The 56805-nt window shown below is 64.4% G+C and carries 53 protein-coding genes (2 of these 53 cut by a window edge); 37 read left to right on the top strand and 16 right to left on the bottom strand.

Translation table 11 applies throughout. The features are described 5' to 3' along the window. On the top strand, positions 1–274 hold the end of the coding sequence (locus tag IVB31_RS30690; protein WP_247331633.1) for a SulP family inorganic anion transporter. It extends 1943 nt beyond the left edge of the window; the window shows 274 of its 2217 coding nt (coding positions 1944–2217); its start codon lies beyond the left edge, outside the window; the stop codon is at positions 272–274. Here IVB31_RS30690 and IVB31_RS30685 read toward each other — a convergent pair. Continuing rightward, on the bottom strand, positions 219–1100 hold the full coding sequence (locus IVB31_RS30685) for an alpha/beta hydrolase (RefSeq protein WP_247331631.1): 882 nt from the start codon (positions 1098–1100) through the stop codon (positions 219–221). The genes IVB31_RS30690 and IVB31_RS30685 overlap by 56 nt on opposite strands. Positions 1101–1329: 229 nt before the next feature. Between IVB31_RS30685 and IVB31_RS30680 the strand changes: the two genes are divergently transcribed. After that, positions 1330–2271 (top strand): GlxA family transcriptional regulator, encoded by a 942-nt coding sequence (locus IVB31_RS30680; RefSeq protein ID WP_247332326.1) that lies wholly within the window; start codon positions 1330–1332, stop codon positions 2269–2271. Between the two features lie 10 nt (positions 2272–2281). Here IVB31_RS30680 and IVB31_RS30675 read toward each other — a convergent pair whose 3' ends face one another. The 3 genes from IVB31_RS30675 to IVB31_RS30665 form a co-directional block, all read right to left on the bottom strand. Then, positions 2282–3001: a hypothetical protein gene (locus tag IVB31_RS30675; protein ID WP_247331629.1), complete on the bottom strand. Its 720-nt coding sequence runs from the start codon at positions 2999–3001 to the stop codon at positions 2282–2284. Between the two features lie 117 nt (positions 3002–3118). After that, positions 3119–4612 (bottom strand): NAD-dependent succinate-semialdehyde dehydrogenase, encoded by a 1494-nt coding sequence (locus IVB31_RS30670; RefSeq protein ID WP_247331626.1) that lies wholly within the window; start codon positions 4610–4612, stop codon positions 3119–3121. Between the two features lie 108 nt (positions 4613–4720). Continuing rightward, the gene (locus IVB31_RS30665; protein WP_247331624.1) at positions 4721–5041 is read right to left on the bottom strand and encodes a hypothetical protein; all 321 of its coding nucleotides are present in this window, start codon (positions 5039–5041) and stop codon (positions 4721–4723) included. A gap of 338 nt (positions 5042–5379) precedes the next feature. Between IVB31_RS30665 and IVB31_RS30660 the strand changes: the two genes are divergently transcribed. Together IVB31_RS30660 and IVB31_RS30655 are read left to right on the top strand one after the other, a co-directional pair. Next, a complete protein-coding gene (locus IVB31_RS30660; protein ID WP_247331623.1) occupies positions 5380–6573 on the top strand; it encodes a serine hydrolase domain-containing protein in 1194 nt (397 codons plus the stop codon). Positions 6574–6652: 79 nt separating this feature from the next. Next, positions 6653–8347: an AMP-binding protein gene (locus IVB31_RS30655; RefSeq protein ID WP_247331621.1), complete on the top strand. Its 1695-nt coding sequence runs from the start codon at positions 6653–6655 to the stop codon at positions 8345–8347. Between the two features lie 172 nt (positions 8348–8519). On the opposite strand, the gene IVB31_RS30650 is transcribed toward IVB31_RS30655, so the two are convergent. Then, entirely contained in the window at positions 8520–9521 is a 1002-nt protein-coding gene (locus IVB31_RS30650; protein ID WP_247331619.1) for an adenosine kinase, read from the bottom strand. Between the two features lie 125 nt (positions 9522–9646). Between IVB31_RS30650 and murJ the strand changes: the two genes are divergently transcribed. The 16 genes from murJ (at position 9647) to trmB (ending at position 24650) form a co-directional block, all read left to right on the top strand. Next, entirely contained in the window at positions 9647–11197 is a 1551-nt protein-coding gene (murJ, locus tag IVB31_RS30645) for a murein biosynthesis integral membrane protein MurJ (RefSeq protein WP_247331617.1), read from the top strand. Between the two features lie 75 nt (positions 11198–11272). After that, a complete protein-coding gene (gene trpS / locus IVB31_RS30640) occupies positions 11273–12325 on the top strand; it encodes a tryptophan--tRNA ligase (protein ID WP_247331615.1) in 1053 nt (350 codons plus the stop codon). 104 nt (positions 12326–12429) lie between these two features. Continuing rightward, entirely contained in the window at positions 12430–12924 is a 495-nt protein-coding gene (locus IVB31_RS30635; protein WP_247331613.1) for a universal stress protein, read from the top strand. A 153-nt stretch (positions 12925–13077) separates the two neighbouring features. Then, the gene (locus IVB31_RS30630) at positions 13078–13647 is read left to right on the top strand and encodes a NifU family protein (protein WP_247331611.1); all 570 of its coding nucleotides are present in this window, start codon (positions 13078–13080) and stop codon (positions 13645–13647) included. An 80-nt stretch (positions 13648–13727) separates the two neighbouring features. Further along, positions 13728–14423 carry a tRNA (adenosine(37)-N6)-threonylcarbamoyltransferase complex dimerization subunit type 1 TsaB gene (gene tsaB / locus IVB31_RS30625; RefSeq protein WP_247331609.1) on the top strand — a complete coding sequence of 232 codons (696 nt, stop codon included), beginning with the start codon at positions 13728–13730 and terminating at the stop codon, positions 14421–14423. Next, the gene (gene rimI / locus IVB31_RS30620) at positions 14420–14905 is read left to right on the top strand and encodes a ribosomal protein S18-alanine N-acetyltransferase (protein ID WP_247331607.1); all 486 of its coding nucleotides are present in this window, start codon (positions 14420–14422) and stop codon (positions 14903–14905) included. The genes tsaB and rimI overlap by 4 nt, the downstream gene beginning before the upstream one ends. 38 nt (positions 14906–14943) lie before the next feature. Beyond that, positions 14944–15399, top strand: a complete 456-nt coding sequence (locus IVB31_RS30615; RefSeq protein ID WP_247331604.1) for a Fur family transcriptional regulator — start codon at positions 14944–14946, stop codon at positions 15397–15399. Between the two features lie 52 nt (positions 15400–15451). After that, the gene (locus tag IVB31_RS30610) at positions 15452–16132 is read left to right on the top strand and encodes an HAD family hydrolase (protein WP_247331601.1); all 681 of its coding nucleotides are present in this window, start codon (positions 15452–15454) and stop codon (positions 16130–16132) included. A 185-nt stretch (positions 16133–16317) separates the two neighbouring features. Beyond that, positions 16318–17706 (top strand): tRNA (N6-isopentenyl adenosine(37)-C2)-methylthiotransferase MiaB, encoded by a 1389-nt coding sequence (gene miaB / locus IVB31_RS30605; protein WP_247331599.1) that lies wholly within the window; start codon positions 16318–16320, stop codon positions 17704–17706. 64 nt (positions 17707–17770) lie between these two features. Next, positions 17771–18769, top strand: a complete 999-nt coding sequence (locus IVB31_RS30600; RefSeq protein ID WP_247331597.1) for a PhoH family protein — start codon at positions 17771–17773, stop codon at positions 18767–18769. Between the two features lie 82 nt (positions 18770–18851). Continuing rightward, positions 18852–19340 carry an rRNA maturation RNase YbeY gene (gene ybeY, locus IVB31_RS30595; RefSeq protein ID WP_247331594.1) on the top strand — a complete coding sequence of 163 codons (489 nt, stop codon included), beginning with the start codon at positions 18852–18854 and terminating at the stop codon, positions 19338–19340. 1 nt (position 19341) lies between these two features. Beyond that, positions 19342–20457, top strand: a complete 1116-nt coding sequence (locus IVB31_RS30590; protein WP_247331592.1) for a hemolysin family protein — start codon at positions 19342–19344, stop codon at positions 20455–20457. Then, on the top strand, positions 20454–22067 hold the full coding sequence (lnt, locus tag IVB31_RS30585) for an apolipoprotein N-acyltransferase (RefSeq protein ID WP_247331590.1): 1614 nt from the start codon (positions 20454–20456) through the stop codon (positions 22065–22067). The genes IVB31_RS30590 and lnt overlap by 4 nt, the downstream gene beginning before the upstream one ends. Before the next feature lie 219 nt (positions 22068–22286). Continuing rightward, positions 22287–22700 carry a helix-turn-helix transcriptional regulator gene (locus IVB31_RS30580; RefSeq protein ID WP_247331588.1) on the top strand — a complete coding sequence of 138 codons (414 nt, stop codon included), beginning with the start codon at positions 22287–22289 and terminating at the stop codon, positions 22698–22700. A gap of 85 nt (positions 22701–22785) precedes the next feature. Next, positions 22786–23943 (top strand): M20 family metallopeptidase, encoded by a 1158-nt coding sequence (locus IVB31_RS30575; RefSeq protein ID WP_247331586.1) that lies wholly within the window; start codon positions 22786–22788, stop codon positions 23941–23943. Further along, on the top strand, positions 23940–24650 hold the full coding sequence (gene trmB / locus IVB31_RS30570; RefSeq protein WP_247331583.1) for a tRNA (guanosine(46)-N7)-methyltransferase TrmB: 711 nt from the start codon (positions 23940–23942) through the stop codon (positions 24648–24650). The genes IVB31_RS30575 and trmB overlap by 4 nt, the downstream gene beginning before the upstream one ends. On the opposite strand, the gene IVB31_RS30565 is transcribed toward trmB, so the two are convergent. Further along, on the bottom strand, positions 24647–25729 hold the full coding sequence (locus IVB31_RS30565) for a DUF2336 domain-containing protein (protein ID WP_247331581.1): 1083 nt from the start codon (positions 25727–25729) through the stop codon (positions 24647–24649). The genes trmB and IVB31_RS30565 overlap by 4 nt on opposite strands. 360 nt (positions 25730–26089) lie before the next feature. Between IVB31_RS30565 and rimP the strand changes: the two genes are divergently transcribed. From rimP to pnp, 8 genes are all read left to right on the top strand, one after another. After that, positions 26090–26869 (top strand): ribosome maturation factor RimP, encoded by a 780-nt coding sequence (rimP, locus tag IVB31_RS30560; protein WP_247331579.1) that lies wholly within the window; start codon positions 26090–26092, stop codon positions 26867–26869. Positions 26870–26871: 2 nt separating this feature from the next. Then, positions 26872–28482 carry a transcription termination factor NusA gene (gene nusA, locus IVB31_RS30555; protein WP_247331577.1) on the top strand — a complete coding sequence of 537 codons (1611 nt, stop codon included), beginning with the start codon at positions 26872–26874 and terminating at the stop codon, positions 28480–28482. A gap of 23 nt (positions 28483–28505) precedes the next feature. Further along, entirely contained in the window at positions 28506–29189 is a 684-nt protein-coding gene (locus tag IVB31_RS30550) for an RNA-binding protein (RefSeq protein WP_247331575.1), read from the top strand. Between the two features lie 72 nt (positions 29190–29261). Beyond that, on the top strand, positions 29262–31964 hold the full coding sequence (gene infB / locus IVB31_RS30545; protein WP_247331573.1) for a translation initiation factor IF-2: 2703 nt from the start codon (positions 29262–29264) through the stop codon (positions 31962–31964). Positions 31965–32121: 157 nt separating this feature from the next. Then, entirely contained in the window at positions 32122–32565 is a 444-nt protein-coding gene (gene rbfA / locus IVB31_RS30540) for a 30S ribosome-binding factor RbfA (protein WP_247331571.1), read from the top strand. Beyond that, the gene (truB, locus tag IVB31_RS30535; protein WP_247331568.1) at positions 32562–33680 is read left to right on the top strand and encodes a tRNA pseudouridine(55) synthase TruB; all 1119 of its coding nucleotides are present in this window, start codon (positions 32562–32564) and stop codon (positions 33678–33680) included. Before rbfA ends, truB begins: the two co-directional genes overlap by 4 nt. Before the next feature lie 2 nt (positions 33681–33682). Continuing rightward, a complete protein-coding gene (gene rpsO, locus IVB31_RS30530; RefSeq protein WP_247331566.1) occupies positions 33683–33952 on the top strand; it encodes a 30S ribosomal protein S15 in 270 nt (89 codons plus the stop codon). Between the two features lie 377 nt (positions 33953–34329). Then, a complete protein-coding gene (gene pnp, locus IVB31_RS30525) occupies positions 34330–36486 on the top strand; it encodes a polyribonucleotide nucleotidyltransferase (protein ID WP_247331564.1) in 2157 nt (718 codons plus the stop codon). Positions 36487–36595: 109 nt separating this feature from the next. Here pnp and katG read toward each other — a convergent pair whose 3' ends face one another. Continuing rightward, entirely contained in the window at positions 36596–38761 is a 2166-nt protein-coding gene (katG, locus tag IVB31_RS30520; RefSeq protein WP_247331561.1) for a catalase/peroxidase HPI, read from the bottom strand. A 114-nt stretch (positions 38762–38875) separates the two neighbouring features. Here katG and IVB31_RS30515 point away from each other — a divergent pair, with 114 nt between their 5' ends. From IVB31_RS30515 to IVB31_RS30500, 4 genes are all read left to right on the top strand, one after another. Beyond that, positions 38876–39802, top strand: coding sequence for a hydrogen peroxide-inducible genes activator (locus IVB31_RS30515; protein ID WP_247331559.1), 927 nt, complete (start codon positions 38876–38878; stop codon positions 39800–39802). Positions 39803–39809: 7 nt separating this feature from the next. Next, complete coding sequence (locus IVB31_RS30510; RefSeq protein ID WP_247331556.1) at positions 39810–40274, top strand: GNAT family N-acetyltransferase; 465 nt, start codon at positions 39810–39812, stop codon at positions 40272–40274. A 91-nt stretch (positions 40275–40365) separates the two neighbouring features. Continuing rightward, complete coding sequence (locus IVB31_RS30505; RefSeq protein WP_247331554.1) at positions 40366–41202, top strand: hypothetical protein; 837 nt, start codon at positions 40366–40368, stop codon at positions 41200–41202. Positions 41203–41208: 6 nt separating this feature from the next. Next, on the top strand, positions 41209–42162 hold the full coding sequence (locus tag IVB31_RS30500; RefSeq protein WP_247331552.1) for a hypothetical protein: 954 nt from the start codon (positions 41209–41211) through the stop codon (positions 42160–42162). A 6-nt stretch (positions 42163–42168) separates the two neighbouring features. On the opposite strand, the gene fabI is transcribed toward IVB31_RS30500, so the two are convergent. From fabI to fabA, 3 genes are all read right to left on the bottom strand, one after another. Further along, positions 42169–42969 carry an enoyl-ACP reductase FabI gene (gene fabI / locus IVB31_RS30495; protein WP_247331550.1) on the bottom strand — a complete coding sequence of 267 codons (801 nt, stop codon included), beginning with the start codon at positions 42967–42969 and terminating at the stop codon, positions 42169–42171. A 173-nt stretch (positions 42970–43142) separates the two neighbouring features. Beyond that, positions 43143–44366 (bottom strand): beta-ketoacyl-ACP synthase I, encoded by a 1224-nt coding sequence (gene fabB / locus IVB31_RS30490; RefSeq protein WP_247331548.1) that lies wholly within the window; start codon positions 44364–44366, stop codon positions 43143–43145. A gap of 39 nt (positions 44367–44405) precedes the next feature. After that, positions 44406–44927 (bottom strand): bifunctional 3-hydroxydecanoyl-ACP dehydratase/trans-2-decenoyl-ACP isomerase, encoded by a 522-nt coding sequence (gene fabA / locus IVB31_RS30485; protein ID WP_247332324.1) that lies wholly within the window; start codon positions 44925–44927, stop codon positions 44406–44408. 353 nt (positions 44928–45280) lie between these two features. Between fabA and irrA the strand changes: the two genes are divergently transcribed. Beyond that, complete coding sequence (gene irrA / locus IVB31_RS30480) at positions 45281–45772, top strand: iron response transcriptional regulator IrrA (RefSeq protein ID WP_276576617.1); 492 nt, start codon at positions 45281–45283, stop codon at positions 45770–45772. 150 nt (positions 45773–45922) lie between these two features. Here irrA and IVB31_RS30475 read toward each other — a convergent pair whose 3' ends face one another. After that, the gene (locus tag IVB31_RS30475) at positions 45923–46453 is read right to left on the bottom strand and encodes an SH3 domain-containing protein (RefSeq protein WP_247331546.1); all 531 of its coding nucleotides are present in this window, start codon (positions 46451–46453) and stop codon (positions 45923–45925) included. 326 nt (positions 46454–46779) lie between these two features. Between IVB31_RS30475 and IVB31_RS30470 the strand changes: the two genes are divergently transcribed. After that, positions 46780–47781 (top strand): D-glycerate dehydrogenase, encoded by a 1002-nt coding sequence (locus IVB31_RS30470; protein WP_247331544.1) that lies wholly within the window; start codon positions 46780–46782, stop codon positions 47779–47781. A 55-nt stretch (positions 47782–47836) separates the two neighbouring features. Here the strand turns inward: IVB31_RS30470 and IVB31_RS30465 are convergent, their stop codons facing one another. After that, the gene (locus IVB31_RS30465) at positions 47837–48748 is read right to left on the bottom strand and encodes a LysR family transcriptional regulator (RefSeq protein ID WP_247331542.1); all 912 of its coding nucleotides are present in this window, start codon (positions 48746–48748) and stop codon (positions 47837–47839) included. A 117-nt stretch (positions 48749–48865) separates the two neighbouring features. Between IVB31_RS30465 and IVB31_RS30460 the strand changes: the two genes are divergently transcribed. Then, complete coding sequence (locus IVB31_RS30460; RefSeq protein WP_247331539.1) at positions 48866–49873, top strand: aldo/keto reductase; 1008 nt, start codon at positions 48866–48868, stop codon at positions 49871–49873. Between the two features lie 9 nt (positions 49874–49882). On the opposite strand, the gene moeB is transcribed toward IVB31_RS30460, so the two are convergent. Continuing rightward, positions 49883–50686 (bottom strand): molybdopterin-synthase adenylyltransferase MoeB, encoded by an 804-nt coding sequence (gene moeB, locus IVB31_RS30455; protein ID WP_247331537.1) that lies wholly within the window; start codon positions 50684–50686, stop codon positions 49883–49885. Positions 50687–50921: 235 nt separating this feature from the next. Between moeB and IVB31_RS30450 the strand changes: the two genes are divergently transcribed. Next, entirely contained in the window at positions 50922–52280 is a 1359-nt protein-coding gene (locus IVB31_RS30450; RefSeq protein ID WP_247331535.1) for a serine protease, read from the top strand. Positions 52281–52364: 84 nt separating this feature from the next. Here the strand turns inward: IVB31_RS30450 and IVB31_RS30445 are convergent, their stop codons facing one another. Together IVB31_RS30445 and ggt are read right to left on the bottom strand one after the other, a co-directional pair. Beyond that, positions 52365–53462: a PAS domain-containing sensor histidine kinase gene (locus IVB31_RS30445; protein ID WP_247331533.1), complete on the bottom strand. Its 1098-nt coding sequence runs from the start codon at positions 53460–53462 to the stop codon at positions 52365–52367. A gap of 230 nt (positions 53463–53692) precedes the next feature. Continuing rightward, positions 53693–55372, bottom strand: coding sequence for a gamma-glutamyltransferase (ggt, locus tag IVB31_RS30440; RefSeq protein WP_247331531.1), 1680 nt, complete (start codon positions 55370–55372; stop codon positions 53693–53695). Positions 55373–55613: 241 nt separating this feature from the next. Between ggt and IVB31_RS30435 the strand changes: the two genes are divergently transcribed. Next, positions 55614–56357: a ParA family protein gene (locus IVB31_RS30435; RefSeq protein WP_247331528.1), complete on the top strand. Its 744-nt coding sequence runs from the start codon at positions 55614–55616 to the stop codon at positions 56355–56357. A 128-nt stretch (positions 56358–56485) separates the two neighbouring features. On the opposite strand, the gene mutM is transcribed toward IVB31_RS30435, so the two are convergent. After that, positions 56486–56805, bottom strand: the 3' end of a protein-coding gene (mutM, locus tag IVB31_RS30430) for a bifunctional DNA-formamidopyrimidine glycosylase/DNA-(apurinic or apyrimidinic site) lyase (RefSeq protein ID WP_247331526.1). 562 nt of this gene lie beyond the right edge of the window; only the last 320 of its 882 coding nucleotides appear in the window; its start codon lies off the right edge, out of view — the gene reads right to left on this strand; its stop codon occupies positions 56486–56488.

Raw genomic sequence — 56805 nt, 5'->3', positions numbered from 1 at the left:
CATGGTCCCGGCCGAAGACGACCGCACCACGCGCGTGCGCAGCCTCGGCCGCTACACCACGATCGGCGAGATGGGCCTGGTGTCACAGACGCCGCGCAGCGCCACCATCCAGGCCGAGGTCGACAGCGTGCTCTACGTGCTGAATACGCTCCAGTTCGACGCCATCAAGGACGAGGACCCCGCGCTCAGCCACAAGCTGCTGACCTATTTCGTGTCGATCATGGCCGAGCGGCTGACGTTTGCGAACCGCACGATCGCGGTGCTGCGGCGGTAGCTCTCGCGTCCAGAAACGTTCTGCAATGTGCCACGAACAAGTCCGGATACTGAAAAAGTGCGCCGTGCCCGGAGTCGGGATACAGGATGAGCTGCGCATCCTTCATGGCCTTGAACGTGTTGTAGGCGTTGATGCTGGGAAACATGGTGTCGTCGCTGCCGTGGACGATGAGAGTGGGCTGGTCGATCGCCCGCAGCATGCGGGGACTTTCGTTCTTTTGGGCGCACCAGGCGATGATCGCCTTTGCCTGGGTCCCGCTCACGCTCTCGCCGCTTTCCGGATCGCGGTCCTTCGAGCGCACGGTTGTCCGTGCGACGAATTCTCTCCCGGCGCGCTGACTGGCGTCTGACGGTGTGAAGAACAGCGGCAGCCTGACGTCTGCGGCCCCGCGGGCAAAGGCATCCCTCACGACGCTCAGCAGATGCTCCTCGCCGCCCCGCGGCGCCGCTCCCGCGACGATCAATTGACGGACCAGGCCCGAGCCGTTTGAAGCGAGAATCTGAGCGACCATGCCGCCCAGCGAAAAGCCGAGAAGATCCACGCTGGAGATATCGAGCGCCCTAAGGAATATCTCGGCATCCGCCGCCATCCGCTCGACGCTGTCCGGCGTCGCGCCGGAGCTCGAGCCCACGCCCGCATTGTCGAAGACGATGACCGGCCTGGCTTCCGCGAGCCCGTTCACCACGGCCGGGTCCCACGAGTCCATATTGCCGGTGAAATGCTGAAGCAGGACGAGCGGTGTCCCCGTTGCCTCGCCGAGACGCCTGAACGCAAAGCGGATGCCGCCAGCTTCGATGAATTCCGTTTTGGACGTTTCAAGTGACATGCCTTCTCCTTTTTTCTGTGAGCGCGAGAGGCAGAGGCTGGCAGTACGGCCAGCACGGCATTATATGACGGACGCCATATATTGCCGTCTCCACACGCTTGATGGCGGAGACGTACCAGCCGACTGGCGGCATCGACAGGACGTAGATGCCGCCATTTTGGCCATGCAATTGGCAGGGGAGGAGGCGCGCAACCAATTGTTCCGGAGGGCGTCGCATCCAGGAGTCATCATGATAATTGGCTTGGTTCTGTCTCCAGGCTTCCAGGCTGTTTGTTTTGGCGCTGTCGCGGCCTTCGACGTGGCCAACAAGCAGGCAGGAGAGAAGATTTACGACGTTCGCGCGTTCTCGGAGGACGGCGGGCTGGTCACCTCGTCCGCGGGGATGCAGGTCATGACGGAGCCGTTCGACCGGGCCTCGGTCGATACCCTCATCGTCGCGGCCGGCCTCGAAGTTCCGACCTCGTCACCGGGCCTGATCCGGCTTCTTCGAGCGGCGGCCCGCGATGCGCGGCGTGTCGCGTCGATTTGCCTTGGCTCGTTCGTGCTTGGAGACGCCGGGCTGTTGAACGGCCGACGGGCGACCACTCACTGGCGCTATGCGCAGGAATTGCAGACGAGATTCCCAAGCTGCGAGGTGGACGCCGACAAGATCTTCATCGCAGACGGGGAGGTCTGGACGTCTGCCGGCATGAGTGCCGGAACCGACATGGTCGTCGGCATGATCGAGCGAGACCTCGGTCCGGAAATAGCACGCTCCGTTGCGAGGGGCATGGTGATGTATCACCGTCGCTCAGGTGGGCAATCGCAGCATTCTGCCTTGCTGGATCTCGAAACCAGCGAGGACAGGGTCCAGAAGGCGTTGAGCTACGCTCGACAAAACCTGCGCGAGAGTCTCACCATCGACGATCTGGCGCGTGCCGCCTGTCTCAGCCCGCGACAATTCACGCGTCTGTTCCGTTCCGCGACCGGGACGACACCGGCAAAGGCGGTCGAATCGCTGCGCCTCGAATCTGCGAAATTGATGCTGGAGCAGACCCGGTTGCCAATCGAGGCCGTCGCACGCGAGACCGGTTTCGCCAACCGGGAGCGCATGCGCCAGGCCTTTGTTCGCGTGCATGGCGAGGCGCCGCGCGCCATCCGCAAGGAGGCAGGACCCCTCGCCACGCTCTAGCGTCCCGGACTTAGCTCAGCCTGATATTCGACAGATCGATCGAGACGACCAGAGGCTCGGTGCTGAAGCTGCCGTCGGGCTGCCGCGCGAAGATGCGCCGCTTGGTCGGAAAACGGATGCCGGAGACTTCGACATAGTCGTCGATCAGATGTGCGCCCGGAGTATTGCCGGCAATTTCAACATCGTAGTCGTGACGTTTGAGCAGCCCCTCGGAATCGAAATAAAGCGTCTGCACGGCACTGTGGGTCGCGATGTCTTTCGGAAACCGGACGGCCAGGCGGCGCCAGAGCCCATCATTCGTTCGCAACGGCTCCAGCTCCTCGGTCTCGACATCCGGCCACGCGAGCAGGAATGGGGTGTTGAGATAGGTCCACATCGCGCAGCCGGCAAAATAGGCCAGCTGAAGCTCCGTCCACGGCGTCTGCAGGGTGTGACCAGAAAAACTGCTCCGCGGATTCAGCAACTCCTCGAGCACCGCGCCATCTGCAGTTTCGAGCGCGACCCGCCCCGGTTCGAATCTCGAACGCCGATGCTCGGGACCAAAGGGCGCGTGAGAGGACCACTCCTTGCGCAAGCCGACGGTCACCGTCGTCTGTTGAAGGGTCTGCGCCTGTCCCTTCAGGGACCAAAGCACCCCGCCCTGCCTAAGATCGGCAGAGACCTGCCCGAACTGCTTCCAGCGCTGAAGGCCGCCGTGCGCTTCGATCGCCAGTTCACTCAACTTTGTCATGACGTGCTCCTGCTTGCGGGCCGTTCAATTCGGTCCGCATTGCAGGAACATTTACGCGGTCAGACGGTACCGGCGAACGCCGTAGATGCCATGTTTCCGGCCACGGAGGAGCACGTCCTAAACCCCCGCCATCATCACATATTTGATCTCGACATATTCTTCCATGCCGTGATGCGAGCCTTCGCGGCCGAGGCCGCTTTCCTTGACGCCGCCGAAGGGGGCGACTTCGGTGGTGATCAACCCGGTGTTGACGCCGACCATGCCCGACTCCAGCGCCTCGGCGACACGCCAGACGCGGCCGATATCGCGGGAGTAGAAGTAGGAGGCGAGACCGAACGGCGAGGCGTTGCACATCGCGATCACGTCGGCCTCCTCCTTGAAGCGGATCACCGGCGCGAGCGGGCCGAAGGTTTCCTCCTGCGTCACCAGCGAGTCCGGCTTGACGTCGGCAAGCACGGTCGGCTCGAAGAACGAGCGGCCGAGCTCGCTGCGCTTGCCGCCAGTCACGACCTTGGCGCCGCGCTTCACGGCATCCGCGATGTGGCGCTCGACCTTGTCGACCGCTTTCAAATTGATCAGCGGGCCCTGGGTGACGCCGCTCTCGGTGCCGTCGCCGACCTTCATCGCCGCGACCTTCTTCGACAGTTTTTGCACGAACTCGTCGTAGATCCTGTCCTGGGCGTAGAGGCGGTTGGCGCAGACGCAGGTCTGGCCCATGTTGCGGTATTTGGAGACGATCGCGCCTTCGACCGCGGCATCGATATCGGCATCGTCGAACACCACGAACGGCGCGTTGCCGCCGAGTTCGAGGCCGAGCCGCTTCACGCCGACGGAGGCCTGCTGGTAGAGGATCTTGCCGACCGCGGTCGAGCCGGTGAAGCCGACGAAACGCACGGCCGGATGCTCGCACAGCACCTTGCCGATCGGCGCTGCATCCCCGGTGACGATGTTGAACACGCCCTTGGGCACGCCGGCCTTCTCCGCGAGCGCGGCAAGCGCCAGCGCCGACAGCGGCGTTTCATTGGCGGGCTTCAGCACCACGGTGCAGCCGGCCGCCAGCGCCGGCGAGACCTTGCGCGTGATCATCGAGTTCGGGAAATTCCACGGCGTGATCGCGCCGCAGACGCCGATCGGCTGCTTGATCGCGAGCAGGCGCGCATCGGGACGCTGCGTCGGGATGGTCTCGCCATAGACGCGGCGGGCCTCCTCGGCGAAGAACTCGATATAGGCGGCGCCGATATCGACCTCGCCCAGGGCTTCACTGAGCGGCTTGCCCTGCTCGGAGGTGAGGATCAGCGCGAGGTCCTCGCGATTGGCGATGATCAGCTCGAACCATTTGCGCAAAATATTGGAGCGCTGCTTGGCGGTGTGCTTGGCCCAGGCCGGAAACGCGCGCTCGGCGGCTTCGACCGCCTTGGTGGCATCATCCGCCGAAAGCTGCGGAACCTTTGCAAGCTCGACGCCGGTGGCGGGATTGTTGACGGCGAAGACCGGCGAACCGACCCAGGCGCCGTCGATATAACAGGCCTCCTTCAGCAGCGACGGGTCCTTCAACCGGTCACGCAGATTGGACGTGGCGTGCTGAGCGCGTGCGGCGGCGGTCGGGGTCATGGCGTCACTCCGGGGGGCTTTCAGGTTGGCCCGGAATATAGGGACAGACGGCGCGCAATGCACCGCCCCGCAACGCACATCTGCCTTTAGCGAAACGGGAGCGCGACCTCAGGCCGCGCCGCTCATGTAAGTCTCGCGCCGGCCGATCATGCGCTCGGCTGCGGCCTTGGCGTCGGCCTTCGAGGAGGTCGCGCATGTCCGGTATTCGAGAGCGGGGGCGTCCGAGGTGTCGCGGCGGCCGAACCAAGATTTCGAGCCGACCGGCAGCAACGCCAGTGCCTGTGCCAGATTGTCGACCGCGCCGAAGGAATAGAGCGCGCCGGTGCCCGCGATCCGAACCTCGTAAATGCCGGGCGCAATCGGCGCTTCGAGATTTTCGCCCCGTCCGGGACGGGGATAGCGCTTCCATTCGCTCCAGGTCGAAATCATTTGAGGTCCCCCACGGCTCGTCAGGCCGCCAGCTTTTGCATCAACTTTTAACGAGGGCCATGACTCGCCCCAAGGCCGAACGTCGCAGCGCACAAAATGTTTCAAAATATTCCTGAAACATATCGCCAGCACCTATCCACGGTCACGGCTGGTTGCGGCCATCCACCGCAGATTGTGACGGAGTGTTGCAGTTCAGCCGCCCTGTCGTCCTGCGGGAGCTGCGGACCGTCAAGTCACGACATCGCGACCGCCACACTTTCATGGATGTGCTTGCCGCGCGGAGCATGCGGGAGGACAATCGATCGCTTCCAACAATAATCAAACCGGAGGAAACGGGTATGCAAAGCAAAGCTGAGATCGACGAGATCCTGCGCCAGAAGAGCGAGGCCAAGGAGATTCCCGGCGTTGTCGCCATCGCCGCCAGCGGTACCGACGTGCTGTATCAGGGCGCGTTCGGCAAGCGCGATCTGTCCAAGCCGGATGCGATGACCGCTGACAGCGTGTTCTGGATCGCATCGATGACGAAGGCGGTGACGACAGCGGGCGCGATGCAGCTGGTCGAGCAAGGCAAGCTGTCACTGGATACGCCGATCGGCGAGGTGCTGCCCGATCTCGCCAAGCCGCAGGTGCTCGAAGGTTTCGATGCCAAGGGCGAGCCAAAGCTTCGTCCGGCCAAGGGACCGATCACGCTGCGTCAGCTCATGACCCACACTGCCGGCTTCGCCTACAACATGTGGAACGGCGATCTTGCGATCCATCTGGAGAAAACCGGAACGCCCGCCATTACCACCTGCCAGAACGCGGCATTGAAGACACCGATCATGACGGATCCCGGCACGCGCTGGGAATACGGCACCAACATCGATTTTGTCGGCAAGGCCGTCGAGGCCGTCAGCGGCAAGCGGCTCGATGCTTACCTGCGCGACAATCTGTTCGCCCCGCTCGGCATGAGCGATACCGCCTTCAAGATCACCGACAACATGCGCAAGCGCCTGGTCGGCATGCATGCGCGCGGCGAGGACGGACAGCTCGCATCGATCCCGTTCGAGCTCGAGCAGGAGCCGGAATTCCATATGGGTGGCGGCGGCCTCTATGCGACCGCGGCCGACTACATCAAGTTCACCCAGATGATCCTGAACAAGGGCCGCGGCAACGGCAATCAGGTGCTGAAGGCCGAGACGATCGCCATGATGGGGCAGAACCAGATGGGCGACCTCAACATGGGCAAGCTGACCACGGCCGCGCCGATGTACACCAACGACGTCGATCTCTATCCGGAGCAGGTGAAGAAGTGGGGCCTCAGCTTCATGATCAACACCGCCAAGACAGCCGAGGGGCGCAGCGCGGGCAGCCTCGCCTGGGCCGGCCTCGCCAACACCTATTACTGGATCGACCCGGCGCGCGACGTCACCGGCGTGATCCTGATGCAGCTATTGCCGTTCGCGGATACAAAGTGCCTCGAGGCTTTTGCGGGCTTCGAGCGCGGCGTCTATGCCGGGCTCGATGCCGGCAGCGGGCAGAAAGCGGCGTAAGGCACACCTGAACTCTCACGACGCGTCATGGCCGGGCTTGTTGTCCCGGCCACCACGCACCTGGCTGGAGGAGACGATCTTGGCAGACAAAGCCGACAGTTACGTTTGCGGCACCTCCGACACGCCGCTGCTTGGCGACACCATCGGCCGCAGCCTCGATCAGGCCGCGCGGCACTGGAGCGATCGCGAGGCGCTGGTCTCGCCCAGCCACGGCGTGCGATGGACATGGAAGGAACTTGCCGAGCGGGTCGACGCGCTCGCCGCCGGCTTTCTCGCGCTCGGCCTCGAACGCGGCGCACGGATCGGCATCTGGTCGCTGAACCGGCCGGAATGGACGCTGACGCAGTTTGCTGCCGCCAAGGCCGGCCTGATCCTGGTGACGATCAATCCCGCCTACCGGCTGAGCGAGCTGGAATTTGCGCTTCACAAGGTCGGATGCGAAGCCATCGTCACCGCGACGGCGTTCAAGACCAGCAACTACATGGACATGCTGAATACGCTGCTGCCGGAGCTTGCTCGCGCCAAGCCCGGGCAATTGCAGGCGGCGCGGCTGCCGGCCTTGCGCATCGTGATCCAGATCGGCGGCCCCACCTGCCCTGGCACGATTCCCTTCGACGACGTCGCCGCCATGGGCGGAGCCCGGCACCGCGAGCAGCTCGCCGCGCTTGGCGTCTCGCTGCAATTCGACGACCCCGTCAACATCCAGTTCACCAGCGGCACGACGGGATCGCCCAAGGGCGTGACGCTGACCCACCACAACATACTCAACAACGGCTATTTTACGGGCCGCGCCATGCGCCTGACCGAGCAGGACCGCATCTGCATTCCGGTGCCGCTCTATCATTGCTTCGGCATGGTGATGGGCAATCTCGCCTCCGTCACGCTCGGCGCCACGATGGTCTATCCCGGCGAAGGATTTGATCCGCTCGCGACGCTGCGGACCATCGAGCAGGAAAAATGCACCGCGCTCTACGGTGTGCCGACGATGTTCATCGCCGAGCTCGATCATCCCGAGTTTTCGAAGTTCAATCTGACATCGCTGCGCACCGGCATCATGGCCGGCGCGCCCTGCCCGATCGAGGTGATGAAGCGCGTCAACAGCGAGATGAACATGGGAGAGGTCACGATCGCCTATGGCATGACCGAGACGAGCCCGGTCAGCTTCCAGAGTGCCGTCGACGATCCGCTCGAATGCCGCGTTTCGACGGTCGGACGGATCCATCCGCATGTCGAGGTCAAGGTCGTCGATCTCGACGGCAAGATCGTCAAGCGCGGCGAGCGGGGCGAGCTCTGCACCCGCGGTTACAGCGTGATGCTGGGCTACTGGGAGGAGCCGGAGAAGACCGCGGACGTGCTCGATGCCAACGGCTGGATGCACACAGGCGACATCGCCGTCATCGACGACCAGGGTTATTGCAACATCGTCGGCCGCATCAAGGACCTAGTGATCCGGGGCGGCGAGAACCTCTATCCGCGCGAGATCGAGGAGTTTCTCTACCGCCACCCCAAGATTCAGGACGTGCAGATTTTTGGCGTTGCGGATACCCGCTACGGCGAGGAGCTCTGCGCCTGGATCCGCGTCAGGTCCGGCGAGAAGCTGACGATGGAAGAGGTGCGCGCCTTCTGCGACGGCCAGATCGCCCACAACAAGATTCCGCGCTACGTGGAATTCGTCGACGAGTTTCCGATGACCGTGACCGGAAAGATCCAGAAATTCCTGATGCGCGACGACGTGGAAAAGCGGCTGGGATTGAAGGCCGCGAAGACCGCGTGAGCCACAGCTGTCATTCCCCGCGAAGGCGGGGAATCCAGTACGCGGCGGCTTCTCCGCATCCCACTAACGCCTCTGGAATACTGGGTCGCCCGGTCCTAGTGCGCAATTGCGCACTGGCCGGACGACGACAGCGGAGAATGTCGCTCGCAATGACGATTGAGAGAGACGGCCCTTAAATCGTCAGCCCGCGCTGCTGGGCCAATTCCTTCAGCGACACCTGCGGTCGCGCGCCGATATGCTGGATCACTTCGGCGGCCGCGAGCGCGCCGAGCTCGCCACATTGCTTGTACGCCAAATTGCGCGCGAGGCCGAACAGGAAGCCGGCGGCGAAGAGATCGCCGGCCCCGGTGGTGTCCACGAGTTGCGCGATCGGGGATGCCGGCGCTGCGACTGCGTCGGTCGGCGTCACCACCACGCAGCCTTTCTCGCTGCGCGTGACCACGCCGAGCTTGACGTCATTGCGCAATTGCTTGAGCGCCGTGTCGAAGTCGGACGTTTCGTAGAGCGAGTGCAGCTCGGACTCGTTGGCAAAGACGATGTCGGCTGTGCCGTTGCGCATCAGGCCCAGAAATTCGTCGCGATAGCGACCGACGCAGAAGGAATCCGACAGCGTCAGCGCGACCTTGCGGCCGGCCTCGTGCGCAATCGTGGCCGCCTTGACGAAGGCTTCCTTGGCGTTCTTGGGATCCCAGAGATAGCCCTCGAGATAGACGATGCCGGCGCTGGCGATCTCGGCCGGGTCGATGTCGGCGGGCGACAGATCCTGCGCGGCGCCGAGATAGGTATTCATGGTGCGCTCGCCGTCGCCCGTGACCAGGATGTAGGAGCAGCCGGTCGCGGGACCGTCCTTTGCGGCCGGCGTGTTGAAGGCGACGCCGGCGGCGCGGATGTCGTGGACGTAGAGCTTGCCGATCTGGTCGTCCTTGACCTTGCCGACATAGGCGGCGCGCGCCCCCAGGCTGCCGATGCCGACGATGGTGTTGGCCGCCGAGCCGCCCGAAACTTCCGTCGCCGGCCCCATGTCCTTGTAGATGGCGGCGGCCCGCGCCTCGTCGATCAGGGACATGCTGCCCTTGGTCATGCCGTGCTTGCTCAAAAAGGCCTCATCGGTCCTGACCAGCACGTCGAACAGCGCGTTGCCGATGCCGAGAACGTCATATTTCACGTCAGCCATTCACCTTGATCCTGTTTGGCGGATTGCGAACCCTGCGGAAATCCGCTTCCTGTCGGTCTGAAATCTGGCTCGCGGCCTATCACGACCGGGCCTGCGCGGGCAAGCAACGGTATGATGTCGGCATCATGATCCGCTCCTTCCTGACCGTCTCGACGGGAACACTGGCTTCACGGCTGCTGGGCTTCGCCCGCGATTCCCTGATCGCGGCCTTGCTCGGCACCGGCGCCGTGGCGGACGCGTTTCTGGCGGCGTTTCAGCTCGTCAATGTGGTGCGCCGCCTGCTCAGCGAAGGGGCCCTGAATGCGGCGCTAATCCCGGCCTGGCTGCGCGTTCGTGACCACGATGGCGAGATGGCTGCGGCGACGTTTGCGGGACGCGTGCTCGGCACCGTCAGCGCGGGCCTGATCGCGATCTCGGTCGTCATTGCGCTGTCGATGCCGCTGATCATCACCATCATCGCGCCGGGCTTCGTCGGCAGCGCGACGCTCGATCTCGCCGTCCAGAATGCGCGGCTGATGCTGCCTTATCTCGCTTTCGCAGGACCCGTCACGGTGCTGATGGGGCTGCTCAACGCGCAGGGACGATTTGCGCTCACAGCGTTCTCGCCGCTGCTGTTCAATATCGCGCTGATCGCTGCGATCGCGGCACTCCTGCTGTGGCACGCCGATGCAAATTTCGCCGCGTGGATGCTGGCGGCCACCGTCGGCATCGCCGGCCTGTTGCAACTCGTGATGCTGCTGTCGCAGCGAAGTGCGGATCTGGCGACGCCGTTGCGCATCAACTTCGACAAGGAGATGCGTGGCTTCTTCGCCAAGGCGGTCCCGGGCATGATCGCAAGCTCGGGGCCGCAATGGCTGATGGTCGCGGGTGCGATCATCGCCTCCGCCACCCCCTCCGCCGTGTCCTGGCTCTATTTCGCCAACCGCCTGATCGAGCTGCCGCTCGGCATCGTCGGCGTCGCCATGGGCACGGTGCTGGTGCCGGAGCTGACGCGCGCGGTGAGTGGCGGCGACCGTGACGCGGTGGCACATGCGGAATCGCGCGCGCTGGAACTCGCGACCGGGCTGGCGCTGCCGGCGACCCTCGGCCTGATCGTCCTGGCCGAGCCGATCGTGCGGCTGTTGTTCGAGCATGGCGCCTTCGGCGCCGGTGATAGCACGGCCACGGCGCACGCGCTGATGTGGCTGGCGCTGGGCCTGCCGGCGCATGTGCTGATCAAGGCTTTGTCGCCGGCTTACTATGCCCGCAGCGACACGATGACGCCGCTACTGGCGACCGCAAAGGGATTCGTTGTTGCGATTGCGCTCGCGGTGCTGCTCGGCCATTTCTTCGGCCCGAGCGGAATCGCCGCGAGCATCGCGGCCGGCGCCTGGAGCAGTGCAGTCTCACTGCTCCGGAAAGGCACGCGTGAATTCGGCTTCTCGGTGGATGCGACCGCCCGCATGCGGTTGCCGCGGATCGTGCTTGCAGCGCTCGCCATGGGTGTCCTGCTCTGGCTGACTGCGGGTCTTGTCCCTGCTGCGGCCCATGGCCTGATCCGCTTCATTGCTCTGGGCCTGCAGATCGCGGCGGGGATCGCCGTCTATGGCCTGCTCCTGCAAATCCTCGGCGCCGCCTCCTGGCGCGAGGCGGTTAATGCCTTGAGGAAGCCTGCCCCGCAGGCTCCCGGCGCGTAAGCTTAGCGAATTACACTTGACGACGCTCCGCCGCTGTTGGAAACGACGGCCGGTATCTTCTAGGAAAAGCTTGCCATGCCATTCGTTGAACGGGTTTTTTCGGGCGTCCAGCCGACGGGCAATCTGCATCTCGGCAATTACCTCGGCGCGATCGTCAACTTCGTGAAGATGCAGGAAACCCATAACTGCATCTATTGCGTCGTCGACATGCACGCGATCACGATGGGGATGGACGTCTGGGGCGGGCCGGCCGAGCTGGCGCGCAACACCCGCGAGGTGACCGCGGCTTTCATCGCCAGCGGCATCGATCCGAACAAGCACATCGTGTTCAACCAGAGCCAGGTCTCGGGCCACGCCGAGCTCGCCTGGATCTTCAATTGCGTCGCGCGCATGGGCTGGCTCAATCGGATGACCCAGTTCAAGGAGAAGGCCGGCAAGGATCGCGAGAACGCCTCGGTCGGGATCTTCGACTATCCCGTGCTGATGGCCGCCGACATCCTGCTCTATCGCGCCACGCACGTCCCGGTCGGCGAGGACCAGAAGCAGCATCTCGAGCTTTCGCGCGACATCGCGCAAAAATTCAACAACGATTTCGGCGACTCGATTCGCAGTCAGGGCGCCAATGACGGCCTGTTCTTCCCGCTGCCGGAACCCTTGATCACGGGCCCGGCGACGCGCGTGATGAGCCTGCGTGACGGCACCAAGAAGATGTCGAAGTCCGACGCGTCGGATAATTCGCGCATCAATCTGACCGACGACGCCGACACCATCGCGCAGAAGATCCGCAAGGCGAAGACCGATCCGGAGCCGCTGCCGACCGAAGAGAAGGGTCTGGAAGCGCGCCCGGAGGCCGATAATCTCGTCGGCATTTTCGCAGCCCTCTCTGGCCGTTCCAAGGCCAGCGTGCTCAGCGAATTCGGCAGCGGCCAGTTCTCCAGCTTCAAGAATGCGCTGGCGGAGCTGTGTGTCACCAAGCTCGCACCGATCGCCGGCGAGATGAAGCGCCTCGTCGCCGACCCCGGCCATATCGACACCATCCTGAACGACGGTTCCGACCGGGCGCGCGCCATCGCCCAGGAGACCATGAACCTTTCGAAGGACATCGTCGGCTTCATCCGCCCACGCTGATTGCGCGGCGAAACGCGGTCAGCGCCACGGCACCGGCCGCTTCTCCCCTCCCCAACGCTGCGGGAGTGTGGCAGCATGCCGTCCGTGCACATTCCGGGACATGCATGACCAGCAAGCGACTTTGCTTTGAGCCGGGTCACAAGCCCAAATGCCTCGTCATCGTCGACGACACCGCCGAATGGGATCGCGCGGTCTATTACGCCAGCCGCTGGGCGATCCGCGCCGGCGGCGGCGTGGTGATGCTGCGCATCATCGAGAGCGACGCACAGACCCAGGAATGGCTGGGGGTTGCCGACATCATGCGCGCCGAGGCGCAGGAGGCGGCGGAGGCTGCGCTCGACCGCGCGGCCGGCCGCGCCAACGGCATCGCGGCGATCACGCCGGAACGGGTGATCCGCGAAGGTGTGGCGTTGGAACAGCTGCTGGCGGTGATCGACGAGGACCCTGAGATCGCCCTGCTGGTGCTCGCCGCCAATCCGGGCGCGGAAGGGCCCGGGCCGCTGGTCAACCTGCTCGCGCAGGCGCTGGGAACGTTCCCGATCCCGGTGACGATCATCTCAGGCGCCCTGAGCGACGAAAGCGTGGATTCGCTGTCGTAGCTTGGTTACTCCCCCCTGGCGGAAGCTGCGCCCTAACGCGCTGATATAACAGCGGAACGGCCTCCCTCACCCCTTGACCGTGCGTTCCCGGTCGCCATCTGCTAGTGGATAGGGCACGCGCCGGCCTTGAACCGGCGACGTCTGGAGAAAACCATGTTCATTCAAACCGAAGCCACCCCCAATCCCGCCACGCTGAAGTTCATTCCCGGCCGCGTCGTGGTCGACGGCGGTCCGATGGAATTTGCGAGCCGCGAATCGGCGACGCGCTCGCCGCTCGCCGAAAAGCTGTTCGAGGTGCCGGGCGTCACCGGCGTGTTCTATGGATCGGATTTCATCACCGTGACCAAGGCGAACGGTGAATGGCAGCAGCTCAAGCCCGCGATCCTCGGCGCCATCATGGAGCACTACATGTCCGGCGCGCCGCTGCTCGCCGACGGTGCGGCCGCGAGCGATGCCGATCTCGACGACGAGGACGAGTTTTTCGACGAGGCCGATGCCGAGACGGTCGACATGATCAAGGATCTGATCGAGACCCGCGTGCGGCCGGCGGTCGCCAATGACGGCGGCGACATCACCTTCCGCGGCTTCAAGGACGGCATCGTCTATCTCAACATGAAGGGCTCTTGCGCCGGCTGTCCGTCATCGACCGCGACGCTCCAGCACGGCATCCAGAACCTGCTCAAGCATTTCGTGCCCGACGTGGTCGAAGTCCGGCCGATGTAATCAACAGTGAATGGCGAATGGCGAATGGAACTCGGATCGGCTAAGCTATTCGCCATCCGCCACTCACCATTCGCTTTCTCATGCTGATCCTTGCCATCGATACCGCGCTGGAGGCGTGTGCGGTCGCCGTACTCGACACCGACGCCGGCCAGCTCCTTGCGCAGGAGCAGGTTCTGATGAAGCGCGGCCACGCCGAAGCGCTGATGCCGATGATCGCGCGCGTGATGCTATCGGCCAATCTCGCCTTCACCTCGCTCGATCGCATCGCAGTCACCATGGGACCCGGAAGTTTCACCGGCCTGCGCGTCGGCATCTCGGCGGCCCGCGGTCTTGCGCTCGCGGCCAAGCGGCCTGCCGTCGGGCTGACGACGCTGTCCGCCTATGCCGCCGCCGTCATCGGCCAGAGCGGAGCGGCGCCGGTGATCTCGGCGATCGATGCCCGGCACGATCACGTCTACTTCCAGATCGTGGCCGGCGACGGCAGCCAGCTGGTCCGGCCCGGCATCGCTCGCGTCGACGATGCGATCGCGGCCTCGCAATTTGGCGCGCCGCATCTGGTCGGCAATGCCGCGAAGATCCTTGCCGAGCGCTGGCCGAAAGATGTGCCGCAGCCGGTCGCGGCCGACGCCCAGCCCGCGCCTGACATCGGCTGGGTCGCGTGGCTTGGCGCCGCGGCCGATCCCAAGACAAATCCGGCGCGGCCATTCTATTTGAAGGCGCCCGACGCAAAGCCGGCGCGACTTCCGCCGCTCGCAGCACAAGCCGCAAGCTCATGATGAAATGGTTGTCGGAATGGTGGCGCGGCGGCACGGCCGCCGTCGAGCCCGCCTCCGCACGCGACGCCGCGCGCCTCGCGCAGCTTCACGGCGCCTCCTTCGCGCGCGGCTGGGGCGAAGGCGAGTTCGAGAGCATGCTCACTGAGCGCAACACGCTGGTGCACCGGTTGCGCCTCGGCCGCAAGACGATCGGCTTCGCGGTGTCGCGAATCGGCGCGGATGAAGCGGAGATCCTCTCCATCGCGGTCGACCGGGCTCACCGCGGCTGCGGCCTCTCCCGCACGCTGCTGATGACCCATCTCGGCCACCTCGCCGGGCGCGGCGTGCGCACCATCTTTCTCGAGGTCGAGGAAAATAACCAGCCGGCGCGGCGGCTCTACGATCGGACCGGATTCATGGTGGTCGGGCGCCGCGAACGCTACTATAAGCAGCCGAACGGGGACCAATTAAACGCCCTTCTGATGCGCCGTGAATTGTCATAACATTGGTGGCAGAAAGCGCCCCGCCAGGCAGACACCCGATGACCGCACTGAAACCTTCTTCCGAATCCAAGGCATCCGGCATCGAGGCGCGCTGTGCCGCCACCGGCATGCGCATGACCGAGCAGCGCCGTGTCATCGCACGCGTGCTGGCGGAGGCGATCGATCATCCCGATGTCGAGGAGCTTTACCGGCGCTGCGTTGCCGTCGACGACAAGATCTCGATCTCGACTGTGTATCGCACCGTCAAATTGTTCGAGGATGCAGGCATCATCGAGCGCCATGATTTCCGCGAAGGCCGCGCGCGCTACGAGCAGATGCGCGACAGCCATCACGACCATCTCATCAATCTGCGCGACGGCAAGGTGATCGAGTTCACCTCCGAAGAGATCGAGAAGCTCCAGGCGGAGATCGCCCGCAGGCTCGGCTACAAGCTGGTCGACCATCGGCTCGAGCTCTATTGCGTCCCGCTCGACGACGACAAGCCGACTTCTTGAGTGGCATGATCTTGTCGGAAAACCGCTCCACACTTTTCCGGATCATGCCTTCGTGCCAATAGATCTCATCATCTTCGATTGCGACGGCGTGCTCGTGGACAGCGAGACGATCTCCTGTCGCGCGCATGCCGATGTGCTGACCCGGCACGGCTATCCGATCACCTCGGAGCAGGTGTTCGAGCGCTTTCTCGGCCGCTCGACGCGGCAAGCCAATCTCGAGATCGAGACCGAGCTCGGCCGCACGCTTCCCGAGGCCTATCACTGCGACCTGCAGGACGAGCTGTTTCGCTCGTTCGAAGCCGACCTCGAAGCGATCCGCGGCATTCGCGACGTGCTTGACCTCGTCAATCAACGTGTCTGCGTCGCCTCGAGCGGCTCGCATCAGCGCATGCGCGTGAGCCTGGGAAGTACGGGCCTCTACGAGCGCCTCGCGCCAAATATCTTCTCCGCCTCCCAGGTGAAGAACGGCAAGCCGGCACCAGACCTGTTCCTGTTCGCAGCGAACGAAATGGGCGTGCCGCCAGAGCGCTGCGTCGTGATCGAGGACAGCCTGGCCGGAATCGCCGGCGCGCGGGCGGCCGGCATGACCGTGTTCGGCTTTCACGGCGGGAGCCATTGCCGCGACGGTTATGCCGAAATCCTGCGCCAAGCCGGCGCCGACCTGATCTTTGCCGACATGCATCAGCTGCCGGAACTGGTTCGGCGGGTCGAGGCTGGCGCCCTGACGGGGTGATTTCGGCCATCTGGCGTTTTTCGGGGGACGCCGGGCGCGTGAACCCGGAATCCAAAGGTTTTGGGTGGAGATTCGGGGCTCGCTTGCCTTCCGGGCGTCTGAAATGTCCCCTATCGGCCCATTCGCTGGATTTTCGCCGCTCCAGCCTATATCTGAAGGCTGTCCTCCACCTCATTTCGGGTTCCATGACGCCGCCGCGCAAGCTGCACATCAAATCATATGGCTGCCAGATGAACGTCTACGATGCCCAGCGCATGGTGGACACGCTGGCCCCGGAAGGATTCGTGGAGACGGCCAGCGCCGAGGACGCCGACCTCGTCATCCTCAACACCTGCCATATCCGCGAGAAGGCCTCCGAGAAGGTCTATTCGGAGCTCGGCCGGCTGCGCGTCGCCAAGGACGAGGCCGCGCGCGCGGGCCGCACCATGCAGATCGCGGTCGCGGGCTGCGTGGCGCAGGCCGAGGGTGAGGAGATCGTGCGCCGTGCGCCGGCGGTCGACGTCGTGGTCGGCCCGCAGAGCTACCATCATCTGCCGCAGCTCTTGAAGCGGGCCGGCGACGAAGGCCGCGCGATCGAGACCGAATTCCCTGCTCAGGACAAGTTCGGCTTCCTCGCCCAGCCCAAGCCCGATGCGATCCGCGCCCGCGGCATTTCCGCCTTCGTCACGGTGCAGGAAGGCTGCGACAAGTTCTGCACCTTCTGCGTCGTGCCCTATACGCGTGGAGCGGAAGTCTCGCGCCCTGTCGCGAAGATCGTCGATGACGTGAAGCGGCTGGCCGACAACGGCGTGCGCGAGCTCACGCTGATCGGCCAGAACGTCAACGCCTATCACGGCGAGGGCCCGGATGGACGAAGCTGGCCGCTCGGCAGATTGCTGGAGCACCTCGCGGCGCTCCCAGGCGTCGCGCGGCTGCGCTATTCGACCAGCCATCCCCGCGACGTCGACGACAGCTTGATTGCAGCCCACCGCGATCTCGATGCCTTGATGCCGTTCGTGCACCTGCCGGTGCAGTCGGGCTCGGACCGGATTCTGGCCGCCATGAACCGGAAACATACCGCCGATGATTATCGGCGTGTCGTCGATCGTTTCCGGTCCGCACGCCAAGACATTGCTTTTTCATCAGATTTTATCGTGGGCTTCCCCGGCGAGAGCGAGCAAGATTTTCTCGCGACACTCGCGCTTGTCACGCAAATCGGCTACGCTGCGGCGTATTCGTTCAAATACTCCGCCCGGCCGGGAACGCCGGCCGCGGACATGCAGGAGGCGGTGTCCCCCGCCGAGATGGACCAGCGATTGGAGCGGCTCCAGGAACTGATCGACAGCCAGCAATCGGCCTTCAACAAGGCTGCGATTGGCTCAACGGTCGACGTGCTGTTCGAGCGTCCGGCCCGCAAGGACGGCCAGATCGTCGGCCGCACTGCCTTCCTCCAGCCCGCGCATGTGATGGCCTCGCCCGACATCATCGGACAAATCCTGCCGGTCCGGATCGACAGCCTCGAACGCTACAGCTTCCTCGGCGAGCTCGCCATGGCGCGCGTGCCCGCTTTATCGCCCATCGCCACTGGAGCCTGAACCCTTGCCAAAAAGCGCATCGGATTCGTCATCTATCGCTCCCAGCCGCAAATTTGACCGCGACATGCAAGTGCCACCCGAGACCCAGGTCGTCATCGACTTCGACGACAACCGCGCCGCATCCGCGCTGGTCGGCCCCTACGGCCAGCACCTCGCGCAGATCGAGCGGCGGCTCGGCGTCGTCGTCGATTCCAAGGGCAACCACATCACGATCGGCGGCTCGCGCGACGGCTGCGATGCCGCGCGCCGGGTGCTGGAGACGCTCTACGCCCAGGCCGTGAAGGGACAGGATCTCGACCAGGGCGAGGTCGAGGGCGCGATCCGTGCCGTGATCGCGCAGGGCTCGCTGTTCGAGTTCGACGCCAAGTCGGCCAAATCGACCTTCGACAGCATCAATCTGCGCAAGCGCCCGGTGCGCGCGCGCACGGCGGCGCAGGATTCCTACATCCGCGCGCTGAAGCGCCACGAGCTGGTGTTCGGCATCGGACCTGCCGGCACCGGCAAGACCTGGCTCGCGGTCGCGCATGCCGCGCAACTGTTCGAGCGCAAGGAAGTCGACAAGATCATCCTGTCGCGTCCGGCGGTGGAAGCCGGCGAGCGGCTCGGCTTTTTGCCGGGCGATCTCCGCGAGAAGGTCGATCCTTATCTGCGCCCGATCTACGACGCGCTCTACGACCTCATGGATGCGCGCGTCGTCGAGCGTGCGCTGCAGACCGGCGAGATCGAGATCGCGCCGCTCGCCTTCATGCGCGGCCGCACGCTGACCAACGCGGCCATCATCCTGGACGAGGCGCAGAACACCACGTCGATGCAGATGAAGATGTTCCTGACCCGTCTCGGCGAGAACAGCCGCATGATCGTGACAGGCGATCCCTCGCAGATCGACCTGCCGAACGGCCAGACCTCCGGTCTCGCTGAGGCGACCCGTCTGCTGAGCGGCGTCGAGGGCATCGCGCAAGTTCATTTCACCGCCGAAGACGTGATTCGCCACGAGCTCGTGGCGCGGATCGTCTCCGCATACGAAGGCTTGCCGCAGCGGCCAGCCGCCGGCAAAAAATCCTGACGAGACAACAACCGGACCCTGCGAGCGCGGACACAGCGCCCCTTCGTTCCGAACAAAGACAATGTCACACCCCAACCTTCCCATGACCGAGGTCCTCGTCGTCGCCGATTGCTGGCAGCGCGAGCCCGAATCCGAAGCCGTGATCCAGCGCGCCGTTGCGGCGGCCGCCGAATCTGTCGACGAGGACGTCGCGGACGCGGAAGTGGCGGTCATGCTGACCGATGATGCCGGCATCCGCACCCTCAACAGCAATTGGCGCGGCATCGACAAGCCGACCAACGTGCTGTCGTTTCCCGCGCTCCAGCCGGAGGGCGAATGGAAGCCCGGCGATGCGCCGCGCATGCTCGGCGACATCGCGATCGCCTACGAGACCATGCGACGTGAGGCGGACGAGGAACGCAAGCCGTTCGATCATCATTTGAGCCATCTCGCCGTGCACGGTTTCCTGCACCTGGTCGGCTATGACCACGAAAACGAGAGCGACGCAGAGGAAATGGAAGCGCTCGAACGGGAGATTCTGGCGCATCTCGGCATTCCCGACCCCTATGCCGACCGCCCGGGGACGCATTGAGATGCCGGATTCCGACCCTATCCACGACAATCCACGCAACACGCCGAACTTGCCGGCCGTGGTGACATCAGGCGAGGTGCTACGCCCGACCGCTGATGGCTGGCTGCTGCGCGCCATCCGGACGTTGTTCGGCTGGAAAGCGGGATCGGTGCGCGACGACCTCCAGGTCGTGCTCGACGCGACGACGCCCGACGACACCGGCTTCTCCACCGTCGAGCGCACCATGCTGCGCAACATCCTCGCTCTGCACGAGCGCCGCATTGCCGACGTCATGGTGCATCGCGCCGACATCGTCGCGGTGAAGCGCGACATCCCGCTCGGCGAGTTGATGGACCGCTTCGAGAGCGCCGGCCATTCGCGCCTCGTGGTCTACAACGAGACGCTCGACGATCCCGTCGGCATCGTCCACATCCGCGATTTGCTCGCGTTCATGACCGCGCGTGCGCGCGTGTCGGGGGTCACGAAAACCAAGCGCAAGAAGCCGCTGCCGGCCGGGCTCGATCTGCGTACGGTCGATCTCGCGCTGCCGCTCGGGGAAGCCCGCATCATCCGCAAGCTGCTCTACGTGCCACCGTCGATGCGGGCGATCGACCTGCTCGCGCAGATGCAGGCCACGCGCATCCATCTGGCGCTGGTGGTCGACGAATATGGCGGCAGCGACGGGCTGGTTTCGCTAGAGGACATCGTCGAGCAGATCGTCGGCGAGATTGACGACGAGCATGACAGCGACGAACCGCCCTCGATCGTGCGACTGCCCGACAACGCCTTCATCGCCGATGCCCGCGCCAGCCTCGACGACGTCCGCACCGTGATCGGCGAGGATTTCGTCACCGGCGAGGCCGGCGAGGAAGTGGAGACGCTGGGCGGCTATCTCGTCAGCTTCGTCGGGCGCCTGCCGGTGCGCGGGGAGGTGATCTCGGGCCCCGGCAATTACGAGGTCGAGGTGCTCGATGCCGACCCGCGCCGCGTCAAGCGGCTGCGGATAGCGACGCGGAAGGAGCGGTCTGCGCCGCGCACCCAGCGGGAGAGCCGGCGTCGCGAGACGACGCCGGACGGCAGCCCGCCGGCCAGCGACACGCCCACCCCGCAGCCAGGCGACGGGACCGGTTCGCAGTGAGCCCGTTCCAGCGACTTCGCCAGATCGCGCTTGCCGTCATCCTCGCCTGGGGTTGGAAGCGCGCGCTCGTCGCCATGGCCGCCGGGGCGCTGTCAGTGCTGGCGCTGGCGCCGTTCAACATCTTCCCCGTGCTGTTCATCACTTTCCCGGTGCTGGTCTGGCTGATCGACGGCGCCGGCGCCGGACGATACCGCGGCGTCCCCGCCGCGGCGCTGACCGGCTACTGGTTCGGGCTCGGCTATTTCGTCCCCGGCCTCTACTGGATCGGCTACGCCTTCTTCGTCGACGCCGATGTGTTCGCCTGGCTGACGCCGTTCGCCGTGCTCGGCCTGCCGGCTTATCTTTCCATCTTCACGGCGATGGGCTTTGCGCTCGCGCGCCTGCTCTGGACCAAGAACGCCACGCGCGTGCTCGCGCTCGCGGCGAGCCTCACCATCAGCGAATGGCTGCGCGGTCACGCGCTGACCGGCTTTCCCTGGAACACCTTCGGCTACGCGCTGTCCGAACCGCTGCCGCTGGCGCAGACGGCGTCGCTGATCGGCCTGTGGGGCATGACGTTCCTGACGGTTGCGATCTTCGCGAGCCCTGCATCGCTGATCGACCGCACGCCCGATCGCCGCCTGCCGTGGCGCGTGCCGGCCGCAGCGGTGGCGCTCCTGCTTGTCATGAGCATCTTCGGCACGATCCGCCTGTCGCTGCATCCGACCACGATGGTCGCGGGCACCAAGCTGCGCCTGATGCAGCCGGATCTCCAGCAAGACGCGAAATTCAACTACGCCGCCAAGGCGGAGGTGATGAAGAAATATCTGGCGCTGTCGGACCGCGCCTCCGGGCCGCAATCGACCGGCGTGCGCGATGCCACCATTCTGATCTGGCCGGAATCCGCCTTTCCGTTCTTCCTGGCCCGCGAAGCCGATGCGATGGCGCAAATCGCCGAGCTTCTGCCCAAGGGCACCGTGCTGATCACGGGTTCGGTCCGCGCGCCTGACCTACCGCGGGGCACGCCGATCACCCGCGCCTATAATTCGATCTACGTGATCGACCACGACGGCAGCGTACTCGCGGTGTACGACAAGCTGCATTTGGTGCCGTTCGGCGAATTTCTTCCCTACCAGGATCTGATGGAGAAGCTCGGTTTCGAGCAACTCACGCGTGTGCGCGGCGGCTTCATTCCGGGCACCGTGCGCCATGCGCTGCCGATCCCCGGCGCGCCGTCCGCGCTGCCGCTGATCTGCTACGAAGCAATCTTTCCCGGCGAGGTGACTGGACGCAATGAACGTCCGGGCTGGATTGTGAATCTCACCAACGACGGGTGGTTCGGCATCTCGACCGGCCCCTATCAACATCTGGAGCAGGCGCGGATGCGCGCGATCGAGCTCGGATTGCCGCTGGTCCGCTCCGCCAATACCGGCGTCTCCGCAGTGATCGACCCGGTGGGGCGCACCGTGGCGAGCCTCGGTCTCGGAATCGAAGGCATTTTGGATGCAAGCCTGCCCGCCGCGATCCCGCCCACCGTCTATGCGCAGGTGGGCGATGTGCCGGCGGCGATGCTCGTCGCGCTGGCCGTGTTTCTGGCGGTCCGCCGACGTGTTGCCAAACGGCACCCCTGATCACGCCGTCGCTGCCGATGCAGCCGGAAACTTTTGACAACCGTAGTCCCACGGTTGACAGACTGCATGCGGCCTCCTCATTCTGCACCGGCTGCAAAAGACAGTGGGCATTGCTAAATTTCTCCGCAATGTTTCCCAATAACAGGCTTTGATTTTGAAGATGCGTACACCCGAGGCATTCCTGATTGCGCCGAGGGTGATGTTTGGAGGGCTGAGGAAATGTCGAAAGCGCCCAACCCTGTTGACAAATATGTCGGCAGTCGCGTGCGCATGCGCCGCATCATGTTGGGCATGAGCCAGGAAAAGCTCGGTGAAGCTTTGGGCCTGACTTTCCAGCAGGTCCAGAAGTACGAGAAGGGCACCAATCGGGTCGGCGCGAGCCGCATCCAGCAGATTTCCGAAATTCTCCAGGTGCCGGTGTCGTTCCTGTTCGAGGGCGGTCCGAGCGGCGTGCCGGGCCCGGATGGCTTCAGCGAAGGCGCATCGCCGTCTTACGTCTCGGACTTCCTTGCGACCTCCGAAGGACTCGCCTTGACCAAGGCGTTCACGCGAATCACCGATTCGAAGATGCGCCGCTCGATCGTCGATCTGGTCGAGCAGATCGCGGCCCGCGAAGGCCCCGACAAGCGCTGACGCGCCGTCTCAATCCGATTTGAGACCGCATCAAATCTGGCCTATGTCGTCATTTGCGGGCGCGCTTGGATGTGCGTCCACCCCGATGATGCGATTCAAAGGCACAGATGCGCCCATGGCCAGCTCCAATTGGTTCGATTCCCAAACCATTCTCGATGGTATTCGCCGCTGGGTGGAGGTCGAGACGCCGACGGACGCGCCTGAACAGGTCAACAAGCTGATCTCTGTGGTCGCGGAGCAATACCGCGATCTGCCTGTTACGCTCGAACGCGTCGCCGGCGTCGATGGCTGCGGCGATCACCTCGTGGCGCGCTCGACCTGGGGCCAGGACCGGCCGGGTATTCTGGTGTTGAGCCACCTCGATACCGTTCATCCCATGGGATTCATCGAGCGCCTGCCGTTCAAGATCGAAGGCGACAGCGCGTTCGGTCCTGGCATCTACGACATGAAGGGTGGCGCCTACATCGCCCATCACGCCTTTCGCGCGCTTTGCGCCACGGCCGATCGCTCGCCGCTCGGCATCACCCACCTGTTCACGTCGGACGAAGAGATCGGCAGCCCGACCTCGCGTGCACTGATTGAGAAGGAAGGACGCAACGCCAAATACGTGCTGGTGACGGAGCCCGCGCGCGACGGCGGCAAGATCGTCACGGGCCGCAAGGGCGTCGGGCGCTTCGAAGTCTTCATCAAGGGTGTCCCCGCGCATGCCGGCACGCGGCCCCAGGATGGCCGCAGCGCGATCCGCGAGCTTGCCAACGTCATCCTGGCGCTGGAAGCGATGAACGATCTGCCGCGCGGCGTCACCGTCAATGTCGGCGTGGTGCGCGGCGGCACGCGACCCAACGTGACGCCGGAAGAAGCCCATGCCGAAATCGATCTGCGTGTGCAGAGCTTCAAGGACGCGGACGAGTTCGTCGGCAAGATCCTCGCCCTGACATCGAAGACGGATGGCGTCTCTGTCAAGGTCACGGGCGGGCTCAATCGTCCGCCTTATGAGAAGAACAACGCAGGCGCCTCGCTGTACGAACATGCAAAGACGATCGCCACGGAGATCGGCTTCGAGCTGGTCGACACCCACACCGGCGGCGGCTCGGATGGCAATTTCACCGCAGCCCACACCGCGACGCTCGACGGACTCGGCGTCGACGGCAAGGGCGCACACACGCATTATGAGCAGCTCTACGTCTCCTCGCTCGAACCGCGCGCGCGGCTCCTGCATCGCCTTTACCAGACGCTGCGATGAGCGAGCGCAAATCAGACCCCGATCGCGATGACAGCGAGCGTGCGTTCTTCGGACGCCGCAAGGGCCACAAGCTGCGGCAGCACCAGGCCGAGCTGATTGATCATCTGCTGCCGCATCTGGCGCTCGACATCGCGACCGAGGTGCCGACGAATGCCGCTGAGATCTTCGATCCCGCAGCAGACGATGTGCGGCTCGAGATCGGCTTCGGCGGCGGCGAGCATCTGGCGGCGGAAGCGCAAAACTTCGCCACGACCGGCTTCATCGGCTGCGAGCCCTATGTCAACGGCATGGCGAAGATCCTCGCGCAGATCGAGTCCGCCAATATCGACAACATCCGACTGTTCGCGGGCGATGCCGCCGAGCTGTTGGCGTGGCTGCCGAAGGCTTCGCTGTCGCGGATCGACCTGATCCATCCCGATCCCTGGCCGAAACGGCGGCACTGGAAGCGGCGCTTCGTCCAGGACCGGACCATCGCCGCGATGGCGCGCGTGCTGAAAGCCGGCGGCGAATTCCGTTTCGTCTGCGACATCGACGATTACTGCGCCTGGACGCTGTCGCATCTGGCGCGTTCGACGGATTTCGTCTGGCTCGCGGAGCGCGCCGACGATTTTCGTCTGCCCTGGGACGGATACACCATGACGCGCTACGGCCGGAAGGCCACGCGCGAGGGCCGCAAGGCGGCGTATCTGCGGTTTCGGCGGCTTTAGATCGTCTGACGGTTGCGCCAGAAGTTTACCACGCGTTCGGCGGTCGCCGGCATCAGGCGCGTGAAGTTCACGCGCGCCTGCTCGATGTCGGCGTCGGCCGGCGTGCGGTGCGGACCGTGCCACAGCAGAACCAGCGCGCGCACCGTGGGCCAGCCCAGGTTCAGCATGCGCCCGAGAACCAGAATCGGATCGTAGCGGTCGCCTGCGATCAGGCGATCGAGGATCGAGAGGCGGACGCCGGACATCGCCGAGAGCGAAGCGACCGATTCCTCGTATTTGTGAGCCTTGGCGAAGCCGAGCAGCGCGCTCTCGCCGAGATGACCCTCGCGATGCAAGGCCAGCACCGTGCGCTGTGCCCCCACGAAATCGCGACGCGGGCCCGGCGGCAGGGTGGCTTCCTCGATCGCCGCCATGGCGCGCTTGATCTCGACCTGGCGCACCGGATTGACCACGATGGAGAGGCGGCGGCGGATGACGTCGAGCGTGCCGTTCAGAAGCTCCTTCAGGTTCTCGCCCGAAAGGTCTTCGCGCTGGCCAATCTTGAGCGTCAGCACGCCGTCCTGGGCCGCGCGCTTGATCAGCTCGGAATAGCTGCCAGGCGAGAACACCGCGCCGGAATTGCCCGCGGCGCGGCGCACCACGTCGCGATCGCCGCGCTCGACCAGCACGTCGGTGACGACAGCGGACAATGTGGGGCGCTCGGTCATCGCCAGCAGATGGCCCTGGCCCTTCAAACGCGCGATTTCGATCAGGGCGGCGTCATCGAGCACCGGCGAGTGGCGCAGCACGGGACCTGCCACCGCAATTTCGTTTTCGCGCGCGAGCTGACTGACCAGATGGGGCGGAGCGTTGTTCAGCCGCGAAAAGCGTTCGGCGAGATCGACGCGCGAGGCGAGCTCGGCGTGCGGAACGAGATCGATCAGCAGATTGTCGAAGAGACCGACGAGATCGGGACGCAGCTTCTCGGCGTCCTGGAAGAACAATTGGGAGACGGCGTACGCGATTTCGCCGCGACGCCGCGGGTCGCCACGTTTGACGATATCCTCAAGTCCAGGAATGAGCGACGTGGCAACGGTCATGAAAACGCAAACTCGTATAGGGCACGCCGCGGGTGCGCCCTTGGTCCAAGCCGCCCCACAATCAGCGAATTTAGCCCTCGGAGGTGAAGGAAGCGTTGCGTGGGCGGGCCGGGCCGGACGCAAAAAGCCGCGTCTGTCCCGCGATGGGCCTTGTCCGGGAGACTGGAAAGGGCTATATCAGCGCCAATTCATCTTCTCATACGATCCGCGTAGTGAGAGTGGGCCCGAAAGGACCCGCTCTTTTTTATTACCTGAACGCGGCTTGGCGGAAGATTACGGCCCGACTTGCTGTCGGGAAAATTCCGAAGCGGCTTTGGCGTCTTAACCAAGCCTTAACCATCGAGCGCCTTGACCTCTGATATGACCGAACCGAACGCTGGTTCCACGGATGCCGAGTTGCTGGCCGAGCCGAGGCTCGTCATCGAGCCGGGCGTGGCGGCACGGGTGTCCGCGGTCGCGGGGCCGGTGCTCGAAGGCATGGGCTACCGTCTGGTGCGGATCCGCATTTCCGGGGAATCTGGCTGCACCGTGCAGGTCATGGCGGAGCGGCCGGACGGCTCGATGCAGCTCGAGGATTGCGAGGCGATCTCGCGGGCGCTGTCGCCCGTGCTTGACGTCGCAGACCCCATCGATCGCGCCTATCGGCTGGAAATCTCCTCGCCGGGGATCGACCGCCCGCTGGTGCGCCGCTCCGATTTCGAGCGTTATGCCGGGCATCTGGTGAAGATCGAGATGGCGGTCGCCCATGAGGGGCGGAAGCGGTTCCGCGGCATGATCGGCGCTGTCGAAGGCGATCGCGTGCATCTGCGTCGCGACGACGCCAAGGCGGGCGACGAGGTCGACGTTCTCCTGACGATGGAGGATATCGGCGAGGCGCGGCTGGTGCTGACGGACGAGCTGATCGCGGAATCCATGCGCCGCGGCAAGGCCCAGGCACGCGAAATGCGCCGCAATCTCGGTCTGGAGCCGCCGGCGGCACCGCACGCCAGCATCAGCGAAAAAACGACCAAGAACACGAAGCCGATAAAGAAGCCGGCACCAGCCACGACAAAGAAGCCGGCTCCGACCAATACCAAGAAACATCGCCTGGCCGCCGAACGCGCGCGGCGGGGCGAAATCGATCCTGACGAAGGAGACTAGCCATGGCAGTCAGCGCCAATCGACTTGAATTGCTCCAGATCGCCGACGCCGTTGCGCGCGAAAAATCGATCGACCGCGGCATCGTCATCGCGGCGATGGAGGACGCCATCGCCAAGGCGGCGCGGGCACGGTACGGCAGCGAGACCGACGTCCATGCCGAGATCGACCCGAAGAAGGGCGAGCTGCGGCTGTCGCGTCACATGCTGGTGGTCGAGACGGTCGAAAACCACTCCAACCAGATCTCGCTGGTGGACGCGCAGCGCGCCAACCCTGGTGCCCAGGTGGGCGACACCATCGCCGACACCCTGCCGCCGCTGGAATACGGCCGCATCGCCGCGCAGTCGGCCAAGCAGGTGATCGTGCAGAAGGTGCGCGAAGCCGAGCGCGACCGGCAATATATGGAATTCAAGGACCGCATCGGCGACATCGTCAACGGCGTCGTCAAGCGCGTCGAATATGGCAGCGTGATCGTCGACCTCGGGCGCGGTGAAGCCATCATCCGTCGCGACGAGATGCTGCCCCGCGAAGTGTTCCGCAACGGCGACCGCGTCCGCGCCTACATCTTCGACGTCCGCCGCGAGACCCGCGGCCCCCAGATCTTCCTCTCCCGCACCCATCCGCAGTTCATGGCCAAGCTGTTCGCGCAGGAAGTGCCCGAGATCTATGACGGCATCGTCGAGATCAAGGCGGTCGCCCGCGATCCCGGCTCGCGCGCGAAAATCGGCGTGATTTCCCGCGATTCCTCGGTCGATCCGGTCGGCGCCTGCGTCGGCATGCGCGGTTCGCGCGTGCAGGCCGTGGTGAACGAATTGCAGGGCGAGAAGATCGACATCATTCCCTGGTCGCCCGACATCGCGACCTTCGTGGTCAACGCGCTGGCACCGGCCGAGGTCTCCAAGGTCGTCATCGACGAAGACCGTGAGCGCATCGAGGTCGTGGTGCCCGACACCAACAACCAGCTCTCGCTGGCGATCGGCCGCCGCGGCCAGAACGTGCGCCTGGCCTCGCAGCTCACCGGCTGGGACATCGACATCCTGACCGAGCAGGAGGAATCGGAGCGCCGCCAGGCCGACTTCGAGAACTCCACCCGGGTCTTCATGGAATCGCTCAATGTCGACGAAGTGGTCGGCCAGTTGCTGGCGTCCGAGGGCTTCACCTCGGTCGAGGAACTCGCGATGGTGGACATCAAGGAACTCGCCGGCATCGAGGGCTTCGACGAGGAGACCGCACAGGAGCTCCAGAATCGCGCCCGCGAATATCTCGAGCAGCAGGAGGCCGAGATCGAGGCCAAGCGCAAGGAGCTCGGTGTCGAGGACGCCGTCAAGGACGTGCCGGGCGTCACCTCGAAGATGCTGGTGAAGTTCGGCGAAAACGACATCAAGACGGTCGACGACCTCGCCGGCTGCGCCACCGACGATCTGGTCGGCTGGACCGAGCGCAAGGAAGGCGGCGAGCAGACCAAATATCCGGGTGCGCTCGATGGTATCGAGATCACCCGTGACGACGCCGAAGCCATGATCATGCAGGCCCGTGTCAGGGCCGGCTGGATCACCGAGGCCGATCTTGCCAAGCCAGCCGAAGAGGCTGAGGCGGCAGAAGATCAGCCGGCTTAAGGGCAAAGGAGAATGTCGCCCGAATGCTCACCGATACTGACCCCGAACTCGACCATGGACCGCGGACCGAAAAGTCCGCGACCATGCGGATGTGCGCGGTCAGCCGTGAGGTCCGGCCGATCGACGAGCTGATCCGCTTCGTCGTTTCGCCGCAAGGCGCGATAGTTCCCGATCTCAAGCGCAAGCTGCCCGGACGCGGCATGTGGGTCACCGCCTCCCGCGAGGTGGTTGCGGAAGCCGTCCGGCGTAACCATTTTAGCAAGGCCTTCAGGCGCGAGCTGCGCGTTTCCCAGACGTTTCCCGCCGACATCGAGGCGCTCCTGGTCCGGGGCGTTACCGAAGCCCTTGGGATCGCCGCCAAGGCGCGTCAGATCGTGGCCGGTTTCGGCAAGGTCGAAAGCGCCCTGCAGGAAGGCACGGTCGAGGTCCTGATCCATGCCAGCGACGGGGCCGCGGACGGAATCCGCAAATTGGACATGCTGGCACGTCAAAATGCCGGAAATCGCGGTGCCAAGCCGCAGATTCCCGTCGTCACCGCACTGAAATCGATAGAATTGGATTTGGCACTTACCCGGTCAAATGTGATACATGCTGCCCTGCTCGCGGGCCCGGCGAGCAAGTCATTCCTGTCACGTAGCCAGATGCTGGTCCGATACCGGATGGCGGACGATGACAAGATTGCCGAAGAGCCCGGCCAGGATTTCTGAGAGACAACGACCAACCCGATAGAACGGTGCGGCAACGCACAACGTTAACAAAATCAGGATTAGGACTGCTGAATGGTTGATACCAAGACCCCTGACGACAAGAAGCTGAGCGTTCCGAGCAAGACGCTATCGCTCAAGCCGCGCGTCGAAACGGGCACTGTGCGCCAGAGCTTCAGCCATGGCCGCAGCAAGCAGGTCGTGGTCGAGAAGCGCGGCAAGCGCCGTATCGACGGCAGCCCCGAGCCGCAGGCTCCCGTGGCGGCTGCAAAGCCGGCACCGGCCGCGCCTGCACCCGCTCCCGCGCGTCCGGCACCGCCGCGTAACGCCGGCTCCGGCGTGGTGCTGCGCACCCTGACCGAGGACGAACGTTCCGCCCGCGCCAGCGCACTGGCCGACGCCAAGGTGCGCGAAGTCGAAGAACGTCGCGTGGCCGAAGACGAGGCCCAGCGCCGTGCCGTCCGCGAGGCCGCCGAACGCGCCGATCGCGAAGCCGCCGAGACCCGCCGCAAGGCCGAGGAAGAGCGCCACCGTCACGAGGACGAAGCCAAGCGGAAGGCCGAGACCGAGGCCAAGAAGCGTTTTGGCGAGGGCGAGCAGCCGCAATCTGCGGCGCGCCCCGCAACGACGGGCTCGGCCGCTCCTGCACCGCGGCCCGGAGCGCCCACGGCGCGACCCGGAACGACCACCACGGCACGCCCGGGAACAACGACCGCGCGGCCCGGAACGACCACGCAGCGGCCGGGAGGCCCGGTGGGTCGCGCCCCCGCGGTCGCAGCCGGACCGGACGAGGACGAAGGTCCGCGCCAGATCCGTCGCGGTCCCGGCGGTGCCGCACGTCCTGTGGTCGCCCCCAAGCCCACCCACAAGCCCGGCCCGCAGAAGGAGCGCGGCCGCCTGACGGTCGTCACGGCGTTCAATGCCGACGACGTCCGCGAGCGCTCGATCGCCTCGTTCCGCCGCCGCACCCAGCGCCTGAAGGGTCATGCCGCGAACGAGCCGAAGGAAAAGCTCATCCGCGAGGTGATCATTCCGGAAGCGATCACGATCCAGGAACTCGCCAACCGCATGGCCGAGCGCGCGGTGGAAATCATCCGCATGCTGATGAAGCAGGGCGCGATTCACAAGATCACGGACGTGATCGACGCCGACACCGCGCAGCTGATCGCCGAAGAGCTTGGTCACACCGTCAAGCGCGTTGCCGCGTCCGACGTTGAAGAAGGCCTGTTCGACGCCATCGAGGATTCCACCGACACCGAGCCGCGCTCGCCGGTGGTGACCGTGATGGGCCATGTCGACCACGGCAAGACCTCGCTGCTCGACGCGCTCCGCCATGCCAACGTGGTCTCCGGCGAAGCCGGCGGCATCACCCAGCATATCGGTGCCTATCAGGTGACATCGCCGGAAAGCGGCAAGAAGATCACCTTCATCGATACGCCCGGCCACGCCGCCTTCACCGCGATGCGTGCCCGCGGCGCCAAGGTCACCGACATCGTGGTTCTGGTGGTTGCCGCCGATGACGGCGTGATGCCGCAGACCATCGAGGCGATCAATCACGCCAAGGCGGCCAATGTGCCGATGATCGTGGCGATCAACAAGATCGACAAGCCCGACGCCAAGCCCGAGCGCGTGCGCACCGAACTGCTGCAATACGAGGTTCAGGTCGAATCGCTCGGCGGCGAAGTCGTCGACGTCGAAGTGTCCGCGAAGAACAAGACCAATCTCGACAGGCTGCTCGAGATGATCGCGCTGCAGGCCGAAATCCTCGACCTGAAGACCAATTCGGATCGTCCGGCGGAAGGCACCGTGATCGAAGCCAAGCTCGATCGCGGCCGCGGTCCGGTGGCGACCGTGCTGGTGCAGCGCGGCACGCTGCGGGTCGGCGACATCATCGTCGCCGGCGCTGAAATGGGCCGCGTCCGCGCCCTCATCAACGATCAGGGCGACACCATCGACGAGGCCGGTCCGTCAGTGCCGGTCGAAGTGCTCGGCTTCAACGGTCCGCCGGAAGCCGGCGATCGTCTTGCCGTGGTCGAGAACGAAGCCCGCGCCCGTCAGGTCACGAGCTATCGCGCCCACCAGAAGCGCGAGAACGCCGCTGCCTCGATCTCCGGCATGCGCGGCTCGCTCGAACAGATGATGTCGCAGCTCAAGACGTCGGGCCGCAAGGACTTCCCGCTGATCATCAAGGCTGACGTGCAGGGCTCGCTGGAAGCCATTCTCGGCTCGCTGGAGAAGCTCGGCACCGACGAGGTCGCCGCGCGTATCCTGCATGCCGGTGTCGGCGGCATCTCGGAATCGGACGTGACGCTCGCGGAAGGTTTTAACGCCGCGATCATCGGCTTCTCGGTTCGTGCCAACAAGGAGGCCGCTGCGGCCGCCAAGCGCAACGGCATCGAGATTCGCTACTACAACATCATCTACGACCTCGTGGACGACGTGAAGAAGGCGATGAGCGGCCTGCTCGCGCCGACCTTGCGCGAAACCATGCTCGGCAATGCCGCGATCCTGGAGATATTCAACATCTCCAAGGTCGGCAAGGTCGCGGGCTGCCGCGTCACCGACGGCATTGTGGAACGCGGCGCCAACGTGCGCCTGATCCGCGACAACGTCGTCGTGCACGAAGGCAAGCTGTCGACGCTGAAGCGCTTCAAGGACGAAGTGAAGGAAGTCCAGTCCGGTCAGGAATGCGGCATGGCCTTCGAGAACTACCACGACATGCGCGCCGGTGACGTGATCGAGTGTTACCGCGTGGAGACGATCCAGCGCTCCCTGTAAGTCCAAATCTTACCGAAGCGCCTGGATCTTTTTTGAGCTGAAATTGCGGGAGTGCGATGGCCGGATTTAATCCGGCCATCCGCGCCTCATTCGTTTCAACAGGACAAACGACAATGTTCGTGTCCCAAACGCGGGCACGACGAGGTGATTTTCGACCATGCCCCGCCATCATCAGAAAAAGAGTTCCGCACCCGGCGGCTCGCAGCGCCAGCTGCGCGTCGGCGAGCAGGTTCGCCACGCGATGGCCGAGATTCTGGCGCAAGGCCATGTGCATGATGATGACCTCGAAGGTCACATCATCACCGTGCCGGAGGTACGGATGTCGCCCGACCTGAAGCTCGCAACGGTCTATGTCATGCCGCTCGGTGGCCGCGACACCGGGATCGTCATCGCTGCGCTCGAGCGCAACAAGAAATTCCTGCGCGGCGAAGTCGCGCGGCGCGTTAACCTGAAATTTGCACCCGACCTTCGCTTCCGTGTCGACGAACGATTCGACGAAGCGGAACGGATCGAGAAGCTTTTGCGAACACCTGCGGTGCAGAAGGACCTCGAACGGGACTTGGAACAGGATCCGGATTCGGATCGGGAAGAAGAACAATGACGATGGACCCGGCTCACGGCACGACCGGCGGCGAAGAGGCCGATCAGCGCGACGTGCAGAAGAATAATTTTGCGGACATGAGCGGCAATTCCCAGCCGCACCAAGAGCCGCGCCGCGTCAACAACGATCCGCGCGCCCCCAAGCAGAAGGGCAATCAGCCGCGCCGCGACCGCCGCGACGTCCACGGCTGGGTCGTGCTCGACAAGCCGATCGGCATGACTTCGACGCAGGCGGTTGCCGTGCTCAAGCGCCTGTTCAACGCCAAACGCGCCGGTCATGCCGGCACGCTCGATCCGCTCGCCTCCGGCGGCCTGCCGATCGCGCTCGGCGAGGCCACCAAGACCGTCCCCTTCGTCATGGACGGCCGCAAGCGCTACCAGTTCACCGTGTGCTGGGGCGAGGAACGCGACACCGACGACATCGAGGGCCGGGCCACCGCGACCTCCGACCAGCGCCCGACCCGGGAGGCCATTCTGGCCCTCTTGCCCCGCTTTACCGGGGTCATCGAGCAGATCCCGCCGCGCTATTCCGCGATCAAGGTCCAGGGCGAGCGCGCCTACGACCTCGCCCGCGACGGCGAGATCGTGGAATTGGCCCCGCGCCCGGTCGAAATCCACCAATTAAACCTTATAGATCAACCAGATAACGATCGGGCGGTGTTCGAAGCCGAGTGCGGCAAGGGAACCTATGTCCGCGCGCTCGCCCGCGATATGGGCCGGATTCTCGGCACCTACGGCCATATCTGCGCGCTGCGGCGGACCCTGGTCGGCCCATTTGGCGAGAACGACATGATTCCGCTGGATCAGTTGGAGGCTTTGTGCGATAGAGCCGCGTCCGGCGAGGGCAGCCTCGCCGACGCGCTTATGCCCGTTGAGACCGCGCTGGACGACATCCCGGCACTGGCCGTCACTCGGGCTGATGCGGCAAGGCTCCATCGGGGTCAGGCCGTTTTGTTGCGCGGACGGGATGCGCCCACTAGTAGCGGCACAGTCTATGTCACGGTGGCAGGCCGTCTTTTGGCGCTTGCTGAAGTCGGCAATGGCGAAATCATCCCCAAGCGTGTGTTCAACCTGACCGGCCTGACTGCCAGCGCCGATCGCAACGAGAGAAATTGACGATGTCGATTGCCGCAGAACGCAAAGCGGAAGTCATCAAGACGAATGCCAACAAGGCCGGCGACACCGGCTCGCCCGAGGTTCAGGTCGCGATCCTGTCGGAACGCATCAACAACCTCACCAGCCATTTCAAGACCCACGTGAAGGACAACCATTCGCGTCGCGGCCTCTTGAAGCTGGTCTCGACCCGCCGTTCGCTCCTCGACTACCTCAAGAAGAGGGACGAGGCGCGCTACAAGGCGCTGCTCGAGAAGCACAACATTCGTCGTTAAGAGTTCTTGCGCGCGCCAAACGGCGCGCGTTTTCGCGCGTGGTTTTCGACGAAAGCGTTTGTTTAAAGGTTTTTGATCGAGGCTGCGTGCGCGTCGGATACTGGCCGTTGACGGTCAGCATCCGGGCATGATGGGCGAAGACCGCGCTTCGGTGTTCGCGTTCGTGCCGACTGACAGTCCAGCAGCAATCCGGCGGCTGGGCACAACGGGCAAGGCGCCCGTATGACCCGAAAGGATGGACGCCATCCGAAATCCAAAAACCATGGCAGGATCGCAGGACGCTGATCATCCGCTCCGATCAGCGTCCCGCAATCTTGCGCATGGTTTTTGTTTTTCGAGCCGTCCCTTCTTTCGAGAACCCATGAAAGAAGACCTCTATGTTCAATAAGCATTCAGTCGAAATCGACTGGGGTGGACGTCCCCTCAAGCTCGAAACCGGCAAGATCGCACGCCAGGCCGACGGCGCCGTCGTCGCCACCTATGGCGAGACCGTGGTGCTCGCCACCGTCGTCGCCGCGAAGTCGCCGCGCGAAGGCGTCGACTTCCTGCCGCTGACCGTCGACTACCAGGAAAAGACCTACGCCGCGGGCCGCATTCCCGGCGGCTATTTCAAGCGCGAGGGCCGTCCGACCGAGAAGGAGACGCTGGTCTCCCGCCTGATCGACCGTCCGATCCGTCCGCTGTTCGTCGACGGTTGGCGCAACGAGACCCAGGTGATCGTTACCGTGCTGTCGCACGACATGGAGAACGACCCTGACATCGTGGCGCTGGTGGCCTCGTCGGCGGCGCTGACCCTGTCCGGCGCGCCCTTCAAGGGCCCGATCGGCGCAGCCCGCGTCGGCTTCGCCAATGACGAGTTCATCCTCAACCCGACGCTCGACGAGATGGTCGACACCCACCTCGACCTCGTCGTCGCCGGCACCGCCGACGCCGTGCTGATGGTCGAATCGGAAGCCAAGGAGCTGAACGAAGAGATCATGCTCGGCGCCGTGATGTTCGGTCACCGCCACTTCCAGCCGGTGATCAACGCGATCATCGAGCTCGCCGAGAAGGCCGCCAAGGAGCCGCGCGAAGTCACCGTCATCGACAATTCGGCGCTCGAAAAGGAAATGCTCGGCCTCGTCGAGCAGGAGCTGCGCGCCGCCTACGCCATTCCGATCAAGCAGGATCGCTACGCCGCGGTCGGCAAGGTCAAGGAAAAGGTGATTGCCCATTACTTCCCTGAAGGGCAGGAGCCGAAATACGACAAGCTGCGCATCGGCGGCGTGTTCAAGGAGCTCGAAGCCAAGATCGTTCGCTGGAACATCCTCGACACCGGCAAGCGTATCGACGGCCGCGACAGCAAGACCGTGCGCAACATCGTCGCCGAAGTCGGCGTGCTGCCCCGCGCCCACGGTTCGGCGCTGTTCACCCGCGGCGAGACCCAGGCGCTGGTCGTGACCACGCTCGGCACCGGCGAGGACGAGCAGTACATCGACGCGCTGTCGGGAACGTACAAAGAGACGTTCCTGCTGCACTACAATTTCCCTCCCTACTCGGTCGGTGAGACCGGCCGCCTCGGCGGCACCAAGCGCCGCGAGATCGGCCACGGCAAGCTCGCCTGGCGCGCGATCCACCCGGTGCTGCCGCCGCATCACGAGTTCCCCTACACCACGCGCGTGGTGTCGGAGATCACCGAGTCGAACGGTTCGTCCTCGATGGCTTCAGTCTGCGGCGCCTCGCTCGCGCTGATGGATGCCGGCGTGCCGTTGAAGCGGCCGACCGCGGGTATCGCGATGGGCCTGATCCTCGAAGACAAGCGCTTCGCGGTTCTCTCGGACATCCTCGGTGACGAGGACCATCTCGGCGACATGGACTTCAAGGTCGCCGGTACCGAGCAGGGCATCACCTCGCTCCAGATGGACATCAAGATCGAGGGCATCACCGAAGAGATCATGAAGGTCGCGCTCGGTCAGGCCAAGGACGGGCGTATCTACATCCTCGGCGAGATGTCCAAGGCGCTCACCAATGCCCGCGCCGAGCTCGGCGAATACGCGCCGCGCATCGAGACCTTCAAGATCGCCACCGACAAGATCCGTGAAGTGATCGGCACCGGCGGCAAGGTGATCCGCGAGATCGTCGAGAAGACCGGCGCCAAGGTCAACATCGAGGACGACGGCACCGTGAAGGTCGCCTCCAGCGACGGCGAGGCGATGAAGGCCGCGATCAAGTGGATCAAGTCGATCGCCTCCGATCCGGAAGTCGGCCAGATCTATGACGGCACCGTCGTCAAGGTGATGGAGTTCGGCGCCTTCGTGAACTTCTTCGGCTCCAAGGACGGTCTCGTCCACATCAGCCAGCTCGCCTCGGCGCGGGTGCAGAAGACCTCCGACGTCGTCAAGGAAGGCGACAAGGTCAAGGTCAAGCTGCTCGGCTTCGACGACCGCGGCAAGACCCGTCTGTCGATGAAGGTCGTCGACCAGACCACCGGCGAAGACCTCGAAGGCAAGGGCGGCGAGGGCGAGAAAGCGCCGCGCGAAGCTGCCGGCGAGTAGTCTCGCGACATCAGAAAAAACGAAGGGCGGCCAAAAGGCCGCCCTTTTTGTTTGTGGTCGCTCCGGACGATATGCCCACCTCTCCCGCAAGCGGGAGAGGTGAAACACCTCAGGCCGCGATGTCGTACCGGTCGAGGTTCATCACCTTGGTCCAAGCCTTTGCGAAGTCCTTCACGAACTTCTCCTTTGCGTCGGAGGTTGCGTAAACCTCGGCATAGGCGCGGAGCTGCGAGTGCGCGCCGAAGATCAGGTCGACGCGCGTGCCGGTCCACTTCACCGCGTTGGTCTTGCGGTCGCGGGCCTCGTAGCTGCCGTCAGCCGCCGCCGTCCACTGCGCGCTCATGTCGAGCAGGTTGACGAAGAAGTCGTTGCTCAGCGTGCCGACTTTCGCGGTGAGGACGCCGTGCTTCGAGCCGTTCGCATTGGCGCCGAGCACGCGCAGGCCGCCAACCAGCGCCGTCATCTCCGGCCCGGTGAGTCGCAGAAGCTGCGCGCGATCGACGAGCGCCTCTTCCTGCTGCATGAACTGATGCCGCTTGCCGATGAAGTTGCGGAAACCGTCGGCCCGCGGCTCCAGGGGAGCAAAGGAAGCAGCGTCGGTCTGTTCCTGCGAGGCATCCATGCGCCCCGGGGTGAAGCCGACCTTGACGTCAACGCCGGCATCCTTCGCGGCCTTCTCGACCGCGGCGGTGCCGCCGAGGACGATGAGGTCCGCAAGCGAGACCTTCTTCGCGCCGGACGACGCGTTGAAGTCTTTCTGGATCGCTTCGAGCTTGCCGAGCACTTTGGCGAGCTGGGCCGGCTCGTTCACCTCCCAATCCTTCTGCGGAGCAAGCCGTATGCGCGCGCCATTGGCGCCGCCGCGCTTGTCCGAGCCACGATACGTCGAGGCGGAGGCCCAGGCCGCGGAGACCAGCTCCGAGACCGAGAGACCCGACGCCAGGATTTTGGTTTTCAGCGCGGCGATGTCCTGATCGCTGGCCAGCTCGTGATCCAGGCCCGGGATCGGATCCTGCCAGATCAGCGTCTCCTTCGGCACCAGCGGTCCGAGATAGCGCTGGATCGGGCCCATGTCGCGATGGGTGAGCTTGAACCATGCGCGGGCAAAGGCGTCCGCGAACTGATCCGGATTCTCCAGGAAGCGACGCGAGATCTTCTCGTAGGCCGGATCGAGGCGCAGCGACAGGTCGGTCGTCAGCATCGTCGGCCGATGCTTCTTCGACTTGTCGAACGCATCCGGAATGATCGCCTCGGCGCCCTTGGCCGTCCACTGGTTCGCACCGCCCGGGCTCTTCGTCAGCTCCCATTCGTACTTGAACAGGTTCTCGAAGAAGTTGTTGCCCCACTTCGTCGGCGTCGTCGTCCACGTCACCTCGAGACCGCTGGTAATAGCATCGCCCGAGTGGCCCGAAGCGTGCTTGCTCTTCCAGCCGAGACCCTGATCTTCCAGCGCGCCCGCTTCCGGCTCCGGTCCGACCAGCGAGGGATCACCCGCGCCATGGGTCTTGCCGAAGGTATGACCGCCAGCGATCAGCGCGACGGTTTCCTCGTCGTTCATCGCCATGCGCGCGAAGGTCTCGCGGATGTCCTTTGCCGCGGCGACCGGATCCGGCTTGCCGTTTGGCCCTTCCGGATTGACGTAGATGAGGCCCATCTGCACCGCACCGAGCGGCTCGGCGAGTTCGCGTTCGCCGCTGTAGCGCTCATCGCCGAGCCACGTGCCCTCTGGACCCCAATAGAGCTCTTCCGGCTCCCAGACATCGACACGGCCGCCGGCAAAACCGAAGGTCTTGAAGCCCATCGATTCCAGCGCGACATTGCCGGCGAGCACCATCAAATCGGCCCAGGAGATCTTGCGGCCGTATTTCTGCTTGATCGGCCAGAGCAGACGGCGGGCCTTGTCGAGGTTGGCGTTGTCGGGCCAGCTGTTGAGCGGGGCGAAACGCTGCTGACCGGCGCCGGCGCCACCACGGCCGTCCGTGGTGCGATAGGTGCCCGCGCTGTGCCAGGCCATGCGGATCATCAGGCCGCCATAGTGACCGAAGTCGGCCGGCCACCATTCCTGCGAGTTCGTCATCAGTGCGGTCAGGTCCTTGATGACCGCATTCAGGTCGAGCGACCTGAATTCCGTGGCGTAGTCGAAGTCCTTATCCATCGGGTCGGACTTGGGGGAATTCTTGTGCAGCATCTCGATGCTGAGCTGAGTTGGCCACCAATCGCGGTTCGCCGGCACGCGTTTTCCACCCGGAAACGGGCACTTCGAAGTGTCGTCCATGAATACCTCCTCTGGTGGCGTCGAACTCGCGCCTCTGACCAGGTAGAAGCACTCTAGGCTGCGCCTTCGATCAGGGGAAGTTGACTTTAATGATCGCTGCGATAAGATTTTCTGATGATGAACGTGACCATGCGGCAGCTCCGGTATTTCGATGCGCTGGCACGCCACGGCCATTTTGGCCGCGCAGCTGAGTCCTGTTCCATCTCGCAACCGGCCTTGTCGATGCAGATCAAGGAGCTGGAGGAGGCGCTCGGCGGCCTGCTGCTGGAGCGTAGCGCGCGGCAGGTGGCGCTGACCCGATTTGGCGAGGAGCTCGCGCAGCGCGTCCGCGACATTCTGCGCTCGGTCGACGAACTCGGCGATTTCGCCCGCGCCTCGCAGGACCGTTTCGCCGGCCGGTTGCGCATCGGCATGATTCCGACGATCGCGCCCTATCTCCTGCCCACGATCACCAAAAATCTCACGCGCTTGCATCCGGAGCTCGACATCCGCGTGCGCGAGACAATGACGCCGCGGCTGATCCAGGAGCTGGTGGAAGGCCGGCTCGACACCGCCATCGTCGCGTTGCCGGTGTCCGAGCCCTCGCTCACCGAGGTCGCCCTGTTCGAGGAGAAATTCCTGCTGGTGCGGCCGGGCTCCGATGAGGGCACACCTGCGCCATCGCGGGAGATGATGCGCGAGATGCGGCTGTTGCTGCTCGAAGAGGGGCACTGCTTCCGCGATCAGGCGCTGTCGTTCTGCAACATGCAATCGGCGCCGCCGCGCGAGATGCTGGATGCCAATTCGCTGTCGACGCTGGTCCAGATGGTCAGCGCCGGCATCGGCGTCACGTTGATTCCGGAGATGGCGGTGCCGGTGGAGACGCGATCGGCCTCGGTCTCGCTGTCGCGCTTCCGCGACCCCGAGCCGTCGCGCACCATCGGCATGGTCTGGCGCAAGACCAGCCCACTGGCGCGGCAGCTGCTTCAGATTTCCGAGGTGGTGTGCATGTCGGCCGGCAAGGTGCGCGCGCGGCAATCCGTACGCAGCCAGCGGGCATAGGGCCGCGATGTCGCGTCTCGTCATCCGCCCCGCCCGTGCAGACGAATATGACGAGATCGGCCGCGTCTGGATGGAGAGCTGGGTCTCGACCGGGCTTGCCGAGGCGAGCAACTTCCTGCTGGCGAACCTGCGCGCGCGTGTCCGGCGTGAGATGGAGGATGGCTGGACCCTGTTCGTCGCCGACGACAACGGCACGATCGCCGCCATGCTGGCGCTGCATCTGCCGAAGCTCTATCTCGACCAGCTGTTCGTCGCGCCCGCCTATCAGGGGCAATCGCTCGGCCGGCAATTGCTCGCCTTCACGCGAACCCGGATGCCCGACGAAATTGAACTGCGCTGCGTGCGCGAGAACGAAAAGGCATGGCGCTGGTACGAGCGCGAAGGCTTTGTGTTCGAGAACGAAGATATCTCCCAGATCACGGGCTTCACGATGAAATGCTATCGGTGGAGGAGGCAGGGGGCCATCGGATAGGCAGCGAGGGAGGGGTGCAGCTTGCGGTTGTCACGATCCCCACCTAGTGTGGTGTTGCCGATAACCTCCAGTCTCTGATCTCCCGGAATCCATGGTTCGAATTTCTGTCTCGCTGATTGCGCTCCTGTCGATGTTCAGCTCGGCGGTCGCGCAAACTCCTCCCGCACCCACCACGCCTCCCGCTCAAGCTGCGGCACCAGGCAAGCCGGCGGCCAAAAAGGCGGTGCCGAAGGCCAAACCGGCTGCAAAACAGCCGGCCGCGGTGGAGAGCGGCCCCTGTCAGATTGGCGTCATATCCGCGATTGGAGACCAGTTCTCAGTACAACATGTCGGCGTCACAATGTTTGGCAACGAGTACATGGAGGCGCCGATCGAGACGTGGGGTATCGATGATCTGTTCGTCGCGAGGGTTCGCGCCGCCGCTCCCGGCACGGCTGTCCGAAAGATCGCTTACGCAAGCGGAGCCTTCAGGCCGTACTATCATCCGGAAGCGAAACTGTTCCGCAATGACCGCGATGACCTGACGGCCCTGGTGCGGCAGATCGCCGGAACCGCAAATTGCGAACGCTACATCGTAGCCACGAAATCCCGCGTTTCGGTTGATGGCACCAATCAGTCAATCGAGGGCCTCGGGGTCTACAAGAATTGGGCGAGCCCTTCCGGGCGCGGCGTCGTGGTTGCGTATTACCGCATAAACGTTTTTGACGGACGAACGTTCGACATCCATCGAGCGCCCACCCGGAGCTTCGGGGATGTGCTTGCTTCGAGCTTTTCCAACAAGAACGACAATATGCAAATCCTCAACAATCTCGAGTTTCCCAAGACCCCTGAACAGGTGACCAACAGCGCCTTGCTGCGTGACAGCACGCGCGGCCTACTCACGGCCCAGCTGGACAAATATCTATCCGCGTACATCAAGGGCGAGTAAGCGTCTTTGCCGAGGGGACGCGACAAAGCCTATCGCTCGTCCGCTTCCTGCGGCTGGGCTGCATTTGACGTTATAGCCCGGCTCGTCGTCCTTGCGGCCGTCGTGTGGTGCTTTTCGATATCTGCTTGGGCGCAGACCAAATCGGTATCACCGGGGACTGAGACGGCAGGACCTGCCGTCAAGCAAAACAACAACAAGACGATCACACGGCGTGAAGCGACGGGCAAACCCGCTCCCGTGGTCGGTGGCTCGTGCGACTTCGGTGTCGTCGTCACCACCGGCGATGAGTTCACCGTGTTGACGACCGGCCTGACCATATTTCAGAACAAGCAGATGGTGGTCTCGATCCCAGGCTGGGGACTCAACGATCTGATCTTCGCGCGGACTCGCGCCGCGATCCCTGCCGGCATGTCCGTTCTGAGAATCCCCTACAACCCAGCGAAATTTCCGCCCCACGATGAGTCCAAGGACACATTGAAGGACAGGTTATTCCGCGATCTCAACGCGGAGTTGGCCGGATACTTGCGCGAGGTCGTGAAAGGAACGAATTGCCGGCACTACATCCAGATCCTCAATTCAATCAGCCCTTTCGGGTCATCCAACTATACGGTCCGCGGCTTCGGCATCCTCAACCATGATGTGGTGCTCGGGCGTCGCATCTATCTCTACGCCTTGGCGTTTATCCGCGTCTTCGACGGGCGCGACTTCTCCCTTGTCAGACAGAGCTCTGCGCTGATTAACGTGCATCATTCCCTTGTGGTGCAGAGGCTTCTGGGTGTGCAAATCGGCGGCCCCTATCGCGAACTACCCGCAGAATCGTTTCCAACGCGCCCTGAAGATGCAGCCGGCAATCCCGCACTGCGTGACGGCGTGCGCACCATGCTGACGGAAAGTCTCGATAAGACTCTGCCGCTTTTGCTCGGGCATCAACCAGCAGCGCGTAACAGCGACGCGCGCTGATCAGTTCTACTCCGGCGTCTTCAAATCGTCCGGCTTCGGCATCAGGACGATGTTGTAGCCGGAATCGACATAGTGGATCTCGCCGGTCACGCCGCCGGAGAGATCCGACAGCAGATACAGCGCCGAGCCGCCGAGCTCGTCGAGCGTGACACCGCGGCGAAGCGGCGAATGTTTTTGCATGAAGGCGAACATCGCGCGCGCCTCGCCGATGCCCGAGCCGGCGAGCGTGCGGATGGGGCCTGCGGAGATCGCGTTGACGCGGATGCAGCGCGGCCCGAAATCGGAGGCGAGATAGCGCACCGAGGCTTCCAGCGCCGCCTTGGCCACGCCCATCACGTTGTAATTCGGCATCGCGCGCATCGAGGCGCCGAAGGTCAGCGTGATCATGCTGCCGCCCTCGCTCATCAGCTCGGCGGCGCGTTTTGCGACCTCCGTGAACGAGAAGCAGGAGATCACCATGGTGCGCGAAAAATTCTCGCGGCTGGTATCGGCGTAGCGGCCCTTGAGCTCGTTCTTGTCGGCAAAGCCGATCGCGTGGATGACGAAATCGAGCTTGCCCCATTTTTCGCGGAGCGCATCGAAGGTCGCATCGACACTGGCAATGTCCTCGACGTCGCAGGGCAGCACCAGGTCCACGCCAAGTGATTCCGCCAGCGGCTTGACGCGCTTGCCGAGGGCCTCGCCCTGGAAGGTGAAGGCAAGCTCGGCGCCGTGCGCATGCAGCGTCTTCGCCATGCCCCAAGCGATCGAATGATCATTGGCGATGCCCATGATCAGACCGCGCTTGCCTTTCATCAAACCTTCCATTGCCTCGTAGCTCCCACTATTCCGAGGTCATCGCCCGCCTTGTGCGCGCTGCGCACTGGGGCGGGCGATCCAGTATTCCAGAGACGGTCGTGCTAAATTGAGAAGCCGCAGCGTACTGGATGCCCCGCTCCCGTGCGCATTGCGCGCAAGCGGGGCATGACAGCCGTGCTGGCTCACACGTCCAACCGGCTGAACACCAGCGTGGCGTTGGTGCCGCCGAAGCCGAAGGAGTTCGACAGCACGGTGCCGATTTTGACGTTGTCGATACGCTTGCGCACGATCGGCATGTCGGCGAACGCGGGATCGAGCTCCTGGATGTGGGCGCTCTCGCAGATGAAGCCGTTGTTCATCATCAGCAGCGAGTAGATCGCTTCCTGCACGCCGGTGGCGCCCAGCGAGTGGCCGGTCAGCGCCTTGGTCGCCGAGATCGGCGGACACTTCTCACCGGCGCCAAACACCCTGCGGAGCGCGTCGATCTCCGGCGGATCGCCGGCCGGCGTCGATGTCGCGTGCGGATTGATGTAGTCGACCTTGGTCTTCACGGTCGACATCGCCATGCGCATGCAGCGCTCGGCGCCTTCACCTGACGGCGCGACCATGTCGTAGCCGTCGGACGTCGCGCCGTAGCCGACGATCTCGCCGTAAATGCGCGCGCCGCGTGCCTTGGCATGCTCGAGCTCTTCCAGCACGAGGACGCCCGCACCGCCGGCGATGACAAAACCGTCGCGGTTGACGTCGTAGGGACGCGAGGCTGTGGCGGGCGTGTCGTTGTATTTCGAGGACATCGCGCCCATGGCGTCGAACAGCACCGACAGCGACCAATCGAGCTCCTCGCAGCCGCCGGCGAAGATGACGTCCTGCTTGCCGATCTGGATCGTCTCATAGGCGTTGCCGACACAATGGTTCGACGTGGCGCAGGCCGACGAGATCGAATAGTTCACGCCCTTGATCTTGAACCAGGTCGCAAGCGTCGCCGACGCCGTGGAGGACATCGCCTTCGGCACTGCAAACGGTCCGACGCGCTTCGGCCCCTTGGTGCGGGTGATGTCGGCGGCCTCGACGATGGTGCGGGCGGACGGGCCGCCGGAGCCCATGATGATGCCGGTGCGGATGTTGGAGACTTCGTCAGGCGATAGACCAGAATCCTGGATCGCCTGCTCCATCGCGATGTGGTTCCAGCCGGCACCCTGGCCGAGGAAGCGCATCGCACGCCGGTCGACAACCGTGGCAGGATCGATCGTCGGCGCACCTTGCACCTGCGAACGGAAGCCGAGCTCGGCATATTTCTCAGCCCGCGAAATGCCCGACTTCGCCTCGTGAAGGCTCGCAAGCACTTCCTGGGTGTTGTTTCCGATGGACGAGACGATGCCCATCCCGGTGACCACAACCCGCCTCATGACAGCCTCGCCTCAATCGTTGTCTTCGTGATGATGCGCTCAGCCCAGGCTAGCGCCCTGCTTGAACAGGCCGACCTTCAGATCCTTCGCCCGATAGATAATCTGGTCATCGACCGAAAGCCATCCGTCGGCGATCCCGAGGACCAGCTTTGAACGCATCACGCGCTTGATATCGATGTTGTACACAACCTTGCGGGCCTCGGGCAGCACCTGGCCGCTGAACTTCAGCTCGTTCAGGCCGAGGGCGCGGCCGCGACCTTCGCCCCCGGTCCAGCCCAGATAGAAGCCGACCATTTGCCACAGCGCGTCGAGGCCGAGGCAGCCGGGCATCACCGGGTCGTTCTTGAAGTGGCAGCCGAAAAACCAGAGATCGGGCTTCACGTCGAGCTCGGCGCGCACCACCCCCTTGCCGAATTCGCCGCCGGTCTCGGAGATTTCCGTGATGCGGTCGAACATGAGCATCGGCGGCAGCGGCAATTGGGCATTGCCGGGGCCGAACATCTCGCCGCGGCCACAGGCCAGCAGATCTTCATATTCGTAACCGTTGCGCCTGTTCAGCATGCGGAAGCCTCTGTGTTCTAACCCCGATTGAGCGGCGTTTCTGGCAAAATGGGCCCCGTCCTGTTCGGAAAGCAACGCCTGTTGCCATCGCCGGACGAGACTACCGAAAGACCGGGATGGTTTACGGACGGCCCTCAATGCCTGGCTGCGCCAAAATCGGCTAAGCGGAACCGCGCGCTCTCTAACACAGGCCATTTGGGGTAGCAAAGCGCTCTCATGAAGGTAAAATGACGGGGGCCCGGCCCGGTTCCTTACCTGATTAGAACCACTCTAGTTGCGAGAAACTTGCATCTGCATCTATCTCTCCATATATGTTGCAGGATGATAGTTTTCACGCGTAGCCGAAGCTGGAAATGAGCGAAAATAACGCGCCCCGTCACGACGAAGAGGCCCATGCGGCGGCTCTTATGTCCGGCCGTCAGCCGGCTTTGACCGGCTGCCCGTGGCATGACGTCAATGAGATGCTCCAGTCCGCGGGGCTTCGTCCGACGCGTCAGCGCATGGCGCTCGGCTGGCTCCTGTTCGGCAAGGGGGCACGTCACCTCACGGCTGAAATGCTCTACGAGGAAGCGACGCTGGCCAAGGTGCCGGTCTCGCTGGCGACCGTCTACAACACGCTGAACCAGCTCACCGATGCCGGTCTGCTGCGTCAGGTCAGCGTCGACGGCACCAAGACCTATTTCGACACCAACATCACGACCCACCATCACTACTACCTCGAGAACAGCCATGAGCTGGTCGACATCGAGGATCCGCATCTGGCGTTGTCCAAGATGCCGGAGGTGCCCGCGGGTTACGAGATCGCCCGCATCGACATGGTCGTGCGGCTGCGCAAGAAGCGCTAGTTTGTCGTCCCGGCGAAGGCCGGGACCCATACCGCGAGGTTCATCGGTAGGCTCAGGTATCTTTACCGCGGGACGACTGGACAACGACCAGTCTTCGCCAAACACCTGCCTGTGGTTATGGATCCCGGCCTTCGCCGGGACGACCCCCAGTCAGTTCACCTGCTCGTCCGAGTAGACGCCCCACAGACGCTCCTGCTGGATCCAGCCGTCAAAGCCGTTGCCGAGGACGTGGCACCAGTTTGCGGTGCACTTCTTCACCTGTGTGACGACGCCGGCCTGGAGCCTGGCTGCAACCGCGCTGTCGGGATCGGCGCGATCGTAGATCGGCGCGAGGTCGTCCTTGTGCTTCATGGTGACGACAGCGGTACGGCGGCCCGACAGCAGCGAGTGATAGACCCAGCCCTCTGCGCCCTCGGAATCGCGCACCCGGCGCCAGTTCTCGAACTCGGCGGTGATTTCGACCGGCAGGCCGGAGCGGGTGTAGACCCAGGCGACGTCGTTGTCCTTGGTCGGGCCTGCGCGGACGTTGACGTGATCCGATTTGAGGCTGACGTAGCGCGGCACCGGCAGGCCGCTGGCGGTCTGGGGAGTGTTGTCCTTCGCCGAATGACCGGGGCTGACCGAGGCGCTCAACCAGATGCTAACCAGCGCCATCACCAAACAAAACCGCCCCAACGCCATCAACCCGTCTCCTGTCGAGGACCCGGCCAAGCCGGATCCCCACCCCAAATTCCAAAATCCTGCCGCGGTCGCCCCCTTCCCGCCCCACGCGGGTGTTCCCTAGCCCCTTGCCCGTGGTTCTTGTCTTGGCCCGGCCTTCTGATAGAGAGGACGGACGCTTGAACAACCAGTTTGCCCCGATTTTCCGGGTGGAAATGTCGGGAGAGCTTGAAGGAAACGCCGGGGACGACACGGCAAAAGGCAGTGTCGAACAACCGGGTTAATGAGGCCTCAACGGCCGGCCTTTGGCGACAGAGGCGGCCTGCGACGCCTCATGAGGGCAGGACATGTCGGTGAAGAAAAAGCCCCTCGTCGTGGTGACGCGCAAGCTTCCGGACTCGATCGAGACCCGGATGCGCGAGCTGTTCGACGCGCGGATCAATCTCGACGACACGCCGATGTCGGCCGAGCAGATCGCGGAAGCCGCGCGCACCGCCGACATCCTGGTTCCGACCGTCACCGATCACATCTCGGCCGACATCGTCAACCAGCCCGACTGCAAGCTGAAACTGATCGCCAATTTCGGCAACGGCGTCGACAATATCGACGTCGAGGCCGCGCATGCCCGCGGCATCACCGTCACCAACACGCCGAAGGTTTTGACTGAAGACACCGCCGACATGACCATGGCGCTGATCCTCGCCGTGCCCAGGCGGATGATCGAAGGCGCCTCGATCCTGACGGAAGGAAAACCCTGGCCCGGCTGGTCGCCGACCTGGATGCTCGGCCACCGCATCGGCGGAAAGCGCCTCGGCATCATCGGCATGGGCCGCATCGGCCAGGCGGTCGCGCGCCGCGCCCGCGCTTTCGGCCTGCAGATCCACTATCACAACCGCCGGCCCGTGGCGCCGAAGATCGCCGAGGAGCTGGGCGCGACCTATTGGGAAAGCCTCGACCAGATGCTGGCGCGGATGGACATCATCTCGGTGAATTGTCCGCACACGCCCGCGACCTACCATCTGCTGTCGGCGCGCCGGCTGAAGCTGATCCGCAAGGACGCCTACATCGTCAACACCGCACGCGGCGAGGTCACCGACGAGGATACGCTGATCAAGCTGATCGAAGGCGGCGAGATCGGCGGCGCCGGCCTCGACGTCTACGAGCACGAGCCCGCGGTGAACCCGAAACTGGTGCGGCTCGCCAAGGCCGGCAAGGTGACGCTGCTGCCGCATATGGGCTCGGCCACCATCGAAGGCCGCGTCGAGATGGGCGAGAAGGTGATCATCAACATCCGCACCTTCCTCGACGCCCACAAGCCGCCGGATCGCGTGCTGCCGAGCATGCTCTGAAGGGGTTAGTGTTTGAGCGTGATCTTGTCGGAAAACCCCTGCACACTTTTCCGGATCATGCTCTAGGCGTCTCGCGCTTGCGCCAATCCCCGAGGAAATCGATGAACGCGCGCAGCGCGGGCGGCGTCTGGCGCCGGCTTGGATAATACAGGAACGGGCCCGGAAACGGTTCGCACCAATCCTCCATCAAGCTGACCAGCGTGCCGGACTTCACGGCTTCTCCGACATAGCCATCGAGACTTGCCCAGATGCCCGCGCCGGCGAGCGCGGCGTGCATGGCAAGGTTCATATTGGTCGAGATCAGTTTTGCGGGCGGATCGACTTTCACGATCTGGCCAGCTTTCTCGAATTCCCAATCGTGCATGACGCCGCTCGAGTAGCGGGCGCGAATGCAATCATGGTCGAGCAGGTCCTTCGGGTGTTTCGGCTTGCCGCGGCGCGCGACGTAGTCGGGCGAGGCGACGACGACATAGCTCTGCGGGCCGCTCAGCGGGATTGCCACCATGTCCTGCGCGAGATGCTCGCCGTAACGCACGCCGGCATCGTAGCCCGCGCTGACAATGTCGACGAACCCGCTTTCGGAGACGATATCGAGATCGACCTGCGGGTACGCCGCGAGGAACGGTCCGACCATCGGCGCCAGCACGAGGTCGACCGCCGGCGGCGGCGCGTTGATGCGCAGGCGGCCCGAGGCCACCTCGCGCAGGCCGCGGACCTGATCCAGGGCGTCGCCGACATCGCGCAAGGCCGGAGCGACGCGCGACAGCAGCAGTTCGCCCGCCTCGGTCAGGGCGACGCTGCGGGTGGTGCGGTTCATCAGGCGGACGCCGAGGCGCTCCTCCAGGTCCCGCAGCCGCTGGCTAAGGCTCGACACCGACACGCGAATTTCGACCGCCGCACGCCGGAAATTGCGGGTACGGGCAACCGCTACGAAGATGTCGAGATCGCGCAAATCGGGGTCGGCCATTGTTCGCTAATGTGAACAAGCTATTCTGGATTGTCCAGCTTATCGGCGTAATCGATTAGGCGCATATCCCCCTCGTCACGCGGCGCAATCAGCTGCCGCCTCTCGAGGAGAGCCATCATGGAACAGCGCAAACTCGGTTCAACCGGTCCGACCGTCTCCGCCCTCGGTCTCGGCTGCATGGGCATGTCCGAAGTCTATGGGCCCGCCGATCGCGACGAGAGCATCGCCACGATCCACGCGGCGCTCGATGCCGGCATCACCCTGGTCGACACCGGCGATTTCTACGCCATGGGCCACAATGAAATGCTGGTCCGCGAGGCGCTGAAGGAAGTCCCGCGCGAACAAGTGCAGATCAGCGTCAAGTACGGCGCGCTGCGCGGCCCGGCCGGCGACTTCGTCGGGATCGATTCGCGGCCGGCCGCGACGAGGAACTTCCTGGCCTATTCGCTGCAGCGACTCGGCACCGACTATATCGACGTCTATCGTCCCGCGCGTCTTGATCCCAACGTTCCGATCGAGGAGACGATCGGCGGCCTCGCCGATCTCGTGAAGGCGGGCTACATCAAACATATCGGCCTGTCCGAGGTCGGCTCCGACACCATCCGCCGCGCGCACGCCGTGCATCCGATCGCCGATCTCCAGATCGAATATTCGCTGATCGAGCGCGGCATCGAACGCGACATTCTCAAGACCTGCCGCGAGCTAGGCATCGGCATCACCGCTTACGGCGTGCTGGCGCGCGGCCTGATCAGCGGCCATTGGTCGAAGGATAGCGGCAAGGCCAGCCGCGACTACCGGCTGATGACGCCGCGCTTCCAGGGATCGAACCTCGACGCCAATCTCGCGCTGGTGGAGCAACTGCGCGCCATCGCCGCCGAGATCGGCGCGACGCCGGCGCAGGTCGCAATCGCCTGGGTGGCGGCGCAAGGTAAGGGGATCGTGCCGCTGGTCGGCGCGCGCACCCGCAACCGTCTCACGGAAGCGCTCGGCGCGACGAAAGTGACGCTGACACAGGTTCATCTCGCTGCACTGGCAAAAGCCTTCCCGCCCGATGTCGCCGCCGGCACGCGCTACGCGGCCGAGCAGATGGCGCACCTCGACAGCGAGAAGCCGGCCACGACGTAGCGGCTGCGATCAGGCGCGATGGGTGCTGAGGTCGGTGATCACAGGCCCATCGCCGTTGAGCGGATTGGCGGGATCGCGCGCGTAGCGCAGCGTCTCGAAGCGCATCGCGCGCGCGTCGATCATCAGGAGGCGGCCGACCAGGCCGTCGCCAAAGCCGACGATCTCGCGGATCGCCTCCAGCGCCATCATCGACCCCATCACGCCCGCAAGCGCACCCATGACGCCGGCCTCCGCGCAGGCGGGCACGGTGCCGGGCGGCGGCGCTTCCGGAAACAGGCAGCGATAGGTCGGATTGAACACGCCGTCCTCGTTCTTCTCATGCGCGCGGATAGTGGTCAGCGAGCCATCGAAGGTTCCGAGCGCGGCGGTGATCAGCGGCCGCTTCGCGAAGAAGCAGGCGTCCGAGACCAGATAACGCGTCGAGAAATTGTCGGAGCCGTCGAGCACGAGATCGTAGTCGCCAATCAGGCTGAGCGCATTGTCGGCGTTGAGCCAGGTGGCGTGGCCGACGAAGCGGACATGGGGATTGAGCGCGGAGATCCGCTCGGCGGCGCTCTCGACCTTGTGGCGGCCGATATCGGGCGTGGTGTGAATGACCTGGCGCTGGAGGTTGGACAGCGACACCACATCGTCATCGACCACGCCGAGCGTGCCGATGCCGGCGGCAGCCAGATACATCAAAGCGGGCGCACCCAACCCGCCGGCGCCGATCACCAGCGCGGAGGCCCGCTTCAGCGCAGCCTGGCCGGGACCACCGACATCGCGCAGCACGATATGGCGGGCATAACGTTCGAGTTCGTCCGGGCTCAGCATCGTCTTCCGCCTCTCCTACCAAGCCCTCGCTCGCAACCCCCATGGTGAGGAGCGCGGAACGCGCGTCTCGAACCATGCAGGCCCGGATCTCGCCCGTGGCCATCATTCGAGGCCACTCCTCAGGATAAGGACCTGGGTGCGTGGCTTAGCCACCACCTGAACCACCCCAACATTGTTCGCGACCAACGAGATGTGCTTCAATGGCATTGCGTTCAATGGGCTGGCTGGATTTGTCATGAGATCGATGCTTGCGGCAACACTGATGTTTGCGTCTGCCACAGGCGCGAACGCCCAGATAACGACGCCACAAATCCCCGGCACCAAGCCGAAGGTCGTCCAGACCGTTCCGATCAAGCCGCCCGCCGTCCAGACACCGTCGGAGACGGCGGACGGCATGACGCAAGGAGAGCGGCTGTCGCTGCAATCCGACCTCGCCTGGGTCGGCCAATATAACGGCGCGATCACCGGCGACGTCAGCACGCGGATGGTCGAGGCCATCAAGGAATACCAGAAGCTCAAGGGCAGCAAGCCGACCGGCGTGCTCAATCCGCAGGAGCGCGCCGCGCTCGCCGAGACCGCGCGCCGGAAGCAGGAGAATGTCGGCTGGAAGATCGTGACGGAGCCGACCAGCGGCGCCCGGCTCGGCATCCCCGGCAAGCTGGTGCCGCAGCAGGCGGCCGATGCCAACGGTTCGAAATGGACCTCGCCCACCGGAACGGTGCAGGTGCTGCTCAACCGCCGCAAGGAGGCGAACCCGACCACCGCAAAGCTGGCCGACGCGGAGAAGAAGGAGCCGGGTCGCAAGATCGACTACACCGTGGTGAAGCCTGATTTCTTCGTGCTGTCCGGATTACAGGGCCTGAAGAAATTCTATGTGCGCGGCACTTTCAAAGGGGACGAAGTCCGCATCCTGACGATCCTCTACGACCAGGCCACCGAGAACACGGTCGAGCCGGTCGTGATCGCGATGTCGAGCGCCTTCAATGCATTCCCGTCAGGGCCGCAAGCCGGGCCGCCGCCACGCAAGACGGTTGAGTACGGCACCGGCATCGTCGTCAGCGACGATGGTGCGATTGTCACCGACCGTCTCGTCACCGATAGCTGCATCGCGATCAGCATCGCCGGCTACGGCAGCGCCGACCGTCTCGCCGAGGACAAGGAGCACGATCTCGCGCTGCTGCACATCTACGGCGCGCGCGGCCTGAAGCCGCTCAGCCTGGCCGGCGGTATGGCGAAGACGAGCGTCGATGTCGTCGGTATTGCGGATCCCCAGAGCCAGGGCGGCGCGGCTGGCGTGTCGAGCCTCAAGGGCGCGCTGGCGCCGGTCACGAGCAGCGATTCCGCGCTGTCGCCTCCACCGGCGGTCGGATTCTCCGGCAGCCCGGCCATCGATGGCGACGGCAAGTTCGCCGGAGTCGCGCTGCTGAAGCCGGCGATGGTCGCGGGTCCCGCGACGTCGGTGCCGGTATCGCAGGCGGTGATGGTCTCGGCGGAGACGGTGCGCGATTTCCTGAAGGCGAATGGCGTTGCCGCGAATGGTAGCTCAACGGATGCAAAAGCCGCCGTCGTGCGCGTGATCTGCGTCAGGAAGTAGGACGAGCCACAACCACCGTTCCCTTGTGTCCCGGATGCGGTGCGGCAGAAATGCGTCCCGTTGAGCCACACCGCTTGCAAGGTCTCACGTGCTTTTGGGCGAAGGTCCGAGATTTTCGAGGGGCGCCGTCAGACGGCATGTAAGCCCGGCCGAGCCATACGAAACGTCAACAGAACCGCTGAAATCGTCTTCCAGCACCCGGGAAATAAGCCTCGAGCCAAAACCTGCGCCGACCGGTTCCGACACGGACGGACCACCGCTCTCCTGCCAGACGAAAGCGAATTTCGACTCACCATCCTGTTTCTCGACCGTCCAAGTGATGGATACGCGGCCTCCTGCGACAGTCAGAGCGCCGTACTTCATCGCGTTGGTCGCAAGCTCATGGAGCGCCAAGGACAGAGCAAGCGCTTGTCGAGATTTCACGACAAGTGTCGGCCCCGAGACCATGAAGCGGCCTTCGCCCGTCTGGTAAGGTGCAAGAGCAGTGCGGATCACATCGTGGAGCGGCGCGGCCGCCCAGTTTGACGCGGTCAGCAGGTCCTGCGCTCGTCCAAAGGCGCCAAGCCGCGCCTGATATTTCTCGAGACCGGCCCTGCTCGTCGGGTCCCGAAACGTCTGGGCGGCTACCGCGCTCAGCACTGCAAGCGTATTTTTGACACGGTGCTTCAGCTCTTCGTTGATGAGGTTCAGCGCTTCCCTTGCCATATGCTCGGACGTGACATCCCTGCAGACGACAAGCACGCCGCCCACCTCCCCTTCAAGATCAATGGGGCCAAAGCTGTACGTCCACCAAACGTCTTCGCGACGACCGTGACGCGTCACCGGTACAAGCTGGTCCTCGTGCCAGGTCGCCCCCTTGCCTGACATGACGCACTCGATCTGGGGACCAATGATGTCCCAGATCTCAGCCCAACACTCACTGCCGCGTGCCCCCAGAGCGCTTGGGTGCCTTTCAGGCCCCATCGTCTCGCAGTACGCATCGTTGTAGAACTGGATGAGTTCCGGCCCCCACCAGATGAACATCGGGTGCCGCGTGGTCAGAACGAGCCGCACCGTCACGCGAAGACTTTGGGGCCAAGTTTCCGGAGAGCCCAGCGAAGTGCTCGACCAGTCGAACGCTCGCGTCAACGCGCCCAACTCGCCTCCGCCAGCCAGGAAGTCACTGCCAATGTCCCTGCTCATACGCATAACCCTGCTGAGACGGTGCTCGATCCGCCCGCCAGCGTTTCGCGACGTACATCGCCGGGCTCGTGTCGTCATCCGCAGCGGATCGGGCGGAGTGTACAACATCGGCCTCGCACCCGGCAGACGCAATTGGTCGAAGAATGCCAATTCAGGGTCGCGACATCCGCCGCAATCGGACGACGTCCGGTGGCCCCGCTGCGAGCGCAGCGTTCTCGTGAATGCTTCGGTTAGCCCAACCTGAACCTGATCCCGCTCTTCGCGAGCCCGCCCGAAATCCCGACTGGCGTCCCGTCCGCGCGCCAGCAGGCGGCGCCGATCATGGTGCCGTCGTCATGGAAGGCGATGCCATTCATGCCGCCGGCGACCGTCGCGACGGGTTGAACCTTGTGGCCGAGCGCCACGAGGTTTGCCCGCACGTTCTCCGGCACCTTCTGCTCGACCTCAAGCGCATTGCCTTCGGTCCAGACCCGCGGCGCCTCGACGGCTTCCTGCAGGCTCATGCCGTGGTCGATCAGATTGACCAGCGCCTGCATCGCGCTCGGGAAGATGCGCTTGCCACCGGGCAGGCCGAGCGCATAGCGCAGCTTGCCGTCGCGGAGCGCCATCATCGGCGACATCGAGGTGGTGACGCGCTTGCCCGGCGCCACCGACAACGCGTGGCCGGGACGCGGATCGAACAGGTTCATGTAGTTGTTGGCGATGGCGCCCAGGCCCGGGATCATGATCTTGGCGCCGAACAGATTGTTGATGGTCTGTGTGGTCGCGACCACGTTGCCGAAGGCATCTGCCGCCGTCATGTGCGTGGTGTGTGCGCCTTCGAGCGGCGACACGCCGGCGCCCCAGGCCTGCGCCCGCGCCGGATCGATCGCGCGGCGGCGCTCTTCGGCGTAGACTTTCGACGTCAGCCGCTCCACGGGCACGCCGACATAATCGGGATCACCGCTGGCCGCGGCGCGATCGGCGAAGGCGATCTTCAGGACTTCGGCGAGGTAGTGGATGGTCTCGGCCGTGCCGAAGCCAAGGCCGCCGATATCGTAACCCTCCAAAATGTTCAGCATCTGCGCGATATGCACGCCCGAAGCCGCGGGCGGTGGCGGGCCGAAGATGGTCCAGCCGCGATAGTCGGCGCGGATCGGCTGGCGCTCGACGGTCTTGTAAGCCGTGAGATCGCTGCGGCGAATATAGCCGCCGGCCCTTTCCATGTAGTCGACGAGGATGTCGCCGAGCGGCCCCTCGTAGAGCGCGGTCTCGCCATGATCAGCAATGTAACGGAGCGTCTCGGCATATTCGGCCTGCACCACGCGCGCGCCGACCTTCAGCGGCTCGCCATCAGGCAGATAGATCGCAGCGATCGGCTTGTCCTTGCGCATTTCGGCAGCGCTTTCGCTGATGCATTCATGCAAATACGGCGTCGCCGCATAGCCGCGCGCGGCGTGCTTGATCGCGGGCTGCATGACATCGGCGAGCGGCATGGTGCCGAACCGGCGCAACGTCTCGCACCAGGCCTTCAGCGAGCCCGGTGTGGCCACCGCCTTCGCCCCGTTGAGGTTCTCGTTGCCGACGGTGTCGAACACGTCATGGGCCGCGCCCGGCTTGGACGTGTAGGTGGTGCCGCGTACCGCCGCGGGCACGGTGCTCTGGCCGTCGATGAAGCGATGGCTGCCGTCGGCCAGGCGAATATGCGCCATGCCGCCGCCGATGATGCCGACCATCATCGGCTCGACCACGGTCAGCGTGAACAGGGTCGCAATCGCGGCGTCGATGGCGTTGCCGCCGGCCGCCAGCATCTCGGCGCCAGCGCTGGACGCCAGCGGATGGTTGCTGACCACCATGCCGCGGCTGGAGACCGCCGGCATCTTCTGGCATTCGAAGGTCGTTGCCGTTCGGTCGCGCCAATTTCCGCTCATGCCGCTGTCCCTTTTATTCACGGCGGCGAGCACATCATACGCGCTATTACGGGTCCAGTAGTGGTACGGATTAGCTGGCATTCGCGATTCTGCCATCATCCTTACCGTTGATTCGGACATCCGCGGTCCCCTTTGGATCGGGCAGGGCACGTCCTGAGCGAGAAGAGCTCAGCATCCTCATTGATGCACGTTCGCGTGGCGTTACCCCTAGACCCAGCCACTCCAAAGGATTCATCTTCCAATGCACACGATCGTACTGGCCACCCAAAAGGGCGGCAGCGGCAAGAGCACGCTCGCCATCGGCCTCGCTCTGGCAGCGAAGCAGGCCGGCTTCACCGTCCGCCTGATCGAGACCGACCCGCAGGGCACCCTGTCCAACTGGCAGCGCCGCCGCAACAGCGACGATCTCGTCGTCGAGCCGATCTATCACGCCGCCGACATCGAGCCGCGGCTGAAGATGCTGGCCGACAGTGGCCTCCAGCTCGCGATCGTCGACACCGCGGCCGGCCTCAGCGCCGCGACCACGGCCGCAATTCGCCATTCCGACCTCTGCCTGATCCCGGCGCGCCCGAGCGTCGCCGACATCGAGGCCACCATTTCGACGCTCAGCGTCGCGCGCGCCTGGAAGCGTCCCTACAGCTTCGTGCTGAACCAGACGCCGATCCGCGGCCAGCGCATCGACAACGCGGCCAACGCGCTCGCCGAGGAAGCAGCCCTCGATCTCTCCGACGTGCTCGCGCGTCCCCTGATCGTGATGCGCAACGATCATCAGGACTCGCTTGCGAGCGGCCTTGCGGTGAGCGAATTCGCGCCGAACGGCAAATCGGCCGACGAGATCCGCGGCCTCTGGCGCTGGATCGAGACCCGGCTCGAGCTCGCCGCCACGACCAATGTTCTGATCGACCAGGTCATCTCGGCCGCGGACGGAATGTTGCACGCCGCCACCGAGCTTGCGGCCGACGAGACCACGACACTGGCGTCCTGAGCGGGGCGATCGCTCAGACGTCAGCCGGGCTCCTCGCCATCCGGCAAGAGCCCCAGCGACGAAGCAATCCGGCCACCAGCCCGGCCGGATTGCTTCGCTTCGCGTTGTTCAAGCTTGGACTTTCGCGCTCACTTCTGACATTTCGAACACCAGAAGGTCGACCGGCCATTCTGCGTGAAGCGTTTCACGATGCCGCCGCAGCGCGGCGTCTTGCAGATCTCGTCTTCGCGGTCGTAGACCTTGAACGAATGCTGGAAATAGCCGAGCTCGCCCGAGGTCTGGCGATGGTCGCGCAGTGACGATCCGCCGGCCTTGATGGCATCGTTCAGCACGGTGTGGATCGCACCTACTAGTCTCTTTGCATGATCGGTCGGCTCGTCCTTTTTCGTGGCGAGCGTCGCAGCGATCCGCCGAGGCGACAGATGCGACCGATGCAACGCTTCGCAGA

Source organism: Bradyrhizobium sp. 21, from assembly GCF_023073335.1.
GTDB lineage: Bacteria > Pseudomonadota > Alphaproteobacteria > Rhizobiales > Xanthobacteraceae > Bradyrhizobium.
This window is presented reverse-complemented; position numbering and strand designations above follow the sequence as displayed.

Bases quoted from the DNA above. Each gene is read 5' to 3' on its own strand.
- IVB31_RS30450 (WP_247331535.1), top strand. From the start codon at position 50,922: ATGAGATCGATGCTTGCGGCAACACTGATGTTTGCGTCTGCCACAGGC.
- IVB31_RS30465 (WP_247331542.1), bottom strand. From the start codon at position 48,748: ATGGCCGACCCCGATTTGCGCGATCTCGACATCTTCGTAGCGGTTGCC.
- fabB (WP_247331548.1), bottom strand. From the start codon at position 44,366: ATGAGGCGGGTTGTGGTCACCGGGATGGGCATCGTCTCGTCCATCGGA.
- nusA (WP_247331577.1), top strand. From the start codon at position 26,872: ATGGCAGTCAGCGCCAATCGACTTGAATTGCTCCAGATCGCCGACGCC.
- IVB31_RS30460 (WP_247331539.1), top strand. From the start codon at position 48,866: ATGGAACAGCGCAAACTCGGTTCAACCGGTCCGACCGTCTCCGCCCTC.
- rpsO (WP_247331566.1), top strand. From the start codon at position 33,683: ATGTCGATTGCCGCAGAACGCAAAGCGGAAGTCATCAAGACGAATGCC.
- IVB31_RS30630 (WP_247331611.1), top strand. From the start codon at position 13,078: ATGTTCATTCAAACCGAAGCCACCCCCAATCCCGCCACGCTGAAGTTC.
- IVB31_RS30575 (WP_247331586.1), top strand. From the start codon at position 22,786: ATGATGCGATTCAAAGGCACAGATGCGCCCATGGCCAGCTCCAATTGG.
- IVB31_RS30615 (WP_247331604.1), top strand. From the start codon at position 14,944: ATGACCGCACTGAAACCTTCTTCCGAATCCAAGGCATCCGGCATCGAG.
- IVB31_RS30515 (WP_247331559.1), top strand. From the start codon at position 38,876: ATGATGAACGTGACCATGCGGCAGCTCCGGTATTTCGATGCGCTGGCA.
- IVB31_RS30650 (WP_247331619.1), bottom strand. From the start codon at position 9,521: ATGGCTGACGTGAAATATGACGTTCTCGGCATCGGCAACGCGCTGTTC.
- IVB31_RS30590 (WP_247331592.1), top strand. From the start codon at position 19,342: ATGCCGGATTCCGACCCTATCCACGACAATCCACGCAACACGCCGAAC.
- IVB31_RS30445 (WP_247331533.1), bottom strand. From the start codon at position 53,462: ATGAGCAGGGACATTGGCAGTGACTTCCTGGCTGGCGGAGGCGAGTTG.
- pnp (WP_247331564.1), top strand. From the start codon at position 34,330: ATGTTCAATAAGCATTCAGTCGAAATCGACTGGGGTGGACGTCCCCTC.
- rimP (WP_247331579.1), top strand. From the start codon at position 26,090: ATGACCGAACCGAACGCTGGTTCCACGGATGCCGAGTTGCTGGCCGAG.
- truB (WP_247331568.1), top strand. From the start codon at position 32,562: ATGACGATGGACCCGGCTCACGGCACGACCGGCGGCGAAGAGGCCGAT.
- IVB31_RS30680 (WP_247332326.1), top strand. From the start codon at position 1,330: ATGATAATTGGCTTGGTTCTGTCTCCAGGCTTCCAGGCTGTTTGTTTT.
- IVB31_RS30475 (WP_247331546.1), bottom strand. From the start codon at position 46,453: ATGGCGTTGGGGCGGTTTTGTTTGGTGATGGCGCTGGTTAGCATCTGG.
- murJ (WP_247331617.1), top strand. From the start codon at position 9,647: ATGATCCGCTCCTTCCTGACCGTCTCGACGGGAACACTGGCTTCACGG.
- trmB (WP_247331583.1), top strand. From the start codon at position 23,940: ATGAGCGAGCGCAAATCAGACCCCGATCGCGATGACAGCGAGCGTGCG.
- trpS (WP_247331615.1), top strand. From the start codon at position 11,273: ATGCCATTCGTTGAACGGGTTTTTTCGGGCGTCCAGCCGACGGGCAAT.
- fabA (WP_247332324.1), bottom strand. From the start codon at position 44,927: ATGCTGAACAGGCGCAACGGTTACGAATATGAAGATCTGCTGGCCTGT.
- miaB (WP_247331599.1), top strand. From the start codon at position 16,318: ATGACGCCGCCGCGCAAGCTGCACATCAAATCATATGGCTGCCAGATG.
- rimI (WP_247331607.1), top strand. From the start codon at position 14,420: ATGATGAAATGGTTGTCGGAATGGTGGCGCGGCGGCACGGCCGCCGTC.
- IVB31_RS30550 (WP_247331575.1), top strand. From the start codon at position 28,506: ATGCTCACCGATACTGACCCCGAACTCGACCATGGACCGCGGACCGAA.
- moeB (WP_247331537.1), bottom strand. From the start codon at position 50,686: ATGCTGAGCCCGGACGAACTCGAACGTTATGCCCGCCATATCGTGCTG.
- IVB31_RS30675 (WP_247331629.1), bottom strand. From the start codon at position 3,001: ATGACAAAGTTGAGTGAACTGGCGATCGAAGCGCACGGCGGCCTTCAG.
- IVB31_RS30510 (WP_247331556.1), top strand. From the start codon at position 39,810: ATGTCGCGTCTCGTCATCCGCCCCGCCCGTGCAGACGAATATGACGAG.
- infB (WP_247331573.1), top strand. From the start codon at position 29,262: ATGGTTGATACCAAGACCCCTGACGACAAGAAGCTGAGCGTTCCGAGC.
- IVB31_RS30670 (WP_247331626.1), bottom strand. From the start codon at position 4,612: ATGACCCCGACCGCCGCCGCACGCGCTCAGCACGCCACGTCCAATCTG.
- IVB31_RS30600 (WP_247331597.1), top strand. From the start codon at position 17,771: ATGCAAGTGCCACCCGAGACCCAGGTCGTCATCGACTTCGACGACAAC.
- irrA (WP_276576617.1), top strand. From the start codon at position 45,281: ATGAGCGAAAATAACGCGCCCCGTCACGACGAAGAGGCCCATGCGGCG.
- rbfA (WP_247331571.1), top strand. From the start codon at position 32,122: ATGCCCCGCCATCATCAGAAAAAGAGTTCCGCACCCGGCGGCTCGCAG.
- ggt (WP_247331531.1), bottom strand. From the start codon at position 55,372: ATGAGCGGAAATTGGCGCGACCGAACGGCAACGACCTTCGAATGCCAG.
- IVB31_RS30635 (WP_247331613.1), top strand. From the start codon at position 12,430: ATGACCAGCAAGCGACTTTGCTTTGAGCCGGGTCACAAGCCCAAATGC.
- katG (WP_247331561.1), bottom strand. From the start codon at position 38,761: ATGGACGACACTTCGAAGTGCCCGTTTCCGGGTGGAAAACGCGTGCCG.
- fabI (WP_247331550.1), bottom strand. From the start codon at position 42,969: ATGGAAGGTTTGATGAAAGGCAAGCGCGGTCTGATCATGGGCATCGCC.
- IVB31_RS30505 (WP_247331554.1), top strand. From the start codon at position 40,366: ATGGTTCGAATTTCTGTCTCGCTGATTGCGCTCCTGTCGATGTTCAGC.
- IVB31_RS30660 (WP_247331623.1), top strand. From the start codon at position 5,380: ATGCAAAGCAAAGCTGAGATCGACGAGATCCTGCGCCAGAAGAGCGAG.
- IVB31_RS30665 (WP_247331624.1), bottom strand. From the start codon at position 5,041: ATGATTTCGACCTGGAGCGAATGGAAGCGCTATCCCCGTCCCGGACGG.
- IVB31_RS30565 (WP_247331581.1), bottom strand. From the start codon at position 25,729: ATGACCGTTGCCACGTCGCTCATTCCTGGACTTGAGGATATCGTCAAA.
- IVB31_RS30580 (WP_247331588.1), top strand. From the start codon at position 22,287: ATGTCGAAAGCGCCCAACCCTGTTGACAAATATGTCGGCAGTCGCGTG.
- ybeY (WP_247331594.1), top strand. From the start codon at position 18,852: ATGACCGAGGTCCTCGTCGTCGCCGATTGCTGGCAGCGCGAGCCCGAA.
- IVB31_RS30685 (WP_247331631.1), bottom strand. From the start codon at position 1,100: ATGTCACTTGAAACGTCCAAAACGGAATTCATCGAAGCTGGCGGCATC.
- IVB31_RS30470 (WP_247331544.1), top strand. From the start codon at position 46,780: ATGTCGGTGAAGAAAAAGCCCCTCGTCGTGGTGACGCGCAAGCTTCCG.
- tsaB (WP_247331609.1), top strand. From the start codon at position 13,728: ATGCTGATCCTTGCCATCGATACCGCGCTGGAGGCGTGTGCGGTCGCC.
- IVB31_RS30435 (WP_247331528.1), top strand. From the start codon at position 55,614: ATGCACACGATCGTACTGGCCACCCAAAAGGGCGGCAGCGGCAAGAGC.